Origin of the sequence: Achromobacter sp. (assembly GCF_050285585.1) — a bacterium.
In the GTDB taxonomy this organism is placed as follows: Bacteria; Pseudomonadota; Gammaproteobacteria; order Burkholderiales; family Burkholderiaceae_B; genus Achromobacter.
The window spans coordinates 109,592-165,902 of sequence record NZ_JBLZXF010000002.1; the positions used below are offsets into that span (position 1 = coordinate 109,592).

Genomic DNA, 56,311 nt, shown 5'->3' on the forward strand with positions numbered 1-56,311 from the left:
CCGTGGCCTGCGCCTCGGACAGCACGGTCGTAAAGGCCAGGTTGGCGTGCCGGCGTGTCAACGCTTCGAAATGGTCGACCAAGTAGAGATCCCGTTCCGTCCGCGCGCCGAAGTAGACGTGGATCGCCTGCCTCATCCCGTGTGCGAGGGCGGTTTCGACGATCGATTTGATGGGGGCCAATCCCGATCCACCCGCGATGCACAGGATCGGTCCGCAATGGCCTTCGCGCAAATGCGCGGAACCTCGCGGCGCTTCCAGCACGATGCGGTCCCCCGGTTTCAGGACAGTATGGACATAGCCCGACGCCGCGCCGCCCGGAACCCGGCGTATGTGGAACTCCAGTTCGGGGTCGCCTGACCGGTTGGCCATCGAGTAGCTGCGTACGGGAGAGGGCCCGAACCTGATGTCGGCATACTGCCCGGCGAAAAATGCCAGCGCATCCGTGCCATCGGGACGAATCCGGACACGTCTGATGTCATGAGTCACGTCGTCGATGGAGACGACGGTGCCCTGCCGCATCCGGGCTCGCACTGCGGCCGCTTCGTCGCCGGCGCCAAGCCAGGCCACCGCAGTATCGGTTTTCGGGACCGCGCGGCACGCCAGGATCAGGCCTGCGGCCTTCTCCTCGTCCGTCAACGCGAAGCGAGAATGCGAGAGCATCTCGATCTGGCCGTCGATCAGACGGGACTTGCAGCTTCCGCAACGACCGGAGCGGCAACCGTGCGGAAAGGAGACGCCATTCTGCAGCGCCGCCTCCAGAATGGTCTGGCCTTCCAGAACCGGCACTCGGGTTCGCACCTGCCGGATATCGACCGTTCTGATACGCCTGCCTCGAGCGCAATGGCTTCCGTCGGTGCTGTTCTGCATGGCTGCTCCGGATTCCTCATGTTGGTGTTGAACGGCTATCTATGCCTCGCCTTTCAAGCGGCCGGTTCAATCTATTCCTTCCCACGATTGCAAGGTCAAGGGCGGGAAAAAAGCACGCATGCACAAGGCTTGACCTTCCTGTCGTTGTAATGCCTAGCCTTGCCGGAAATTTCTGCAGAGAGGCTTCGGAAGGGCCGGGGCCCTGCTGCAAAGAAAGGACATGTCCATGCGTCGAAAATTCAAGATTGCGGTGTTGGCAGGCGTCATCACGGCAGCTGGAGCCATCGCGTTCTCCGCCTATGGCGTCGCCGAAGACGAAGGCAAGGCGGCAGCGTCGCGGAAAGAAGCCACGGACGCGTCCATGGCGCCGCGGGTCCCCGTGGCGGAGGTCATCGAACGCGCGATTACGCCGTCGAGCGACTTCACGGGTTTCCTCGCCGCGCCCGAGACTGTCGAGCTGCGCTCGCGCGTCGGCGGGGCCATCCATGCGGTCAGCGTCCCCGAGGGCGGCCTGGTACGCAAGGGACAACGGCTGTTCCAGATCGATCCGCGCCCCTTCCAGGTGGCGCTCGATACCGCCGCAGCGCAACTGCGCCAGGCCGAGGTGCTGGCCACCCAGGCCCAGGCCGATTTCGACCGCGCCCGGCGCCTGGTATCCACCGGCGCGGTGTCGCGCAAGACTTACGATGACGCCGTCTCTGCGCGCAGCGCGCGGCAAGCGCAAGTACAGGTGGCCAAGGCCGCGGTGGCCGCGGCGCGGCTCGATCTATCCTACGCGCACATCACCGCCCCGATCTCCGGACGAGTCGACCGCGTGCTCGTGACCGAAGGCAACCTGGTCAGCGGCGGCGCGGCCGGCGCGGCCACTCTGCTGACCACGATTGTGTCGATCGACCCCATACACGCGTACTTCGACATTGACGAGGCGACATACCTCAATGCGGTGAGGCAGGCCCGGCCCGACGCCGGCGGCGGCGAGTCGTCGCTGCCGGTCGACCTGGGACTCACCACGGACAAGGGCTTTCCCTACCGAGGCTTGCTCGACTTCGTAGGCAACCGGATCGACCGGAGCACGGGCACCATCCGCGCCCGCGCCGTGGTGCCGAACCCCGACGGCCAGCTGGCGCCTGGCCTGTTCGCCCGCGCCAGGCTGGCCACCGGCGCCGAGCGCCTGGCCATCCTGGTCGACGACCAGGCAGTAGGCACCGACCAGGGAAAAAACTATGTCCTGCTCGTGGACAAGGACAATCTGGCCCAGTACCGCGCGGTGGAACTGGGCCGGATGGCAGACGGACTGCGCATCATCAATGCCGGCCTGCAAGCCGGCGACAAGATCGTGATCAAAGGCCTGGTGCGCCCAGGCATGAGGGTCACGCCTGACCTGGTGCCGATGCAGCCTGCCGCCGTCGCGACGGCCGGGGCGGACAGCGCGGCGGCCGCCGAGGCCAACACGGACCTGGCGGAGGCGCGCCAATGAAGTTCCCCCACTTTTTCATCGCCCGGCCGATCTTCGCCATCGTCCTGTCCTTGATCATGCTGCTGGCCGGCGCAATCGCCTTCTGGCAGCTGCCGTTGAGCGAATACCCCGCCGTCACACCACCCACGGTGCAAGTGACGGCGAGCTACCCGGGGGCCAACCCTGAAGTGATCGCCGACACCGTCGCCGCGCCCCTGGAACAGGTGATCAACGGCGTCGAGGGCATGCTCTACATGAACTCCCAGATGGCCATCGACGGCCAAATGGTGCTCACCATTGCGTTCAAGCAGGGAACCGACCCGGACATGGCGCAAATCCAGGTGCAGAACCGAGTCTCCCGCGCCTTGCCTCGGCTGCCGCAAGAGGTGCAGCGCATCGGGGTCGTCACGCAGAAGACGTCGCCTGACGTGTTGATGGTGGTGCACCTGGTTTCGCCCGAAAAACGCTACGACCCGCTTTACCTGTCCAACTTCGCGATCCGACAGGTGCGTGACGAACTCGCGCGCCTGCCCGGTGTCGGCGATGTCCTGGTCTGGGGCGCGGGAGAATACTCCATGCGTGTCTGGCTGGATCCCTCCAGCGTTGCCACGCGCGGGCTGACCGCCAGCGACGTGGTCGCCGCCCTGCGGGAACAGAACGTGCAGGTGGCCGCGGGGTCCGTGGGCCAACAGCCTGATACCTCCGCCGCCTTCCAGGTGACGGTCAACACGCTGGGGCGCCTGGTCAGCACGGAGCAGTTCGGCGACATCATCGTGAAGACCGGCGCCGATGGCCAGGTCACGCGGCTGCGCGATGTCGCGCGGGTGTCCCTGGGCGCCGACGCCTATACCCTGCGCAGCCTGCTCGACGGCGAGTCGGCGCCGGCCCTGCAGATCATCCAGAGCCCGGGCGCCAATGCCATCGACGTCTCGAACGCGGTCCGGGCCAAGATGCGGGCGCTCCAACAGGGCTTTCCGCAGGACATCGAATACCGGATCGCCTATGACCCCACGGTCTTCGTGCGCGCGTCGCTGCAGTCCGTGGCCATTACCCTGCTGGAGGCCATCGCGCTGGTCGTCATCGTGGTGGTGGTGTTCCTGCAAACCTGGCGCGCCTCCATCATTCCACTCGTGGCCGTGCCGGTATCGCTGGTGGGCACTTTCGCGCTCATGCACGTTTTCGGCTTTTCGCTGAACACGCTGTCGCTGTTCGGGCTGGTGCTCTCTATCGGCATCGTGGTGGACGACGCCATCGTGGTGGTCGAGAACGTGGAGCGTCACATGGCGCTCGGCGAACCGCCCAGGCAGGCCGCGATCAAGGCCATGGACGAAGTCACGGGGCCGATCATCGCCATCACCTCGGTACTGGCGGCGGTCTTCATCCCCTCGGCGTTCCTCTCCGGGCTGCAGGGCGAGTTCTATCGCCAGTTCGCCCTGACCATCGCCATCTCGACCATACTCTCGGCCATCAATTCGCTCACGCTCTCGCCCGCGCTAGCGGCCATCCTGCTTAAACCGCATCACGAAGCGGCGGGATCCGATTGGCTCACCCGCGTCATGGGCCGCGCGCTCGGCGGCTTTTTCCGGCGCTTCAACCGCTTCTTCGACAGCGCGTCGGACGCCTACGTGGGGATGGTGCGCCGGGCGGTTCGCGGCAGCGTGATCGTACTGATGCTGTATGCCGGTCTCGTCGGCCTGACCTGGCTGGGTTTCCACCAGGTGCCGAACGGCTTCGTGCCGGCCCAGGACAAGTACTTCCTGGTCGGCATCGCCCAACTGCCCAGCGGCGCTTCGCTCGACCGCACCGAAGCTGCGGTCAGGCAGATGTCCCAGATCGCGCTGGCCGAACCCGGAGTAGAAAGCGTGGTCGCTTTCCCCGGCCTGTCGGTCAACGGACCCGTGAACGTGCCGAACTCCGCGCTGATGTTCGCCATGCTCAAACCCTTCGACGAGCGCAAGGATCCTTCGCTTTCGGCCAACGCCATTGCCGGGAAGCTAATGGGCAAATTCAGCCAGATCCCCGATGGATTCCTGGGCATCTTCCCTCCGCCGCCAGTGCCCGGCCTGGGCGCCATGGGCGGGTTCAAGCTGCAGATCGAAGACCGCGCCGGACTTGGGTTCGAGGCGCTGGTACAGACGCAGGGCCAGATCATGGCCAAGGCGATGCAGACGCCCGAACTGGCAAACATGCTGGCCAGTTTTCAAACCAACGCGCCACAGTTGCAGGTGGACGTCGATCGGGTAAAGGCCAAGTCCCTGGGCGTCTCGCTGACCGATGTCTTCGAAACCCTGCAAATCAACCTAGGGTCGCTTTATGTCAACGACTTCAACCGTTTCGGCCGCACCTACCGGGTGATGGCCCAGGCCGATGCGCCGTTCCGCATGCAGGCCGACGACATCGGACTGCTCAAGGTACGCAACGCCAACGGAGACATGATTCCACTGAGCGCGTTCGTGACCTTGATCCGAAGCTCCGGCCCGGACCGGGTCATCCGCTACAACGGCTTTCCCTCGGCGGACATCAGTGGCGGCCCCGCGCCGGGCTACTCGTCCGGCGAGGCCACCGACGCCATGGAGAGAATCGTCCGCGAGACTCTGCCGGAAGGAATGGTCTACGAATGGACGGACCTGGTCTACCAGGAAAAACAGGCCGGCAATTCGGCGCTATACATCTTCCCGCTGGCTGTATTGCTTGCCTTCCTCATCCTGGCTGCCCAATACAACAGCTGGTCGCTGCCGTTCGCGGTGCTGCTTATCGCTCCCATGGCGCTGCTATCGGCAATCGCGGGGGTCTGGATCTCCGGCGGGGACAACAACATTTTCACGCAGATCGGATTCGTGGTGCTGGTCGGCCTCGCAGCCAAGAACGCCATCCTGATCGTGGAGTTCGCCCGCAGCAAGGAGGAAGCAGGCGCCGACCCGCTGGCGGCGGTCCTGGAAGCCGCCCGGCTGCGCCTGCGGCCCATCCTGATGACCTCGTTCGCCTTCATCGCCGGCGTGGTTCCCCTGGTGCTCGCTACCGGCGCCGGCGCAGAGATGCGCCATGCCATGGGCATCGCGGTATTCGCCGGCATGCTGGGCGTAACGCTCTTCGGTTTGCTGTTGACGCCCGTGTTCTATGTCGTCGTTCGCCGGCTGGCCCTGCGCCGCGAGGCCCGTCGCACCCGCGCCCGTTCGGGCAACCAGCACGCCTGACGGCCAGGAGGACATTCACCATGAAGACCGCTTTCACCCGTTCCAGACTGGCCCGACCGCTGGCGCCGTTGGCCCTCGCGGCCGCACTGGCCGGCTGCTCCCTGGCTCCCAGGTACGAGCGCCCCGCGGCGCCCATCGACGCGGCCTACCCTTCGGATGCCGCATACGCCCGGGACGCGCCAGAAAAGCCGGACGAGCCCGCTGCCGCAAACATCGGCTGGAGGGATTTTTTCCGCGATCCGCTGTTGCAGCAACTGATCGCAATCTCGCTGGACAACAACCGGGACCTGCGCAGGGCCGCGCTCAACGTCGAAGCGGCGCAAGCGCTGTACCGCATTCAGCGCGCCGAAATGCTGCCGAATCTGAGCCTTGCCGCGAGCGGCGCCTCCGAGCGCGTTCCGGCCGAACTCAGCGCCACGGAGGCCGCCTACGTCGGCCGGCGATACGATGTTGCCGGCGTGGCGGCCGCCTGGGAGCTGGACCTCTGGGGCCGTATCCGCAGCCTGAGTGACCAGGCCCTGGCTTCGTACCTCGCCCTGGACGAAACCCGTATCGCCACGCAACTGAGTCTTGTATCCGAAGTCGCCAACGCCTATCTCACGCTGCGCGCCGATCAGGAATTGCTGCGCCTGACGAACGACACGCTCGCCGCGCAGAAACATTCGTACGATCTGACCGCCCAGCTGGCCGCGGCGGGAAATTCCACCCAACTGGATCTGCGCCTGGCGGAAATCACGCTGCGTAATGCGGAGGCCAACCACGCAGCCTATACCCGGCAGGCGGCCAAAGACCGCAATGCCCTGGTGCTGTTGCTAGGCCAGCCCCTGACGCCGGAACTGTCGCGGCAACTGGACGCAGCGACGACGCTTCCGGACGGCATCGTGCCCCCCGACCTGCCCGGGGGCTTGCCATCGGAGCTGCTCACCCGCCGTCCGGACATCCGAGCGGCCGAGCAGAGGCTGCGCGGCGCAAACGCCAGCATCGGCGCCGCGCGCGCCGCCTTCCTGCCCGCGATCAGCCTGACCGGTTCGGCGGGCACCGCCAGCGCTTCCCTCGACGGCCTGTTCGATTCCGGCACCCGGGCCTGGAGCTTCCTGCCCCGGATCACGCTGCCGATCTTCCGCGGCGGCTCGCTTCTCGCGAACCTGGACGTGGCGCATGTGCAAAAGCGCATCGAAATCGCCAACTACGAAAAAGCGATCCAGAGCGCCTTCCGCGAGGTGGCCGATGGCCTGGCGGGCAAGCGCACGCTCGACGAGCAGATCCGTTCGGAGCGGCTATCGGTAGCCGCCAGCCTCGATGCCTATGCCCTTGCCGAGCAACGCTTCAAAGAAGGCATGGACGACTACCTCGCTTTGCTCGAAGCCCATCGTACCTTGTACGGCACGCAGCAGATTCTCGTGCGGACGCGCCTGACGCGGTTGAACAATCTCATCGATCTGTACAAGGCGCTGGGGGGAGGATGGACGGAGCATACGGTGCAATCCGCCGACGGCGCATAAGGGCGTCGGCGGCACGCGGCGCGAGCAAGACATCGCGCTCAGGCAGGTACGCTTCTTGCTGCGCCGCTGACGGCGCGCTATCGGGCCGCCGCAACCAGGAGGCTTCAATGAAACCGAATCTGAAACCACTGCGCGACCAGGTCATCGTGATCACGGGCGCAGGTAGCGGCATCGGCGCCGCTACGGCGCGGATGGCCGCAGGCCGTGGCGCCAAGGTGGTACTGGCGGGACGGCAACAGGAGACTTTGTCGAAGGTTGTCGAGGACATCCTCCGAGAGGGCGGAACGGCGGTCAGCGTAGTCGCCGACGTCGGAATCCAGGAGGACCACGAACGCATTCTCGCCGAGGCCATCGAACGCTACGGCCGCGTCGACACATGGGTGAACAATGCCGGGATTTCGATCTACGGCACGTTGGAACAGGTGCCGATCGCAGACCAGCGCAAGCTGTTCGAGACCGATTATTGGGGCGTGGTCTACGGCTGCATGACCGCTGTGCGGCACATGAAATCTTCCGGCGGCGCAATCATCAACGTGGGCAGCGAAGTGTCGGATCGCGCCGTTCCGCTACAGGGGGCCTATTCGGCGGCCAAGCATGCGGTCAAGGGCTACACCGACGCCCTGCGCATGGAGTTGCAGGAGCAGGACGCGCCGATATCCGTAACGCTGATCAAGCCCGCGTCCATCGCCACCGGTTTCACCGTGCACGCCCGCAACTACATGGACGCGCAGCCGGACCTGCCGCCGCCGATCTACGCCGCCGAGATGGTGGCCGAAGCGATTCTGCACGCGGCGCGGCATCCGGTGCGGGATCTTTACGTGGGCGGGGCGTCTCGCGCGATCGCGGCGCTGGGCCAGAACATGCCGGGCATCGCGGACCGCATGGCGGCCTGGCTGTTCCGGCGCCAGCGCGGGCCGGCGCGAGCGGGCCAGGGCACGGATTCCCTTTATGAAGCGGGTGGCGAGCATCCGGCCGTGCAGCGTTCCGGGCGCCGGCACAGCGTCTACACCCATATGGCCATGCACCAGCGCGCCACGGTAGTCACGACGGTCGCGCTGGCGGGAGGTGCGGCGCTATGGTTGCTGCGCGGGCGGCGCTGATGCAGCCGCAGCGAAGAGGCAGGTAGTTCCCGGGGCACCTTGATCCGGCCGCGGCGCCTGCGACGGACGCTTAGGACGCCGGGCGCGGCGACGGCGCCATCGGCATGGCCAAACAGGCTTGAACTCATTCGCTCTCGGGCGACCGGCTTTCGTAATAGCGGGACAATTGGCCGATTTCGTCGGGAGTCAGGCGCTGGGCAAAGGCTCGCATGGCCCCCACGTCATCGTTTTGCCGCAGACCGGAGCGGAAAGCGTTCATCTGGTCCACGAAGTAAGGAGCCGGCTGGCCTGCCAGCCGAGGCAGCAGCGGACCTTCGCCGCGCCCCTGAAGGCCGTGACAATTGGCGCAAGCGGGCAGCGCGCGCGGGCCATCGCCCAGCGTGTCCAGCCGGAGAGCCGCCTCGTGCTGCCCCGCGTCCGCCTTGGCGGCGGATTTCCCGCCGGGCGGCAGGCCGCCGTAGTAGCGCGCCAGGTGCGCGATTTCCTCATCGGACAGGCCCTTGGCGATTCCGCTCATGAGCGGATGCTGGCGGCTGCCATCGCGAAAGTCCCACAATTGCTTTGCCAGGTAGTCGGAAGTCAGCCCGGCCAGATTGGGGAAGGCGCCGCCCAAGGGCGTCATGCCGGCCGGCCCGTGACAGGCGACGCAAGCCTGTACGCCCGCCTTGCCCGTCTGGGCAAGTTGTTTTCCGGCGTCGACGTTGGCGTGCTGCAATGCGGGCTCCCAGGCGGGACGGTACGCGGCAAAGTCCAAGGCGCTGCGGCCCGCGACCGGGCTGCCGGGCTTGGGGGCCGCCACTGCGGGCAGGACCGCCGCCGGCGCCGCCGCGGGCGCGGGCGCCGGCTTTTGCGCGACAGGAGGCGCGGGCGGCTGCTCGACCCGGGATGGCGCGATCAGGCCATCGCCGCCCTGCCCGTAAATCTGAAAAAGGGTGGCGACGATTGTGATCAGCGGCGCGCCCGCGATCAGGCCCAGAGTTACATAGCTGCGTAGAGGCATGCCCATGGTGTCACCCCGGCTGCATCGCTCAGGTCACAAGGGGGCCCGGCGACTTCAGATAATCGGACTTGATCTTTTCCACGATCCAATAGGTCGTGGCGCCGACCGTGCCCGTCGGGTTGTAGCCGGAATTCTGCGGAAACAGCGCCGCGCCAGTCACGAACACGTTGGGCACTTCCCACACCTGACCGTAACGGTTCACCACACTGGTACGCGGGTCAGCCCCCATGGCGGCCCCGCCCGTGAGATGCGTTGATTGGTACGCCGCGGCAGTGAAAGGCCGCTTGCGAGGCCCGGGCTCCGTGCGTTGCACGCCCTTCATGGCGCGGCCGATCTGGTCGCCGCGTTCGGTCAGAAAGGCCGACATGCGAATGTCGTTGTCCGGAAGGTCGTAGGTGACGCGCAGCAACGGCAGGCCCCACGCGTCCTTGTAGGTAGGGTCCAGACTCAGGTAGCTGCCGCGGGTGGGTTGCGCCGACCCCGTGATGGTGATGGAGGCCGAGTGGTTGTAATAGCGCTTGACCGCCTGCTTCCAGGCGCTGCCCCAGGCGGCGGTGCCCTTGGGCACCGGGTGGTAGCCGATGGGAGCGCCGCTGACCACCTGGATCTGAAGGTAGCCCCCGCCCACGAATCCAAGCGGCCCATGATCGAAATTGTCCGCGCTGAAGTCGTCCATGGTGACCGCCACCGCCCCGGCGCCCATGAATGGATTGATGTTGAATGATTCGTCGAAGAACAGATTGACGCCGGAGGTTGTCTGGTGCGTATAGTTGCGCCCCACCACGCCGGTGTTGCGTTGCGGGTCATACGCTTCGCCTATGCCTGACAGCAGCAACAGGCGCACATTGTTGATGCCGAAGGCGCACAGCACCACGACCTCGGCGGGCTGGAAAATCTCCGTGCCCGCGCCGTCCACGTAGGTCACGCCGCGCGCCCGCTTCCTGTCTTGCGTCAGTTCCACCCGCAGCACGTGGGCGCCGGTGCGCAATTCGAAGTTCGACAACTTGAGCGCCACCGGCAGCACGCAGACCTGGGGCGATGCCTTGGCGTAGTGCTCGCATCCGAAGTTCGAGCAGAAGCCGCAATAGACGCAGGCGCTCATCTGCAGTCCCTCGCTGTTCACGTAGGGCCGGGTACAGAGCGCGGATGGCTGCACGTAAGGGTGGTATCCCAGGCTGCGCGCCGCCTCGCCGAACAATGCCGGCGCATATGGAACCTTCATGGGCGGGTTGGGATAGGGGCGCGACCTCCACGGTTCGAATGGATTGCCGCCTTCCTGCTTCTGGCCTTTGATATTGCCCGCCTGACCCGAGGCGCCGATCAGGTAGTCGAAGCGATCGAAATACGGTTCAAGCTCGTCGTAGCTCAGCGGCCAGTCCTGGCAGGTAAGGTCTTCGTCGAAAATCCGGGCGCCGTAGCGCTCGGTGTAGTGGCTGCGCATATTGAAGTCGGTGGGATCGAATCGGTAGTACGCGCCCGACCAATGATTGCCCGCGCCGCCCAGATGCGTCCCTGGATAGGCAAATTGCCAGCGCCGCATGGGCAATGCGGTTTGCCCGTCGTGATTGCGGAAGGTGAACGTTTCGCTGGCCGTATTCTGATGCAGGGCGTGCCTGCGCGTGTACTTGAGTTCGTCGTGGACAGTGGGTCCCTGGAAGTCCGGCGACGGCCAACGCGGCTCTCCACGCTCCAGCACCACCACCCGCTGGCCGGCGGCGGCCAGTTCCTTGCCGATGATGGAACCGGTCCAGCCAGCGCCGATGATGGCTACGTCCACCGCGGGCATCGTTTTAGCCATGGCCGCCTCCTTCATTGCGGGAGGGCGCGCTCCCTCCTGCGGGCTGGTGTCCGCGCGCCTGAGCGATGGACACAGGCTTGCCCTGCCAAGCCACGCCATGCCGCTCGATGTCGTTGGAGAAACTGGCATAGGCCCCGGGGAAGCCTACCAACTGCCAGCCGACCATATTCCTGTTTCCTCCGTACAGCGGATCGCTGAAGAAGCCTTCCAGGGTTCCCTCGAGCAAGGCCTGGAAAAATACTTCCGCCGGCAACGGGTCGAAATCGAGTTCGCCTTTCTGCATGGCGACAAGCCAGGCGTCCTGGTCTTGCTCGGCGAGCTGCTCGTAGGCCTTGCCCTCCTTCTTGCGCACGGCCGCGTCGAACGCGGCCAGGCCTCGGCGGTACATCTCGGCCGGCGTGAATGACAGTTGGTAGCCCTGCTCCGGCGTACCCGGCATAAAAGGGCCCTGCCGATACAAATGATCACCCGCGCCCCATGCGCCCGCCAGCTGGCCGTCCAGAAAATGCGTGACGCCCGCCTCTTTGGCGCCGGGCCCTAGCTCATCGGCCGGAATCAGGCGGGCCGCGATGGCGTCCATGAGCGCGGCTTCCTGCGCATTGAAAAAACGCAAAGGCACTGGCGCCGCGGAGTCCGCTTGCGGGTGCGAGGCGGGAGCCTGCGCCATGGCGGGCACCCCGGAAACCGCCAGGGCGCCCGGCACGCCGAGCGTCAGCGCCTTGAGGACGCTGCGGCGCCCTGGCACGGGCGGACTTTCGTCGGCAGCCAAGCCGGCGGGGGGAACGACGGGCCGCTGATCGTTCATACCGTTCTCCTGGTTGGACACGCGGCGGCGACAGCAAGCCTCGGGCCCGGCACGGCATTTGCATGGGCAACACTCGATTCTCGGGAAGGAGCTCCCATGTCAGCCATGTCCGTCACTTTACGCGCTATCGCCCTTGTTTTGCTAGGAGGATCGCTGTCCATGGCGGCGCCTCCGGACCCCTCCCCTCGGGACAAGCCTCCCAGCCCGCGCGAGCACCTGCCTGCCGATGGCGCCGCGGCCGGCAGGCAGGATGCCGAGGGAAAAACCGGGCAGGAGCGGAAAAAATTACCTGCGCCCAGGCCGCCCGGACGTTCGAATGGCCTGGACCACGCGGAGCAGGGAGGCACCGATGCGCGGGGCAGCCAAGGCCCGACAGGCGCCACCACCGGCTCGACGGGCCAGGGCGGGTCGCCGGGTTCGGGGGCATCTTCCGGGTCGGGCGGCACCGCGGACCCGCGTTGACCGCCGTCATGCCGCCATAAAAAGGGGACACACGAGGCCGGCAGTGGCTGCTTCATAGGAGACATACAATGAAATTCACCAAGGAAACAAAGGCGCACGTGCAAGGCGACGCCATAATTTTCGAGCTGGAAACGGCGGGCGTCACAAGGCAGTTCGAGATATCCGGCGACGTCCTCCGGCGTCGTTTCGGCGCAAGGGACGAAAGCGCGCCTGAGCTCTTGCAGGCATTCGAGGGCGCCGCACAGGCGCTGCGGAAAGTTGCGCATCGCGCGCAATGGGTGCCCTTTGAACAACGGATCGAATTGGGTGCGGGCGATTTCGAGGAGCGCTGAGTCATTCGCACGCCCCGGGCCGCCCCTTGCGGGCACGGGCCATGCTGGCGCGGAATGAACGTGGCCCAGGGTCCGCCCTTTCCGGCAGCCGACATGGACGAGGAACAGGAACTCCGCGAAAACATGGTGCAGCGCCAGCTCGTGGCGCGCGGCGTGCGCGACCCCGCCGTGCTCGGGGCGATGCGACGGGTGCCGCGTTCGGCGTTCGTGCCGGATGAGAGCCGGGCGCTGGCCTACGACGACCGCGCGTTGCCGATCGGCTGCGGCCAGACCATATCGCAGCCGTACATTGTCGCGCTGATGGCGCAGGCGGCCTCCATGCGACCGGGGGACAGAGTCCTGGAGATCGGCGCCGGGTCGGGCTACGCTGCGGCAGTCATGGCGCAGATCGTCGGCAAGGTCGACGCGATCGAGCGCCACGAGCGCCTCGCGATCCGGGCGCGGGAGACCCTGCGCAGCATCGGTTGCGGCAACGTCGCCATACATGTGGGCGACGGCACACTGGGCTTGCCGGAAAAGGCTCCGTTCGACGTCATCGTCGCCGCGGCGGCAGGCCCGATCGTGCCGCCGTCCTGGCGCGAGCAACTGGCCGTGGGAGGCCGGCTCGTGATGCCGTTGGGCGACAGGCCTGCGGTGCAGCGCCTGGTCCGGATCACGCGCCGCGGAATCGCGGAATATGAGCAGCTGGATCTCGGCATGGTCGCATTCGTACCCCTGATCGGCGCGCAGGGATGGCAGGACGACGAGGACGATGACCAGGCGCATGGCGGGTAGCCGCTACGAACCGACACGGTCGCGGCGCGATGGCGCGCCCCTGGGACGCCGCTGGCTGCCTCCATGCGATCGGGGCCGGAGTGGCCGCGCCTCTCTAGAATTCCCGCTGGCGCTCGCCCACGCGCGCGCCCGTCACCATCTCCGTCACCCAGTTGACGAGAATCGAGGTGTATGCGCGCTGCGCCGCCTTTTCCGTCAGCGCATGGTCGGCGCCGTCGATTATCCGGTGGGTCAGGGAGTGCGACCGACGGAAGGCGGAACGGTAGCTCATGATGGTGGAGTGCGGTATGTAGATATCGTTCTCCGCTTCCACCAGCAGCACATCGCCAGAGAATTCGGTGCACGCTTTCAACGCGCGGTTTTCCTCGGGCGGGACATAGGCGCTGCGGTAGGCGCGCAGCGTTTCGCGGTTGAGCTGATTCTTGGGAAGCAGCCATTCATCGTCGCGGTACAGCGCCGGAACGTGCAGCGCCAGCCAGCGCACCGGACGCATGGTGGAGAGCAGGGCCGCCAGGTAGCCGCCATAGCTGCTGCCCACCACCGCGATCGAGCCGGAATCCAGCGACGGATGAAGGGACAGCCTGTCGTAGGCCGCCACCACGTCGCGGAAATTGTCTTCGCGGGTCACCTGCAGTTGCTGGGCCCGCGTGCCGGCGTGCCCGCGCAGATCAAAGGTCAGGCAGACGCAGCCCAATGCCGCGATGCCCTTGGCGCGGGACAAATCGAATGCCTGGCTGCCGCCCCAGCCATGCACGAACAACACCCCCGGCACCTTGTCTTCCGGAGTGAGAAAGGTTGCCTCCAGTGAAACGTCATCGACTTCAAGCGCGGTCGGAGTGCTATGCGCCGCCATCTTCTGCCTCCACGATCCCTCCCGATTTGCTGATCGGTCCGACGGCGCGGTCGATCCCGTGGAACACCAGCCGCTGCGCAATCGGCGGGGGTTCGTCCGCGCCGTAGCGTTCGCGGGTTTCGGCGCGCACCTCGTTCAACGAGGGCGACAGCGCAAACGCCTGCATGGCGGCCAGTTCGGCGATGCTTGCGCCGCCTGCGCGCCAGGATTGTTCCAGCACGCCGGCGCGGGCGCCTCCCTCCACCGACCGACCGATCGCGACGTCGTAGTTGCGCCGGGACGCGATCAATTGCGGGTAGGCGGCCGAGACCGCCGCGTCATAGCGGCACGCCAGATCCAGGGCGTGCCGCTCCTCGTCGCCGAGATCCAGGGCGCGCAGGGCATCGACCCCGCCGCGCGCCACGCGCAGTTCGGATCCCCCGTACACCCGGCGGCCCTGGTTATCGTCGGTCAACGATTGCGTGCCGACGTAGGAAATATCCATCTCGCCCACCCTCGACCAGCCTATGCTGTAGGTTTCGACCTCTTCGAGGTCCTCCTCGAGCACCAGGCCCTGGCGCGCCATCACCCGGCCGCATTGCGCCGCGACGGCCGCCCGCAACGCCTCCTGGTCTCTCGCCACGACCTGCCCGCGCCCGCCGGTCCCGTCCGGGGGCTTTACACGGACCGCGCCGCGCGCGAGCAACCGCAGGCCCGCGGCAAAAGCGTCTTCGGGGCAGAAGGCGGTATAGCCTTCCAGCACCGCGTCACGCAACGCGGAGGCAAGCGCTGGCACCCAGCCGGCAGGGCGACGGGCGTCCGGTCCGACCAGCCCGTGGCTGATGGCCTTCGTGGCCACGAAGGCGTGCGGCACCACGCCGCCGTAGATATCCCCCATGCCCTCGATACCGAGCACGGCGGCGCGCGCGGCGCCGACGATGCTGCGATCGGGCACGTAGTAAGGCGCGGGTCCGCCACGGTAGCGGCTGGGCCGGTAATCGGGCACATAGCGCCTGCCCAGCAATGCGGCCAGGCGGGAGGCCAGAGCCTCCTGCGAGGCCAGTTCATGCTCGGACGCCTGCGCGCGCCGGGGGAAGGCCGCCACGATGCCCTCCGCGCGGGAGTAGGATAAAGATGATGCCATGGCTGGCAGCTAGCAAGCGGCGTGCCCGAACGCCGCCGCGGAGCAGGACGGGGCCGGCGATAGCGGCCCGCTGTCAGCCTACAGACAGCCAGGAGCGAGGGCCTCCAGCTACACTCTCGGGATCCCGCGCCGGTCCCGCGCGCAGAGGCGCGGCGGCCGGCGGGCGGCCGAGTTCTCAATCTCCTGTCATGTCCCAATCCGATTCGTTCAATCTGAAGAAGATCGCCGTGCCGGCGTTCGGCCCGTCGTTGCTTTACGGCATCAGCAACGGCGCCATTCTTCCCGTGATCGCGCTCACCGCGCGCGACCATGGGGCGTCGGTAGCCACGGCGGGTCTGATCGCCGCCCTCATCGGGGTCGGCTCGCTGCTCTCCAACATTCCTTCCGCGCTGATCACCGAGCGCTTCGGCGAGAAGCGCGCCATGGCCGGCGCGGCCCTGCTGAGCGTGGTCGGCCTGCTGCTCGTGATCGGCGTGCCCAAACTCTGGGTGCTGGCGCTGGCCATGCTGATGCAGGGGTGCGCGCAGTCGGTGTTCCAGCTGGCGCGCCAGAGCTACATGATCGAAGTCGTGCCGCTGACGTACCGTGCGCGCGCCCTGTCCACGCTCGGAGGCACGACGCGGATCGGCACCTTCATCGGCCCGTTCGCGGGCGCGGCGCTGATCCATTTCCTGGGGCTCGACGGCGCCTATTGGATTGCCGTCTGCGCCATGCTTGGCGCGGGGTTCATCGCCATCAAGGCGCCCGACATCGAACCCTCGGGCGGCAAGGGCTCCGGCGCGCCGCGCGCGCGCATGGGCGAGGTCGCGCGCGACCATCGCGGCGTGTACGCCACGCTCGGCGTGGGCGTAATGCTGATCAGCGCGCTGCGCGCGTCGCGCCAGGTGGTGATTCCGCTGTGGGCGGACCATATCGGCCTGGACGCCACCACCACCTCGCTCGTCTATGGGCTGGTCGCCGCGGTGGACATGTCGGTGTTCTATCCGGCGGGCAAGGTGATGGACCAGCGCGGCCGCCTGTGGGTGGCGCTGCCGTGCACGCTGCTGATGGGGCTGAGCCTGATGGCGATCCCGCTGACCGGCGGCGTGACGAGCTTCATCCTGGTGTCGGTGCTGCTGGGTTTCGGCAACGGCATCGGATCCGGCATCGTGATGACGCTGGGCGCCGACGCGGCGCCGGCGGGCGCGCGCACGCAGTTTCTCGGTATCTGGCGTTTCATGGCCGATCTGGGCTCGAGCGGCGGACCGGTGGCGCTGTCGATGCTGACCGCCCTGCTATCGCTCGGCGGCGCATCGTTTGGCGTCGGAACGCTGGGCCTGGTAGCGGCCGGCGTCTTCTGGCGCTGGCTGCCGCGCCGCGCGCAGGCCTGAGCCAGGCCGACGGTGTACTGCCGGCTCCCCGCTCGCGGACCTGCGGCTGAGGGATATATTCCCGCGCCCGGGTTTCACTCGTGCGGCGGTCGATATCAACAATATTGATAGCGTGCCTTCCCTCGCGGTTGCGAGACGAGGGAATCGTAGTCCGACTCCTTTTTTTGCTACCCGCCCTGGATCGCTGGCCCCTTCAACTCGATTTGATTGCCGTCGGGATCGAAGCAATAGATCGAAAGTCCTTCTCCTTCCGCTCCGTATCGCATCACGGCCTTGTCCGCGGCAATTCCGAAAGCTTGCAGATGCTCGAGGATGGCGGCTTCATCGAACGGATCGACCCGCAGGCAAAAGTGGTCGAGATTGTGCCGATCCTTCCCGGGAGCTTCACCGCCAGCGGCGCCCAAGGGGCCTTGCACATCGACCAGATCGATCATGGATCCACCGGCGCCCAGGTGGATCATGGCGTATTCATCGTTCTTCTTCCTGACGCAACAGCCCAGTACCTTCGTATAGAAGTCCACACTACGCGCCAGGTCCCGAACCCTCAGGACGATGTGGTCCAGGTGCTGAATCTGGAATGCCGGCATGACTATTCTCCTGGGGCGAGAGGAATCTGACGCAAAACGCCGGACGGCCGGCGGCTGCGGCGGGTCGAAAGCGCCTGCCCACATCTTCAGTGAACCGGATCGCGGGCGCAATGAAATTCGGCAGCGGGAAACCCATTATGCGTCCCCAATTAATTCCATTCTCCCAATATGTAACAGCCGTCGTTCCCCCCTTGAAGCCTAGAACATCATCCCTATAATTAGCACTCGACACCGGTGAGTGCTAACAACGTTCCCGGGCTCAACTGATCATTCTTTTCCTCTTCTTTTTGTAACAGGAGTTCCTCATGGCCTTGCGTCCCCTGGGCGATCGCGTGATCGTCAAACGCCTCGAAAACGAGCGCAAGACTGCGTCGGGTATCGTCATCCCCGACAGCGCCGCCGAAAAGCCTGATCAAGGTGAAGTCGTGGCCGTCGGCCCCGGCAAGAAGACCGAAGACGGCAAGATCCTGCCGGTTGACCTGAAGGCTGGTGACAAGGTTCTGTTCGGCAAGTACGCCGGCCAGTCCGTGAAGGTTGATGGCGAAGAACTGCTCGTCATCCGCGAGGACGAAATCCTCGCCGTGGTCCAGTAAACCCTGCCTCAAACGAATTTTCGAAGGAAGCTAAGAAATGGCTGCCAAGCAAGTATTGTTCGGTGACGACGCCCGTGTGCGTATCGTCCGCGGCGTGAATGTTCTCGCCAACGCTGTCAAGACCACCCTGGGCCCCAAGGGTCGCAACGTCGTGCTGGAGCGCTCGTTCGGCGCCCCGACCGTGACCAAGGACGGCGTGTCCGTCGCCAAGGAAATCGAACTGAAGGACAAGTTCGAGAACATCGGCGCCCAGCTGGTCAAGGACGTCGCCTCCAAGACCTCCGACAACGCCGGTGACGGCACCACCACCGCCACCGTGCTGGCCCAGGCCATCGTTCAGGAAGGCCTGAAGTACGTTGCCGCCGGTTTCAACCCGATCGACCTGAAGCGCGGCATCGACAAGGCTGTCGCCGCCGCCGTCGCCGAACTGAAGAAGCAATCCAAGCCGGTCACGACCAGCAAGGAAATCGCTCAAGTCGGTTCCATCTCGGCCAACAGCGACACCTCCATCGGCCAGATCATCGCTGACGCGATGGACAAGGTCGGCAAGGAAGGCGTCATCACCGTCGAAGACGGCAAGTCGCTGGAAAACGAGCTGGACGTCGTCGAAGGCATGCAATTCGACCGCGGCTACCTGTCGCCCTACTTCATCAACAACCCGGACAAGCAAGTTGCCGCCCTGGAAGATCCGTTTGTCCTGATTTTCGACAAGAAGATCAGCAACATCCGTGACCTGCTGCCGGTGCTGGAACAAGTCGCCAAGTCGAGCCGTCCGCTGCTGATCATCGCCGAAGACGTCGAAGGCGAAGCGCTGGCCACCCTGGTTGTGAACAACATCCGTGGCATCCTGAAGACCACCGCCGTCAAGGCTCCTGGCTTCGGCGACCGCCGCAAGGCCATGCTGGAAGACATCGCCATCCTGACGGGCGGCACGGTGATCTCCGAAGAAACCGGCATGTCGCTGGAAAAGGCCGGCCTGGCTGAACTGGGCCAAGCCAAGCGCATCGAAGTGGGCAAGGAAAACACCACGATCATCGACGGCGCTGGCGACAGCAAGTCCATCGAAGCCCGCGTCAAGCAAGTGCGCGTGCAGATCGAAGAAGCCACGTCCGACTACGACCGTGAAAAGCTGCAAGAACGCGTGGCCAAGCTGGCCGGCGGCGTTGCCGTGATTCGCGTTGGCGCTGCCACCGAAGTCGAAATGAAGGAAAAGAAGGCTCGCGTCGAAGACGCCCTGCACGCTACCCGCGCTGCAGTGGAAGAAGGCGTCGTGGCTGGCGGCGGCGTTGCTCTGCTGCGCGCCAAGCAAGCCATCTCCGACCTGAAGGGCGACACCGCTGACCAGAACGCCGGCATCAAGCTGATCCTGCGCGCTGTCGAAGAGCCGCTGCGCACGATCGTCACCAACGCCGGCGAAGAAGCCAGCGTGGTTGTGAACAATGTGCTGAACGGCAAGGGCAACTACGGCTACAACGCCGCTTCGGGCGAGTACACCGACCTGGTCGAGCAAGGCGTGCTGGATCCCACCAAGGTGACCCGCACCGCCCTGCAGAACGCTGCCTCCGTCGCCAGCCTGCTGCTGACGGCTGAAGCCGCCGTGGTCGAACTGGCCGAAGACAAGCCCGCTGCTCCGGCGATGCCCGGCGGCATGGGCGGCATGGGCGGCATGGACTTCTAAGTCCCGCTTCCCGGCCTCCCCGGCTTCGGCCGGGGAATGCCGTTCCCCGAAAAACCCCCGGTCCTTCGCCCCGGGGGTTTTTCTTTTTCCGCCCTCCGCATGCGGTGGACACGTTTGCGCACAGTCTTGCGGTTTCCCCGCGGCGCATGCGTCCCTACAATAGGGGTTCCCCCGAGCGAGCCTTACCCCATGCGCATATCCAAGACCCTGCTGCGTGCCCTGCGTCCGTCCGAGATCGGCGGGCTATTGATGGATTCCGCCAAGCAGTGGTCTACCCACCGGGCGTCGAGCAAGGGCGCCGCACTGGCCCTGTACATGGTGTTCTCCCTGGCCCCCATGCTGATCCTGGTGATCGCGGTGGCGGGCGCCTTCTTCGGCGAGGACGCCGTGCGCTCGGAGCTGTTCTCGCAGCTGCGCGACCTTACGGGCGAACGCGGCGCCGAAGTCATCCAGACGGTGCTGGCCAGCGCTCACGAGTCCGGCGGCGGGTGGATCGCGGCGCTGATCTCGATTTTCGTGCTGATCTTCAGCGCCACGACGGCCTTCGCTGAACTGAAGGCCAGCCTGGACGATCTCTGGGAGGTATCCGCCAATCAGAAGGGCGGCTTGCACGGCATGGTGCGCAGCCGCATGCTGTCGTTCGGCCTGGTGCTGGTCCTGGCGCTGTTCCTGCTGATTTCCCTGACCGTCAATGCGGCGCTGGGAGCCGCGCGCAGCTACTACGGCGACTTGTGGACGGCCTCGTCCTTCGCGCTGGTGGCGGAATGGATCTCCAATCTGTTTTCCTTCTCGGTGGTCGCGGCCCTGTTCGCGGTGATCTTCAAGCTGCTGCCCAGCGCGAAGATCTCATGGCCGGACGTGATCCCCGGCGCCATCGTGACGGCGGCCCTGTTCCTCGTCGGCAAATGGGGGATCGGCGTGTACCTGAGCCGCGGCGCCGCCGTGTCGGCGTATGGCGCGGCGGGCTCGCTGATCGCCCTGCTGCTCTGGATCTACTATTCGGCGCAGATCTTTTTCTTCGGCGCCGTATTCACGCGGCAATTCGCGCTGCGCTTCGGCCGCGAGCAGCCGGCGGCGGCGCAGCCGGCAAGCTCCGACGGCAATCCCGGCGCCTGATCCTTGCGGCTCAGGGCTCGTCGCGGGTTTCCAGCCCCGCCATCAGGCGCAGGCATTTCAGGAATACGGGGCGCAATTCCTCGGGCACGGGCGCCAGCACCTGCGCCTCGACCGCGGCATCGTGGGGCAGGATGCGCGCGAGCAGGTCGATACCTTCGTCCGTGATTTCCAGCGCATAGGCGCGGCCGTCCTCGGCGGAGCGCGTGCGGCGCACGTATCCCTTCTTCGTCATGCGCGCGATCATTTCGGCAAAGGAATTGCGATCCAGCGCGATCAGTTCGGCGATGCGGTTCTGCGTGGCGCCCGGGTTCTGGTAGACCGTGATCAGCAAGGCCTTCTGACGCGGCGTCAGGTCCTCGCCGGGGAAGGCCTGGGTGAACAGGCCCTCCGCCCGAAAATGGGCGCGGCGCAACAGGTGGGACGCCACGTGGGTCAGGTCGAATTCATCCAGGGCGCGGAGCTTGGCCTGGCCGGCGCGGGCGGGTCTGGCTGTGGCGGTCATCGGACTTCCATGGTGGTACGCCTGGGGATTGTAGGCGCTGGCGTTCCGGAATACGCGCATTGACTTGCGGCTGGGGCGTGCCTATGATTCTCGAAATATAGTACGTATACGTATTTATTTGCATCGTAACAGAGGCCCGGCATGACGATCCGCCAATTGCGCAACTACATCGATGGCCGCTTTGAAGAGGGCGCGTCCACCTTCGACAAACACAGCCCGGTGGACGGCCGGCTGATCGCCCAGGTCCACGAAGCCGGCCGGGACCAGGTGGACCGCGCCGTGGCGGCGGCGCGGCGCGCCCTGCCCGCCTGGGCCGCGTTGCCGGTCGCCGCGCGCACCGACCACCTGCTGGCGCTGGCCGACGGTATCCACCGGCGCTTCGACGACTTCCTGCAGGCCGAGATCGGCGATACCGGCAAGCCCGTCGGCTGGGCCGGCAAGGTAGACATCCCGCGCGGGGCCGCCAACTTCCAGGCCTTTGCCGAATTGGCCCGCACGCTGGACATGGAAAGCTACATGACCGACACGCCGGACGGCAGGCAGGCGCTGAACTACGCCTACCGCAAGCCGCTGGGCGTGGTAGGCGTGATCTCGCCCTGGAACCTGCCTCTTCTCCTGCTGACCTGGAAGGTGGCGCCCGCCCTGGCTTTCGGCAACACCGTGATCATGAAGCCGTCCGAGGTCACGCCTTCGACGGCCACCCTGCTCGCCGAGGTCGCCGGCCAGGCGGGCCTGCCGGCCGGCGTGCTGAACCTGACGCATGGATTCGGCCCCGGGTCCTCGGGCGAATTCATCACCACGCACCCGGACATCGACGGCATTACCTTCACGGGCGAATCCGCCACGGGCGCCGCCATCATGCGGGCCGTGGCGCCGGGCGTGAAGCCGGTGTCGTTCGAACTCGGCGGCAAGAACGCGGCGCTGGTGTTCGCGGACGCGGACTTCGACGCGGCGGTCGACGGCGTGACGCGCTCGGCGTTCGCCAACTGCGGGCAAGTGTGCCTGTGCACGGAACGCGTGTACGTCGAACGTCCGATCTATGCGCGTTTCGTGGAGGCGCTGGCGGCGCGGGCCAGGTCGATGCGCATCGGCTGGCCGATGGAGCCCGATACGGAAATGGGCCCGCTGGCGTCGCGCGAGCACCGCGAGAAAGTGCTGTCGTACTTCGCGCTGGCCCGCCAGGAAGGCGCGACGGTGGCGGCCGGCGGCGGCATCCCCGAATTCGGAGACGCCCGCGACGACGGCGCCTACGTGCAGCCCACGGTCTGGACCGGCCTGTCCGAGGAGGCCCGCTGCATCAAGGAGGAGGTCTTCGGCCCGGTCTGCCACGTGGCGCCCTTCGACACCGAGGAAGAGGCCATCCGCCTGGCGAACGACACACGATACGGCCTGGCCGCGGCCGTATGGACGCAGAATCTCGCCCGCGGGCACCGCGTCGCCCAGGCCATGCGGGTGGGTCTGGCCTGGGTCAACTGCTGGTTCCTGCGCGACCTGCGCACCCCATTCGGCGGCAGCGGCCTGTCGGGAATCGGCCGCGAAGGCGGACGCCATTCGCTGCATTTCTATACTGAACCCACCAACGTATGCGTCAAACTCTGATCTGTTCCACCCAAAAGGAAATCGCGATGAACCAGCCCAAGACAGACCGGACGGAAACGAACCGGGCCGAGATCGGCGCCACCGTCGTGGCCGGCAAGGCCACGCCCCGCGGCAAGTACCCGCACATCAAGCGCGCGGGGGATTTTCTGTTCGTCTCCGGCACCAGTTCGCGCCTGCCCGACAACCGCATCGCGGGCGCCGACGTGGATGCGATGGGCACCGCCACCCTGGACATCCGGGTGCAGACCCGGGCCGTCATCGAGAACATCCGGGACATCCTGGGCACCGCCGGCGCCACGCTGGCCGACGTGGTGGAAATCAGCACGTACCTCGTCAACATGAACGATTTCGGCGGATACAACCAGGTGTATGGCGAGTACTTCGATGCGGACGGCCCCGCACGCACCACCGTCGCGGTGCATCAATTGCCGCACCCGCAGCTGCTGATCGAAATCAAGGCGGTCGCCTACAAGCCGCTTGCGCGCTAGCGGCGGCGCGCATGCCGACTTTCCGCATTACGCCCAACGCGCTCGGCCGCAAGCTGAAGCTGCACCAGTTGCAGATCTTCGAACGCGTGCTGGCGCGCCGTTCGCTGTCGCGGGCCGCCAGCGAGCTGCACCTGACCCAGCCCACCGTCACCAAGGCCGTCCACGACCTGGAAGCGTTCTTCGGCGCCCCCCTGTTCGAACGCTCCAACCGCGGCGTCACGCCGACGGAACTGGCCGTGGTGCTGGGGCGCCGCGTCCACGCCATGATGGCCGAGATCCGGTACCTGGCCGACGATATCGACGCGGTGCTGGGCGGCGCCAGCGGCCACGTGGCGGTGGGCACGCTCATCGCGGCGTCCGCGAAACTGCTGCCCGAGGCCATCGCGCGCCTGATGACCGACCATCCGGGCATCCAGGTCACCGTTCGCGAAGGGCCGACCGCCCAGTTGCTGCCGGCGCTGGCCACGGGCGATCTGGACATCGTCGTCGGCCGCCTGCCCGGCGCCGACATGGCGTCGATCTCCGGCGTGGCGGTGGACCACCACAGGCTGTACCGGGAAGACCTGTGCCTCGTGGCCGGCGCCCGCCATCCCCTGGCCGGCGCGGAAGAAGTGGCGCTGTCCGACCTGGCCGATTGCCTCTGGATCCTGCCCTCGCCCACCTCGCCGCTGCGCGCCTCGATCGAGCGCACCTTCTCCGACGCCGGCTTGCGGCTGCCCGCCCGCCAACTCGAATCGCTGTCGCTGCTGACCAATATCGGCGTGCTCATGCACAGCGACGCGCTCGCGCTCATTCCCTACGACGCGGCGGCGCAATTCCTGTCCATGGGCGTGCTGGCCCGATTGCCCACGGACGTCTTCGGCGCCTTCGGCGACGTGGGCTATTCGGTCCGGGCGGACCGTCCCCTGACGCCGGCCTGCCTGCGGCTCGTGGACTATTTGAAGCAGACCGCCGCGCAGCGCGGAAGCGGCGGCGAATGACGCACCCGGGTTATCCCGCGATAGAAAGGCGGCATGGCCGCCCACACAATTTCTATTGTGCAGCCGTTCGCCATGCCGCTTAGACTCCGAGGAAGAGCGCAGTTTCCCCATTCCTGGAGTTCCACATGCTCGCTTATGGCGCCCCGTTCAATTTCCAGCGCTGGATCGACGACAACGCGCATCTGCTCAAGCCGCCGGTCGGCAACAAGCAGATCTGGCAGGACGCGGATTTCATCGTTACCGTGGTCGGCGGCCCGAATCTGCGCACCGATTACCACGACGATCCCCTGGAAGAATTCTTCCACCAGTTGCGCGGCAACGCCTGGCTTTCGCTCTGGATAGACGGCAGGCCGGAACGCGTGGACCTCAAGGAGGGCGACGTCTTCCTCTTGCCGCCGCACGTGCGCCATTCGCCGCAGCGGCCCGAAGCCGGCAGCGTCTGCCTGGTCATCGAGCGCCAGCGCCCCGAGGGCCTGCTGGATGGCTTCGAATGGTATTGCCCCGCATGCCATCAACTGGTGCATCGCGCCGAGGTGCAGCTCCAGAGCATCGTGACCGACCTGCCGCCCTTGTTCCAGTCCTTCTATTCCAGCGTGGAAAAACGCACCTGCCGCGGCTGCGGCGCCATCCATCCGGGCAAGGGGGACATGCCGGCATGAGTACTCCGCAAGCGACGCAGGCCCCATCGCGAACCATTCAGAAAATCGACATGCATGCCCACTTCTTTCCGCCGATCACGCGGGAGGAAGCGGCCGCGCTCGACCCCGTCAACGCTCCCTGGCTACGGCCGGAGGGCGATGGATCCACGGGCCAGATCATGGCCGGCGACCGGCCCTTCCGCCCCGTGGACGCCACCCTCTGGGACCCCGCCCTGCGGATCCGGCAGATGGACCGCCAGGGCGTGGACGTGCAGATCCTGTGCGCCACGCCCATCATGTTCGGCTACGCCTATCCCGCGCGAGCCGCCGCCGACTGGGCGGCGCGCATGAACGATCTGGCGCTCGAGCACTGCGCCCATGCGCCATCGCGCCTGAAGGCGCTGGCGCAGGTGCCGTTGCAGGACCTGGACCTGGCCTGCCGCGAAGCGTCCCGGGCGCGCGCCGCCGGCCACCTGGGCGTGCAGATCGGCAACCACGTCGGCCCGCGCGACCTGGATGACGAAACCCTGGTGCAGTTCCTGATCCATTGCGCCGGCAACGACATCCCCGTGCTGGTGCATCCCTGGGACATGATGACCGACGGCCGCATGAAGAAGTGGATGCTGCCGTGGCTCGTCGCCATGCCGGCGGAAACCCAGCTGGGTATCCTGTCGCTGATCCTGTCCGGCGCCTTCGAACGCATACCGCGCAGCCTTAAGCTGTGCTTCGCGCATGGCGGCGGCAGCTTCGCCTTCCTGCTCGGGCGCGTGGACAACGCCTGGCGGCACCGCGACATCATCCGCCAGGATTGCCCGCAGTTGCCTTCGTCCTATACCGACCGCTTCTATACCGACAGCGCGGTCTTCGACCCGCGCTCGCTCCGGCTGCTGATCGATGTCATGGGCGAAGACCGCGTCCTGCTGGGCTCCGACTATCCCTATCCGCTGGGCGAACAGGAAGTGGGCAGGCTGGTGACGCACGCCGGCCTGCTCCCCGAGGTGCAGCGGAAGATCCTGTGCGGCAACACGATGGCGTTCTTCGGCCTGGACCGGCGCGCCGCGTAGCCTCCGCGATAAATCGGACCGGCCGCGGTCAGCCCTCGGCGCGCGGCGCCGTGAATCGCGGCAGGGGCACGCCCAGCCGGCGGCTCCATTCGGCCATCTCGGCCTTCAGCGCCGGCGGCACCGGAATCCCGCAGGCCTGGCGCTGTGCCCGCGCGGCCAGCTCGGGATCGCCCGGCATGCGCGGCGCGCCCGGCTGCGCCGCAAGCTCGGCCGCCATGCCCGCCACCACCGCGGCCAGCGCCGCGCCGCCGGCGAACCGGGCAGGATCGATGACAATGAAGAACGCCCCCAGTTCGCGCGGGCGCTCCAGCTGTTCGTACATGGGGCCGATGCGCGGCCCGTAGGGGTTGCCGTTGAGCGGCCCGCACAGCAGGTCGATCATCAGCGCCAGGCCGTAGCCCTTGTGGCCGTACTCGCCGCCCAGCGGCGTCAGGGCCCGGGCATGCGCGGCATCCGTCACGCCCTGCCCCTCGGCATCCAGCGCTACGCCCGCCGGGAGTTCCGTGCCGTCGCGGCGCGCGTTCATCACGCGGTTCCACGGGATGGACGTTGTCGCCATGTCCAGGCACAGCGGTTCGCCGCCCTGCCGGGGGAATGCGAAGGAGACGGGATTCGTGCCGAAGAACGGCAGCCGGCCGCCGAAGGGCGCGGCGATGGCGTCGGAATGGGTGAAGGCGATGCCGATCAGCCCTTCGCCGGCGGCTGCGCGCGTGTACAGCCCCATGGCGCCGCAGTGGGACGAATCGCTGACGCCCACGGCGCCCACGCCCGCCTCTCGCGCCAGCGCCAACGCGGCCGCGTTGGCGCGATGCGCCACCACGATGCCGTGGCCCCTGCCGCCATGCACCTGCGCGGTCGCCGGGCCGCTTTGTTCGATGCGGATTTCCGGCTTCGCCAGGATCGAGCCATGCGCGACCCGGTTCAGGTAATGCGGCAACCGGGCAATGCCATGGGAGTCGACGCCCCACAGGCTGGTCTGCGCCAGGCTGGACGCCAGGCAGCCAGCGTCGGCTTCGCTGAAGTCCAGGGCCCGCAGGCACGCCTCGCCCCATAACCGCCACCGCCCCGCGTCCACGCGCTCCAGTCCAGCCATTCGGCACTCCTCGTAGATGCGGGCGGCATGCCGCCCGCCGTCATGCGACCGGCTCGGGCTGGACCGCGTCCCGCTCCAAAGCCTCCAGCGCGCCCAGCACGCCTAGCGCGCGCAGGCGTTCCAGCTGCAGGGCCAGCGCCTCGACGAACGCCGGCTTCCTGCCCAGGTCTCCGAACACGGGCCGGAAACCGGCCAGCACCATGGCGCGCCGATGCGCCGCCTGCGACGGGGCCGAGGCCGTGGCGGCCACGTCGGCGCGCGCCAGCAGCTTGGCCAGCGCCCCGGCCAGTGGATCCTGGATGGAATAGGCGTTGCCCAGTTCGTCGCAACCGCGCAGGTAGTGCAGCCATGCCGCCACGGCCAGGGCCAGCCGGCTGAAATCGTCTCCGCGGCGCAGGCGGTCGCGGATGGCGGCCAGCAGGCGCTGCGGCACCTTCTGCGAACCGTCCATGGCGATCTGCCGCGTCAGGTGCGGCAGCGCCGGATTGGCCACGCGCATCAGGAACCGCTGGCGGTACTCGTCCAGCCCCGACTCGGGAACGCCGCGCAACGTGGGCGCGATTTCCAGCCGCATCATGTCATCGACGTAGCGGCGCAGCGCCGGCGTGGCGGCGGCCTCGCTGTTGGTGCGCAGCCCCAGCATCGCGCCCAGGTAGGCGAACGCGGAATGCGGCCCGTTGACCATGCGCAGCTTGAGGCGTTCGTATGGCGCGGCGTTGCGCACGAAGGTCGCGCCGCCCGCGACATCCCAGGCCGGCCTGCCGGCGGCGAACTTGTCCTCGATGACCCAGTTCAGATAGGGCTCTCCCACCACGGGCCAGGCGTCCTCCACGCCCAGCCGCCGGGCCACGCGCGAGCGGTCCTCTTCCCGGGTGCCCGGCACGATGCGGTCCACCATGGAATTCGGGAAGGTGCAGTTCTTGTCGATCCAGGCGGTCAGGCCGACGTCTACCCGCAGGGCGAAGGCCAGCACCAGGCTGCGCAGCGTGTCGCCGTTGGCATGCAGGTTGTCGCAGGACAGCAGCGTGACCGGAGGCAGGCTGCGTTCGCGCCGCAGCGCCAGGCCGTACACCAGCATGCCGATGGCGCTGCGCGGCCTGTCCGGGTGCTCGAGATCGTGCGCAATGTCCGGGTCGTCCCAGCGCAGGTAGCCGGTGGACGGTTCGTGGCTGTAGCCCTTTTCGGTCACGGTCAGGCTGACGATGCGGGTCTGCGGATAGGCGATGCGTTCCAGCGCCGCGTTGGGATCTTCCTCGGCCACCACGACCCGCAGCACCGACCCGATCACCCGCAGCTGTTCGCGGGCCTGCCCGTCCGGGCCGGCATCGCGCAGCGCCAGGGCGTAGAGGCCGTCCTGGGGCGCCAGCGCGTCGCGCGTGGCGGAGCTGCGCAGCGAAATGCCCACGATGCCCCAGCTCAGGTCCCCGCTGGCGGCCATGGCCAGGTCCGTCACGGCCGCCTGGTGGGCGCGATGGAAGGCGCCGATACCCAGATGCACGATGCCCGGGGTCAGCCGGCTCCGGTCATAGGCGGGCAGCTCCACGTCCTTGGGGAGATGCGGCAGGGACTCCGAATTCAAGCGTTCGAGCATGGGTTACCAGTGCCATAGTGCGCCGTCATGCGCCTGCCGGTTGACCGGCAGGTAGGCGCGTTGGTAGGGATATCTGGCGGCGAGCTTTTCGTCGATGTCGACGCCATGGCCCGGCGCGTCGCCAGGGTATAGCATGCCCTGGCTGAAGGCGTAAGCATGGGGAAACACCGCGTCGGTCTCGTCGGTGTGCCGCATGTATTCCTGGATGCCGAAATTCGGCACCCACAGGTCGAAATGCAGGGCCGCGCCCATGCAGGCCGGCGACAGGTCGGTCGCGCCGTGGCAGCCGGTCCGCACCTGGTAGAGCGCCGCCAGGTCGGCGATACGGCGCAAGTGCGTGATGCCGCCCGCATGGACCACCGTGGCGCGGATATAGTCGATCAGCTGGTGTTCGATCAGGTCCTTGCAATCCCAGATGGTGTTGAAGACTTCGCCCACGGCCAGCGGCGTGACCGTATGCTGGCGGATCAGCCGGAAGGCTTCCTGATTCTCGGCCGGCGTGGCGTCCTCCATCCAGAACAGGCGGTACGGCTCCAGCGCCTTGCCCAGCCGGCCGGCCTCGATGGGCGTCAGCCTGTGGTGCACGTCATGCAGCAGGTGCGTTTCCCAGCCGACGGCGTCGCGCAACCGCTGGAACAGGCGCGGCGCGTGGTCCAGGTATTTTTCCGTGGACCAGTCGTGCTCGGAAGGCAGCGAACCATCGGCCGGCTCGTAGAACATGCGGCCGCGGCCCACGCCATACACAGCGTTCAGCCCAGGAACCCCGCTCTGCGCGCGGATGGCCATGTAACCCATTTCACGGTAGCGCAGCACCTCGTCCACGGTTTCGTCGATGTCGCGGCCGTTGGCGTGGCCGTACACCATGACGCCGGTGCGGCTCTTGCCGCCCAGCAGCTGGTACAGCGGCATGCCGGCCGCCTTGGCCTTGATGTCCCACAACGCCGTGTCCACGGCGGCGATGGCCGACATGGTGACCGGCCCGCGCCGCCAGTACGCGCCGCGGTACAGGTATTGCCAGATGTCCTCGATCTGCTGCGGATCGCGGCCGATCAGGCAGGGAATCACATGCTCGGTCAGGTAGGCCGCCACGGCCAGTTCGCGGCCGTTGAGCGTGGCGTCGCCGATGCCGTGCAGGCCTTCGTCGGTTTCGATCTTCAAGGTGACGAAGTTGCGGCCGGGGCTGCAGACGATAACGCGCGCTTGGGTGATCTTCATGAGTGGTCCTGTGGAATGCTGGAAACCCCTGGCCGAAGCCGGACGCCTACATCACCGCGCCCAGCTGCCAAGGCACGAATTCGTTCTGGCCGTAGCCGTGCTGTTCGCTGCGCGTGCGCCGGCCGGAGGCCGTCTCCAGCATCAGGCGGAATATGCGCTCGCCCATCTCCGCCACGCTTTGCGCGCCGTCAACCACCTCGCCGCAATTGATGTCGATGTCGTCGGATTGGCGCCGCCACAGGGCCGTGTTGGTCGACAGTTTCAGCGACGGCGCGGGCGCGCAGCCGTAGGCCGAGCCGCGGCCCGTGGTGAAACAGATCAGGTTGGCGCCGCCGGCGACCTGGCCCGTGGCGGAGACCGGGTCATAGCCCGGCGTGTCCATGAATACCAGCCCGCGCTCGCGGACCGTCTCGGCGTATTCGTACACGTCCGCCAGCCGGGTCGTGCCGCTCTTGGCGATGGCGCCCAGGGACTTTTCCAGGATGGTGGTCAGCCCGCCCGCCTTGTTGCCGGCCGATGGGTTGTTGTCCATCTCGGCGTCGTTGCGCGCGCAGTAGTCCTCCCACCAGCGCAGCCGGGCCAGCAGCTTGGCCGCGACCTCGGGCGAGGCCGCCCGCCGCGTGAGCAGATGCTCGCCGCCGTAGATCTCCGGCGTCTCCGACAGGATCGCCGTGCCGCCGTGGCGCACCAGCAGGTCCACCGCGGCGCCCAGCGCGGGGTTGGCGCTGATGCCCGAATAGCCATCGGAGCCGCCGCATTGCAGGCCCACGGTCAGCTTGCCCGCCGGCACGGGCTGGCGGCGGACGCGGTCGGCCTGCCCCAGCATCGCCCGCACCAGCTCGATGCCGTGCTCGACCGTCCTGCGCGTGCCGCCGGTCTCCTGGATGTTGAAGGTATGCAGCAGTCCGCTCTCGCGCAGTCCTTCCTGCTCCATCAGGCCGCCGATCTGATTGGTCTCGCAACCCAGGCCCAGCACCAGCAGGCCCGCGAAATTGGGATGCCTGGCGTAGCCGCCGAGCGTGCGGCGCAGCAGGCGCAGCGGCTCGCCTTCGCTGCCCGTGGCGCAGCCCGCGGCATGCGTCAGCGCCACGACGCCGTCCACGTTGGGATGGCCGGCGAGAGCCTCCGGATGGATGTCGCGGCGGAAATGGTCCGCGATGGCGCGGGCGGCCGTGGCGGAACAGTTCACGCTGGTGAGTATGCCGATGTAGTTGCGGGTGGCGACGCGGCCATCGGCCCTGACGATGCCCTCGAACCGCGCGGGCGCATCGACGTATTCGGTGGCGCGCGCGTCGGCGCCCACCGCGTAGTCGCGCTCGAAGTCGGAGAATTCCAGGTTCTGGGTGTGGACATGCGAACCGGCGGCGATGTCGCACCGCGCCACGCCGATGATCTGGTTGTAGCGCCGCACCGGCTCGCCGGCGGCGATCGCCCGCGTCGCCACCTTGTGCCCCGGCGGCACCAGCCCGCGCACGGTGACGTTTTCGCCCGCCAGGCGCGTGCCGCCGGCCAGTTGGCGCCTGGCGATCACCACGTTATCCGCCGGATGGATGCGTATGACGGCGGTATCGATATCAGGCATGGATGACTCCTGGCGCGCGCGCCGCTAACCGTCGATCAGCGAGGGATCCCAGGCGTGGACGCGCTGCTGTTGCTCGCCCAGGCCCGCGATGCCCAGCCGCATCTCGTCCCCCGCCTTCAGGTAGACGGGCGCCGGCTTTTGGCCCATGCCCACGCCCGGCGGCGTGCCGGTGCTGATCAGGTCGCCGGGGTACAGGGTCATGAAGCGGCTGACGTACGACACCAGCTGCGCCACGCCGAACACCATGGTCCGTGTGCTGCCGTTCTGATAGCGCTTGCCGTTGACGTCCAGCCACATATCCAGCGCCTGGGGATCGGCGATCTCGTCGGCGGAGACCAGCCACGGGCCGACCGGGCCGAAGGTGTCGCAGCCCTTGCCTTTGTCCCAGGTGCCGCCGCGCTCGATCTGGTATTCGCGCTCGGACACGTCATTGACCACGCAATAGCCCGCCACGTGTTTCATGGCGTCGGCTTCGCTGACGTAACGGGCCCGCTCGCCGATCACCACGCCCAGTTCGACCTCCCAGTCGGTTTTGACGGAGCCTTGCGGCAGCACCACCGGATCGTTGCAGCCGATCACGGCCGAGGTGGGCTTCATGAAGATCACCGGCTCGGCAGGCACCGGCAGGCCGGACTCGGCCGCGTGGTCGGCGTAGTTCAGGCCGATGCAGACGAATTTGCCCATGCCGCTCCAGGGCGGGGCCAATCGGCCCGGACGCTCCACCAGCGGCAGGCTGGCCGGGTCCAGCCCGCGCAGCGGCGCCAGGCCGGCAGGCGTTAGCATGGCGGCGGCGATGTCCGGCACGACGGCCGACAGATCCCGCACCTGCCCGCTGGCGTCCAACATCCCGGGTTTCTCCGCGCCTTTCGCGCCATAGCGCAACAATTTCATCGCATGTTCCTTTTGTGTAAGCGTTGAATATTCAGTTCGACCAGCCGCCGTCGATGACCTGGGCCGTGCCCGTGGTGAAGGCCGACTCGTCACTGGCAAGATACACCGCCAGCAACGCGATCTCCGCGGCGCTGCCGATGCGGCCCATGGGCTGGCGGGCAACGAAGGCGGCCTCCACCGCGGCCAGGGTCTGCCCGCCCGCGCTCGCCTGCGCCTCGATGCGCTGGCGCAGCGAGGGCGACTCCACCGTGCCCGGGCAGATGGCATTGCAACGTATGCCCTGGCCCACGTAATCCGCCGCAACGGACTTGGTCAGCCCGATCACCGCCGCCTTGGTCGCGCCATAGACGCAGCGGTTGGGCGCGCCCTTGATGCTGGAGGCCACCGAGGCCATGTTGACGATGGAGCCCCCGCCGCGCGCCAGCATGCCCGGCAGGCAGGCGCGGATCATGCGGTACATGGATTTCACGTTCAGTTCGAACGAAAAATCCCAGGCCTGCTCGTCGCAGTCCAGGATGGTCCCGGCATGCACGAAGCCGGCGCCGTTAAATAGCACGTCCACCGGCCCCGCTTCGGCGGCCAATGCGGCGGCGGCGTCCGCGCCGGTTACGTCCAGCGTCCGCCGCCGGCATCCCGCCAGCGTCTCCAGCGCCCCGCCGTTGATGTCCACCGCCAGCACGTCGGCCCCTTCGCGCGCGTAGGCCTCGGCCACGGCGCGGCCTATGCCCTGTCCGGCGGCGGTAACGATGGCGGTCTTGCCTTGCAATCTTCCAGTCATGGCGATTTCCTTTTCACTTGGCCATGCCCATGGCGGTGGGCAGCCACAGCGTGATCTGCGGGATGTAGGTGATGGCGATCAGAGCCAGGAACAACGGCATGAGCCACGGCAGGATGGCGACCGTGGTCCGTTCCACCGACAGCCTGGACACGCGCGCCAGCACGAACAGCACCATGCCCATGGGTGGGTGCAGCAGGCCGATCATCAGATTCAGCGTCATGATCAGGCCGAAGTGGATCGGGTCGATGCCGAGCTTGAGCACAATGGGCAACAAGATCGGCACCAGGATGGTGATGGCGGCGATGGTGTCGATGAAGCAGCCGACGATCAGGATCAGCACGTTGGCCATCAGCAGGAACACCCATTTGTTCTGCGTCACGCTGAGGATGCCGTCGGTCAGCGCCTGGGCCGCCTGGGTGGTGGTAAGCAGCCACGCGAACACCGAGGCGGCGGTGACGATGAAAAGCACGGACGCGGTGGTCTCGATCGTGTCGAACGAGGCCTTGGCCAGGGTGCGCAAGGTCATGGAGCGGTAGCGCACCAGCCCCAGGAACAGCGCCCATATCACGGCGGCCACGGCCGCCTCCGTGGGCGTGAACCAGCCCAGCGTCATGCCGCCGATCAGGATCACGGGCGCCATCAGCGCCATCACGGCCGAGAAGTTGTAGCGCCAGTCCAGCGCCAGCAACAGGGCGAAGGCGATGCCCGCGGCCAGGTTGGCCGACATGCCGAACTCGGTCATGAGCCAGATCGCCATCGGAAACGCCAGCACGATGCACACTTCCAGCGTGGCGCCGCCCAGCCGTTTCCAGTCGAACGACACGTCGCCGCCCCAGTTGTTGCGGCGCGCGTAGTAGGCCACGGTCAGCATCATCAACACGGTCAGCACGGCGCCGGGGATAAGGCCGGCCAGGAACAGCGAGCCGATCGACACGTTGGCCATCATGCCGTAGATGACGAAAGGCAGCGAAGGCGGAATGATGGGCCCCAGCGTGGCCGAGGCGGCCGTCACGCCCACGGCGAACTCGGTCTCGTAGCCGTGGTCCTTCATGGCCTTGATCTCGATGGTGCCCAGGCCCGCGGCATCGGCGATGGCGGTGCCCGACATGCCGGCGAATACCACCGAGCCGATGATGTTCACCTGCCCCAGGCCGCCGCGCATCCAGCCCACCAGCGCCACCGCGAAGTTGTAGATGCGGCCGGTGATGCCGGCAATGTTCATGAGGTTGCCGGCCAGGATGAAGAACGGCACGGCCAGCAGCGGGAAGGACTCGACGCCCGCGATCATGCGCTGCGCGACCACCACGTCGGGCACGCTGCCCGAGACCAGCACGAACAGCAGCGATGCGCCCGCCATGGCTACCGCCACCGGCAGGCCGAAGATCATCAACAGCAGAAAGGTTCCGATCAGTATGCCCATGTCTCGCTTCCGGTTGTCGTTGTCGGATTCCGGGAGCCGCCCCGGATCGCCTGCCCTAATCCTGCGCGTCGTAGGCGGCGGGGTTTTCGAGGATGGAGTAGCCCTGGCGCCAATTGCACATCGACACCTGCACGGAGCGCAGGAACATCAAGGCGAATCCCGCCAGCGCCACCCAGTAGACATAGGCTTTGTTCCAGAACAGCGTGGTCATGGGCTCGTCGCCCACCAGCGCGATGTAGCGGTAGGTGAGCCACACCGCATAGCCGAAGAACGCCGTGCGCAGCAAGTCGATCGCGGTTGCCAGGACGCGCCCCACGGGGCGCGGCAGGTAGCGGTACAGGAAGTCGACCTGGATGTGCCGGCAGGCGCGCACGCACATGGCCGAGCCCAGGAACACCACGCCGATGAGGCAATAGACGGCCAGTTCTTCGGTCCAGGCGTAGGAGTCATTCAGCACATAGCGCGAAAAGAACTGCAGGAAGACCAGCAGCGCCATGATCCAGAAGATGGCCAGGCAGATCCAGTCCTCGGGCTGATAGCCCGCCAGGCTGACCTCGTGATGATCGGCCTCCTCGAAACTGTGGACGATCTCCTCCGCCGTGGCCGGCGGCGGCTGCTGCCCGGCGGACCGGACGGGGTTGTGGCTGGCGGCCGCCATGACGGCGGCCTTGGCATCGGAATGCATGGCGTTCCCCTTGTGCGGAATCGGATGGATCGCTGCGGGGCCGCGCGGGCGGCCCCGGGCGCGCTCAATTCACGGCCTGGATCCGTTCCCAATCCGATTTTTCGTAGCCGTACTGCTTGAACGGCACTTTCTCCAGCACGGTGTCGCGGAAGTCCTGGACGTTCACCTCCGCCACGTTCAGGCCGCGCTTGCGGAAAACCTCGACCATCTTCTTCTCGCTTTCGGCCACCTCGGCGGACGCCTTCTCCGCCGCCTGCTGCGCGACCTCGGAGAAGATCTTCTTGTCTTCGTCGGACAGGTTCTTCCACAGCTTGCCCGAGATGACGGTATTCAGGTGATCGACGATGTGGCCCGTCAGGATGATGTTCTTCTGCACCTCGTAGAACTTCTTGGCCTCGATGGTGGTGAGCGGGTTCTCCTGCGCCTCCACGGTGCCGTTCTGCAAGGCCAGGTAGACCTCCGCGAAGGCGATCGGCGCGGTGTTGGCGCCGCAGGCGCGCGGCATGGCCAGGTAGGCGGCCACGTCGGGCACGCGGATCTTCAGGCCCTTCATCTCGGAACACTTGGTGAAGGGGCGGTTGGACGTGGTCTGGCGCGTGCCGTAGTAGGTGGTGGCGACGATGTGGTTGCCGCTCTTCTCGTCGTAGCCTCGCGTGAGCTCCTTGTAGATGTCGCTCTTGGTGTAGGCGATCAGGTGCTCGGGATTGCGGAAGGTGTAGGGATAGTAGGTGACGCCGATGCGCGGGAAGCTCTTGGCCGCGAAGCTGGAGCCCGAGATGATGATGTCGACCGTGCCCAGGGTCAGGCCCTGGTTGATGTCGTTTTCCTTGCCCAGCTGCGAGGCGGGGTATACGTCGATCTGGTAGCGGCCATTGGTGCGCTTGCCGATTTCCTGCGCCGCCCAGACGGAGGCGGTATGGAAAGGCTCGGATGTCTCGTACACGTGGGCCCACTTGAGCTTGGTCTGCGCCAGCACGCTGCCGCTGGCGGCGAGCGCCAGGGCGGCAACCAGCGCCTTGACGGCGTTGCCTAGGTTCATGTCGTCTCCTCGTTGTTTTTCGGATGCCCGTCCCGGCGGCCCGTAGCGAGCCGCCGGCGGATCATGCTTCAACTACAAGTTGCACCTTGGTACTGCGACTGCGATCCGCCGCCAGCTCGAAGGCCTCGAACGCCCGCGACAACGGCAACTGCGCGCTCATCAGGGGCCGCACGTCCACCTTGCGCGAACGCAGGTAGGAGACCGCCCAATCGAACTCCACGCCCGCGCGGAACGCGCCGACATAGTCGAGCTCCCGCGCCATGATGTTGTTGGCCGGGAACGCGATGCCCTCGGCGGGCAGCGTTCCCACCTGCACGATGCGGCCGCCGCGCCGCGTCGCCGCCAGGCAGGTCGCCAGCGCGGCCGGGCTGCCGGCGGCCTCGACGCTGATCTCGGCGATGTCGGCCAGCTCGGCGGGCGCTAGCCGGTCGCTGCGCACGGTCTCGTCGGCGCCAACCACGCGCGCCATGTCCAGGGGCCGGTCGGCAATGTCCGCGACGATCACGCGCGCCGCGCCCGCCAGCCTCGCGGCCAGCACGGTCATGCAACCTATCGTGCCGCCGCCCGTCACCAGCACGGTCTTGCCCATCAGCGGCCCGGCCCGGTTGATCCCGTGCAGGCCGATGGACAGCGGTTCGGCGCAGGCGATTTCGCCCAGCGAAACATCCTCTTCCGGCACTGGCGTAAGCTGCCGCTCGCCCATCACGAAGCGTTCGCGGAACATGCCCTGCACGTGCGGATAGACGCTGGCGCTGCCGAGGAACCGCATGTTGCGGCAAAGATTGTCGCGGCCGGCGCGGCAGTAATCGCACCCGCCGCAAGGATGCGAGGGGTTGATGGCGACTTTCATCCCCGGCGCCACCGAACGCACGGCCTCGCCGACGCGCAGTACCACGCCCGACGCCTCATGGCCGGGGATGAGGGGCTCGCGGATGACGAAGGCGCCCACGCGGCCATGCAGGAAGTAGTGCAGGTCGGATCCGCAAATGCCAGCGGCTCCCAGCCTGAGCTCCACCTCGTGCGGCGCCAGCGGCGCGACGTCGTCCGGTTCCAGGCGCAGGTCGCGCGCCCCGTGGATGCGACAGGCCAGCGTCATGGCGGCGCGCTCCTTGGCGTCCGCAGCGGGAAGGCCCTGCGCGCGATGTTCATGGTTCCATCTGCTCCCGGCTGTCGACTTGCTGGCCGGGCGCGTCGGCGCCGGGCCAGCTTGCGGTGAGGCGGTCGTGCGAGCAGGCCAGGTGATGGTGCATGGCGGCGCGCGCCCCGCGGTCGTCTCCGGCGCGGATGGCGTCGATCACCTTGCGGTGCTCGGCGATGGCGGCGGCCCAGCTGGCGGGGTTCTCGAAGTAGTCGCCCAGTTTCACGGATAGCGGGTTGTGGCGCTCGTCGAACAGTTCGCTCACCACGCGCACCAGCACGGCGTTGTTCGCCATCTCGGCGACGCGCAGGTGGAATAGCCGGTCGCCGCGGATGGGCACGTTGCCGGCAAGCGCTTCGTCTTCCATGGTCCCCACGGCTTCGGCCAGCCCGTCCACCAGCGCGGGAGCGTTGCGCAACGCGGCCTGCGCGGCCAGCTCGCCCTCGATCACCTGGCGGGCGCGTATGGTTTCCAGCGGGCTCTCGGCCGTCAGGCTGGTGCGCGGGGCCCCCGCCAGGCTCTGCACATAAACGCCCGACCCCATGCGGACTTCCACCCAGCCTTCGACCTCCAACGCGATCAGCGCCTCGCGCACCGAAGGGCGGGACACACCCAGCTTGAGCGCAAGATCGCGCTCGGGCGGCAGGCGAGCGCCGACAGGGAACTCGCCCGCCTCGATCAGCAGCCGGAGCTGGTCGGCGATCTGGCGGTACAGGCGGCGGGGTTCGATGGTCTGGATGGGCATGGACGGCGAAGCAAATGGCGCATTCAGGCAAAAAGGTAAAGTGGCCTTACCAATTGACCAAAATCTTGCGCCAGTCCCGGATGCGTCACAATTAGGGTTTGCCCAAAGATGTCACGGCCGCGCGGGCAATGCATATCTGTTAAAAAGCCGCCACACCCAGCCCACTTTCCGCACCATGTCACAGAACCCGCATCACTCGCCCTACAAGAGCACAGGCGGCCTGCGTCGCATCCTGAACGCGCTGCGCTACTCCCTGCAGGGCCTGAAGGCCGCGATCAAGTACGAAGCGGCGTTCCGCCAGGAGCTGGCCCTGGCCGTCCTGATGATCCCGGCCGCGTTCTTCCTGGGCCGCACCACGGTCGAAGTGTTTTTCCTGGTGGGCACGGTGATCATGGTGCTGGCGGCCGAGCTGCTGAATTCCGCCATCGAAGCGCTGGCCGACGCGCTTTCCGTCGAATCGCACCCGCTCCTGGGGCGGGCCAAGGATCTGGGCAGCGCCGCCGTCATGCTGCTGCTGATCTTCGCCGGAACGGTCTGGATAGGCGTCGCCATCAGCCGTTTCGTCATGCATTGACACGGCTTGGCATCTCCCGGGAGATGCGCCGCTATTTATACTGGGAGCCATGATGCCTAGATCGACGTCGGACACCACGGAACGCATTGTCATCGTCGGCGGCGGCGCCGGCGGCCTGGAACTGGCTTCCAAGCTGGGCCGCGTCCACGGGCGGCAGCACATCACCCTGGTCGACAGCCGGCCGTTTCACATCTGGAAGCCTTCGCTGCATGAAGCGGCGGCCGGCACGCTGGACATCCACCAGGAAGGCCTGTCATACCTGATGCTGGCCCACCTGAACGGCTTTTCGTTCGCGCAGGGCCGCCTCGACAGCGTGGACCGCGACCGCCGCCGGATCGTGCTGGACTCGGTGAGCGACGCGCAGGGCCATGAAGTCCTGCCCCGCCGCGAGCTGGCGTACGACACGCTGGTCCTGGCCCTGGGCAGCACCTCCAATTTCTTCAATACCCCCGGCGCCGCCGAGCACGCCGTCACGCTGGACACCACGGAGAACGCCGAGCAGTTCCGCCTGACCATGCTCAAGGCGATGGCGCAGGTGGACCTGGCGAAGGTAAGCAACCCGTCGGCCCGGCTGGACCTGGTGATCGTGGGCGGCGGCGCAACCGGCGTCGAGCTCGCCGTGGAACTGGTGGAAGCCAGCCACGTGGTCAGCGCCTACGGCCTGCCCAATTTCCGCGCCGAACGCGACCTGGCCATCACGCTGGTCGAGGGCGCGCCGCGCATCCTGTCGGCGCTGCCGGAAAAGATCTCGGTGGCGGCCACCAACCGCCTCACCGAATTGGGCATCCGCGTGGAAACCTCCTGCCGGGTGTCGGAAGTCACGGCCGACACCGTGCGGACGGCGGATGGCCGCGAGATTCCCGCCCAGCTCTGCATGTGGGCGGCGGGGATCCAGGGCCCGGCCCTGCTCGCCGAGCTCGGGCTGCCGCTGAACAGGCTGGGCCAGCTGGAGGTCAACGAGCGGCTGGAAACGCCGGATCCGCACGTCGTAGCGCTGGGCGACTGCTGCGCCGCGCCGTGGCGCGACGGCCGCACCGTGCCCGCCCGCGCGCAGGCGGCGCACCAGGAGGCCGATTACCTGGCGAAGAAGCTCACCGCGCGCTTGCGCCATGCCGCCGAGCCCGCCGAACCCTATGTCTACCAGGACCACGGCTCGCTGGTTTCGCTGGGTCAGGACGCGGGCGTGGGCAGCCTGATGGGCAAGCTGGCCGGACGGGGCCTGTTCGTAAGCGGTACACTGGCGCGCCTGATGTACATGAGCCTGCACCTGATGCACCACAAAGCCGTGCTGGGCATCTCGCGCACCGCCTCCCTGGCCCTCGCCCGCCTGCTCATGCGGCGCACGCGTCCCCGGGTCAAACTGCACTGAATCCCCATGAACTTCATCCAAAAACTCGAACACGCCTGGACCACCAGCAACTCGCTCCTGCAAGTCGGGCTCGATCCCGACCCGCAACGCTTCCCGCGCGAACTGCAGGGCAAGCCGGACGCTATCTTCCAGTTCTGCCGCGACATCGTCGACGCCACCGCGCCGTATGCCTGCAGCTTCAAGCCGCAGATCGCCTACTTCGCCGCCCACCGCGCCGAAGACCAGCTGGAAGCGCTGTGCCAGCACATCCGGGACAAGCACCCCGACCTGCCCATCGTGCTCGACGCCAAACGCGGCGACATCGGCTCCACCGCCGAGAACTATGCGCGCGAAGCCTACGAGCGCTATCAGGCGCATGCGCTCACCGTCAGCCCCTATATGGGCCTGGACTCGGTGGAGCCCTACCTGGCGTGGCGCGACCGCGGGGTGATCGTGCTGTGCCGCACGTCCAATCCCGGCGGTTCCGACCTGCAATTCCTGAAGATGGATGACGGCCAGCCGCTGTACCTGCACGTGGCGGGCCTGGTGGCCGACAAATGGAACGCCAATGGCCAGTGCGGCCTGGTGGTGGGCGCCACGTTCCCCAACGAACTGGCCGCCGTGCGCCAGCGCATCGGCGACGCCCTGCCCCTGCTGGTCCCGGGCATCGGCGCCCAGGGCGGCGACATCACCGCGACCGTGAACGCCGGCGCCAACGCGGCCCGCAACGGCATGATGATCAATTCGTCGCGCGCCATCATCTACGCAAGCGGCGGCGACGACTGGCGTGAGGCCGCCGGCACGGCGGCCCAGGGCCTGCGCGACGCAATCAACGCGGTCCGCTGACCGCCCCCGCCGGGCTCAGCGCCGGTTGACCGGCGCGCCCAGCAGCTCCAGCGCGCCGCGCAAGGCATAGTCCACCGCGGCCTGGCGCACTTGCCCGCGGTCGCCCGGGAACACGTGGGTGACGGCGCGGCTGCTGATGCCGTCGCCGGCGCGCACGGCGAAACCGAAGCACACCATCCCCACCGGCTTGCCGGGCGTGGCGCCGCCCGGCCCCGCGATGCCGGTCGTGGACACCGCCACATGCGCGGCGGGAGACGCCAGCAGCACGCCGTTGGCCATTTCCAGGGCGACGGGCTCGCTGACCGCCCCGAAGTGATGCAGGGCATCGGGCGAAACGTCCAGCTCGGAGACCTTGGCATCGTTGCTGTACGTGACGAAGCCCCGCTCGAACCACTCGCTGGACCCCGCCACCGCCGTGATGGCGCCCGCCAGCAGGCCGCCGGTGCAGGATTCGGCCGTGCCCAGCATCCAGCCCTTGCGCCGCAAGGCCTCGCCCAGCAGTTCGGCCAGGCCCAGCGAGGTCGCCTGGGCCAGCTCCGGCGCCGACCGGCCCGGCCGGAGATTCTTTTGTTCGCTCATCCCAAGACTCCTGTGCGCACGACCAGCGCCATGACCAGCAACGCGTATCCCGCCGCCACGATGTCATCCCACATGACGCCGAAACCGCCCTTGATGTGGGCGTCGAAGAACTTGATGGGAGGCGGCTTGACGATGTCGAACGTGCGGAACAGCACGAACGCCAAGGCCTGCGCCAGCCAGCCGCCCGGCGTCAGCCAGAGCACCAGCCAGAACGCCACCATCTCGTCCCAGACCATTCCGACATGATCCGGCTGCTGGAGTTCGCGGCCCACGCGATGGCAGGCCCAGCATCCGTACAGGAACGCCACGGCGAGGAACACGCCGATCGCCAGGTCCGACGCGGCCGGCGCAGCGGCGATCCAGATGGCCCAGGCCAGCAGCGTGCCCCACGTGCCCGACGCCGGCCGGATCAGGCCGCTGCCCAGGCCGAACGCAATCAGCCGGCCAGGGTCGCGGCAGATCCAGGACAACGGCGGGTAGGCGGCGCGGGCGCGGTCGCGCATCGAGGAGGACGGGGTATCGGAGGACGGCATGTCTGGAGGTTGGAAAGAGTCTGCGAGCGGGGATCAGTCCGCGGGAAAATGATCGTAGCCGCCCGGCAGGCCGGTCATCGGCTGCCCGCCGGCATCCAGCACCGCAAGCCCGGGTTCGGCATGGATCTCGCCCACCCGCGTCACGCGCGCGCCGGCCTCCCGGCCCGCGGCCAGGACCGCCTCGCGGCGGCCGGCCGGCGCCGTGAAACACAGCTGGTAGACGTCGCCGCCGCCCAGCACGGCGCGGCGCAGCGGCGCGTCCGCCAGGCCGGCCAGCGCCGCCGCGACGGGCATTTCGGCATAGCGCAGCGTGGCGCCCGCCGCGCTTGCCTTCAGCACGTGGCCCAGGTCTTGCAGCAGGCCGTCCGAAATATCGATCGCCGCATGGGCGATACCCCGCAGCGCCAGGCCCAGCGCGACCTGCGGCGCTGGGCGTTCCAGCGCGCCGCGGCAGGCCGCCAGCAAGGCGGAATCGGCGGGATACTGGCCGTCCAGCAGGCGATAGGCAACGTCGGCCGCGCCCAACTCGCCGGACACCCAGATATCGTCGCCCGGGCGGGCGCCGTCGCGGCGCAGGGCCAGGCCGGCCGGGACCGCGCCGAACACCGTGACGCTGATGGCCAGGTCGTGGGCGCTGCGGGTGGTATCACCGCCGATCAGGGGACAGCCGTGAGCCTCGCCCAGGGCATGGAAACCGTCGGCGAACGCCGCCAGCCAGGGTTCGTCCAGGCGCGGCAGGGCCAGACCCAGCACGCAGCCGAGCGGGCGCGCGCCCATGGCGGCCAGGTCCGACAGGTTGACCGCCAGGGCCTTGTGCCCCAGCGCCTTTGGATCGACGTCGGGAAAGAAATGGCGGCCTTCCAGCAGCAGGTCCGTGCTGGTGGCCACCTGCTCGCCGGGCGGAACCGGGAACAGGGCGCAATCATCGCCCACGCCCAGCAGCCCGGCAGGGGCCGCGCGGGTGAAATAGCGCGCGATCAAATCAAATTCGGACGCCAAGGCAACTCCGCAGTCCGGCGCGGCTGGCCGGCATTGAATCCCACTCGGGACGACAGCCCAAACAAATAAAAATAATGCATCGCCTCCCGCACAAGCGGGAAGGAGGCCCACCCAAGCCGCTCATCGCAAGAAACGGGTGCCCCCCCGATCCGGGCCGCGCGGAGCCGGCTCCGCCGGTCCGCAGCGGCGCCCCCCTGGGGGGGAAGCGCGCAGCGCTTCGGGGGGGGGTTACTTCTTGTTCTGGACCTCGTGCGAACGCACGTCGGCGGCCAGCTTGTCGAGCACGCCGTTGACGAACTTGAAACCGTCGGTGCCGCCGAAGGACTTGGCCAGCTCGACGGCTTCATTGATGGCGACCTTGTACGGCACTTCGACATGATGGATCAGTTCGAAGCTGCCGATCAGCAGGATGCCATGCTCGACAGGCGACAACTCGGCCAGCGGGCGGTCGACGTAGGGCGTGAAACGCTCGCGCAGCGTGGGCGCTTCGCGCAGGACGCCATGCAGCAGAGTCTTGAACCACTGGGCGTCGGCCTCGGAGAAATCCTCGGTGTCGCGCAGATGGGCGTCGATCTCGCCGGCGTCCTGCGTGCCTTCGCCGCCGCGCAGCAGCCACGCGTACACGCCCTGCAGCGCGAATTCGCGCGCACGGCGGCGCGCGCTGCGGGCGTTGGCGCGGGCTTGCGCCGCGCTATCAGCGCTGGTCGTCGTCTTCTTCGTCGTCAAAATCTTCGTCCTCGTCTTCGTCGTCTTCGTCGTCTTCCTCGGGCTCCAGGGCCGCAACCAGGTTGGCCATTTCAACGGCCACCTGGGCGCAATCGCGGCCCTTGCCGGCGGCGCGCGCCTGCGCCTGCTCGTCGGTGTCGACGGTCAGCACGCCATTGGCGACGGGGATGCCGGTTTCGAGGGAGATACGGGTGATTGCCGTGGCCATTTCATTGCTGACCACTTCAAAGTGATAGGTTTCGCCGCGGATGACCGCGCCCAGCGCGATCAGGGCGTCGAATTCAAACGTTTCGGCCATGTGGGACAGGGCCACGCCCAGTTCCAGCGCGCCGGGAACGGTGACGACCATCACGTCGCGCTCGTCCACGCCCAGCTCGGCCAGTTCCTTCAGGCACGCTTCGAGCTCGGTCTGGCCGATTTCTTCATTGAAGCGGGCGCGTACGATGCCGATGTGCAGCCCTTCGCCATTCAGGTCGGGGGTAAGGATGTAAGGGTTCATGTGTCGGCCTTCAGTGTGTTGCGGGAGTGTTCGGAGGGTCGCAATCGTAACCCGTAATGGTGAGCGAGAAGCCCGCCATGCTGGGCATCTTGCGCGGGCGGGCCAGCAGCTTCATCTGGCCCACGTTCAGGTCGCGCAGAATCTGGGCGCCAATCCCGTAGGTACGCAGGCCGAAGCGATCGGCGTTGGCGGGATTCGCGGAGGATTTCGGATCGCTCCAGCCGGCGATCTGGCCAAACAGGTGCTCGGTGGAGGACTGGCAGTTCATCAGCACCAGCACGCCCGCCGGCGCGGCCGCGATGGCCTGCAAGGCCTGCGCCACGCCCCAGCTGTGCGGGCTGGCGCCGGTATCGAGCACGTCCAGCACGGACGCCGGCTCATGCACGCGCACCAGCGTCTCGACGTCGGGAGTCACGTTACCATGCACCAGCGCCAAATGGGCGGAACCGGTGGCGGCGTCTTCGTAGGCGACGGCTTCGAAGGTGCCCCAGGCGGTCTGCATGGGCCGCTTGCCGACGCGCTTCACGATGGATTCGTGCTCGCTGCGGTATTGGATCAGGTCCGCGATGGTGCCGATCTTCAGGCCGTGCTGGCGGGCGAACTCCACCAGGTCGGGCAGGCGCGCCATGGTGCCGTCCGGTTTCAGGATTTCGCAGATCACCGCGGCGGGCGTCAGGCCGGCCATGGCGGTCAGGTCGCAGCCGGCCTCGGTGTGGCCCGCGCGCACCAGCACGCCGCCGGGAACCGCCCGGACCGGAAAGATGTGGCCGGGCTGGACCAGATCGGAAGGCTTGGCGTCGCGCGCCACCGCCACCTGGATGGTGCGGGCGCGGTCCGCGGCCGAAATACCCGTTTCGACGCCTTCGGCGGCCTCGATGGACTGCGTGAAGTTGGTGCCGTAGCGCGTGCCGTTGCGGGCCGCCATCAGGGGCAGGTCCAGCTGGCGGCAGCGGTCTTCGGTCAGGGTCAGGCACACCAGGCCGCGGCCGTGCGTCACCATGAAGTTGATGGCTTCGGGCGTGACGAATTCGGCGGCCATGACGAGGTCGCCTTCATTTTCGCGGTCTTCCTCGTCAACCAGGATGACGATACGGCCGGCGCGCAGCTCGGCGATGATTTCGGCGACCGAAGCGATACCGAAGGATTCCGGCTCGGAGCCGGGCAAGGGGGACAACTGGACGGACATGGCGGGCACGCAAACCAGGCGGGAAAGCCCGGATTTTACCGCCCCTGGAGGCAGAACCCCTATCCGGCCCCGCCGACCCCGTCCAAAGAGAGGCATCCGGTTAAACTTCCGGCCGGAGACTCTCCCTGAAAATTACGCTCCCACGAGGAAAAAAACCCATGCAAGCCCTTGCGGCCATGCCCCTGACCGTCGCGGCGGCCGTCCGCGTCGTGCTGACCGATATCGACGACACGCTGACGACGGAGGGCCGCCTGCCGGCGGACGCCTACGCGGCGCTGGAACGCCTGGAACAGGCCGGCATCCAGGTGGTTCCCATCACCGGCCGCCCGGCCGGCTGGTGCGATCACATCGCCCGCATGTGGCCCGTGCGCGCCGTGGTCGGCGAAAACGGCGCGTTCTACTACGCCTATGACCGCCAGGCCCGCCGCATGACGACGCACTACTGGACGGACGCCGCCTCGCGCCAGGCCAGCCGCCGCAAGCTGGACGCGATCCGCGACCGCGTGCTGGCCGAGGTCCCCGGCACGGCCGTGGCGAGCGACCAGGACTACCGCGTGGCCGACCTGGCCATCGACTTCTGCGAGGACGTGCCCGCCCTGCCCGACGCGGCCATCAGCCGTATCGTCGAAATCTTCCAGGAGGCCGGGGCCCAGGCCAAGGTCAGCTCCATCCATGTCAACGGCTGGTTCGGCGACTACGACAAACTCACCATGACGCGCACCATGTTCCAGCGCGAATTCGGCGCGGACGTGGCCGATGCGCTGGACAGCACGCTGTTCATCGGCGATTCCCCCAACGATGAACCGATGTTCGCCTACTTCCCGGTCTCGGTCGGCGTGGCCAATATCCAGGCCCAGCTGCATCGCCTGACGCATCGCCCGGCCTACGTCGCCGCCTTCCACGGCGGCGCGGGGTTCGTGGAAATGGCCGACCGGCTGCTGGCCGCGCGCGCCTCCCAAGCACAGCCGGCCTGAGGTCCGCAAGACGTGGCGACATCCAAGACTCCTTCTTCCGCCGCCGCGAACGACGGCCGCCGCAGCATCCAGTCCATCGAGGTGGGCGTGCCGCTGCTCGCCGCCCTGGTCGACGCCGGCAAGCCCCTGACCCTGCGCGACCTGGCCGCGGGCGCCGGCATGACGTCCGCCAAGGCGCACCCCTACCTGGTCAGCTTCATCCGCGTCGGCCTGGTGCAGCAGGACGCCATTACCGGCCAATACGAACTCGGCCCCTTCGCCCTGCAAATGGGGCTGGTCAGTCTGCAGCGCCTGGATCCGGTGCGCATCGCCATGCCCGAGATCGCCCGGCTGCAGTCCGAAATCGGCCACACGCTGGGCATCGCCGTGCTCGGGTCCCACGGGCCCACGATGATCCACATGACCGAAGCCAGCTACCCGGTCCACGTGAACATGCGCAAGGGCACGGTGATGTCGATGCTGCACACGGCCACCGGCCTGGTGTTCGCCGCCTGGCTGCCGCCCAAGGTCAGCGAGCACTACATCGCGCGCGAAGAAGGCGACACGGCCGTCATCGCCAGCATGCCGCCTCCGCGCAAGGAGTCCCGGGCCAACATCGAGGCCCAACTGGCGGACATCCGCGTGCATGGCATGGCCCGGGCGCTGGGCAATCCGCTGCCCGGAGTCGACGCGCTGTCGGTGCCGGTGTTCGACAACACGGGCAACATCGTCCTGGCCCTGACCAGCCTGGGGCCCACCGGCCTGTTCGACGTTTCCTGGGACGGCGCGATCGCCCGCCCGCTGCTGGACTGCGCGCAGGAGATCTCGCGCAAGCTGGGTTACCGCGCCTGAGCGCACTTCGCGCAAAAACGAACACAAAACGAACATTTCGAACAAAAGGCGAAAAGAAAGACAGGGACTTTCCCAGGTGTGCCGTCCCCTCTTATGTGATTGAATTCAGGAAACATTCATCTACAAGAGGAGACACACCATGCACGCCTTGCGTCTATTGCAAGCGGCCGCCGTTGCGGCGTTCGCGTTCGGGGCGCCCGCCGCCCAGGCCGCCGACACCTGCTCCAACCGCGGCGACCTGGACCAGATGTACTGCGACGCCGACAAGGACCTGGTGGCGGACACGCCCACCGACGCGTCCAAGCTCAAGACGCCGTCCACGCTGGTGTTCACCTACACCCCGGTGGAAGATCCGGCGGTCTACGAAGACATCTTCAAGCCCTTCACCAAGCACCTGTCGGAATGCACGGGCAAGCGCGTCGTGTTCTACCAGGTGCAGAGCAACGCGGCCGAAATCGAGGCCATGCGCTCGGGCCGCCTGCACGTGGGCGGCTTCTCGACGGGCCCCACCGCCTTCGCGGTGAACATCGCCGGCGCCGTGCCGTTCGCGGTCAAGGGCTACGCCGACGGCTTCCAGGGCTACAACCTGATCGTCATCGTCAAGAAGGATAGCCCGTACCAGAAGCTGACCGACCTGAAGGGCAAGAAGCTGGCGCACACCGCGCCGTCGTCCAACTCCGGCCACATGGCGCCGGTGGCGCTGTTCCCGAAGGAGGGCCTGACGCCGGACAAGGACTACAAGGTGATCTTCTCGGGCAAGCACGACCAGTCCGTGATGGGCGTGAACTCCGGCGACTACGACGCCGCGGCCGTGGCCTCGGACGTCTTCAAGCGCATGGTCGAGCGCGGCCAGGTCAAGGAAGCCGACTTCCGCGTGATCTACCGCAGCGAGAAGTTCCCGACGTCCTCGTTCGCCTACGCGCATGACCTGGAGCCGAAGTTCCGCGACCAGATGCTCAAGTGCTTCTACGACTACCGCTTCCCCGCGGAAATGTCCAAGGCATTCGACGGCGCCGACCGCTTCTACCCCGTGACCTACCAGAAGGATTGGGCCATCGTCCGCCAGGTAGCCGAATCGGGCGGCGAGAGCTTCAACCGCGCCGCCTACGACCGCGAAACCGCCAAGAGCAAGAAGTAAGTCCAGTATGACGACGTCGCTACGCATTTCCGGCCTGGTGAAGGAATACCGGGCCGGTCAGCCGGTACTGAACGGCATCGACCTGCAGATCGCCGGGCAGGGGCTGACCGCCATCATCGGCCCCTCGGGCACCGGCAAGAGCACGCTCTTGCGCTGCATCAACCGGCTGATCGAACCCACCCGGGGCGAGATCGTGCTCCAGTCCCGCGATGGCGCGGTGGACCTGGCCCGCGTGCGCGGCGCGTCGCTGCGCCGCGCGCGCCGGCGCATCGGCATGGTGTTCCAGGAGTACAACCTGGTCGAGCGCCTGACGGTCATGGAAAACCTGCTGACCGGCCGGCTGGGCTACACCTCGGCCGTCAAGGCCTGGATGCGGCGCTTCGAGGCCCAGGATATCGAGCATGCCTACAAGCTGCTCGATACCGTGGGCCTGGCGGGCTTCGCCGACCAGCGCGCGGACGCGCTGTCGGGCGGCCAGCGCCAGCGCGTGGGCATCGCCCGCGCGCTGATGCAGCGCCCCCAACTGCTGCTGGCCGACGAGCCGACCTCGTCGCTGGATCCCAAGACCTCCGTCGAGATCATGGAACTGCTGTCCGAGCAGGGCAACGCCACGGGCATCCCGGTCATCGTGAACATCCACGACGTCGAACTGGCCCGGCGCTACGCCACCCGCATCGTCGGTATGTCCGGCGGGCATGTGGTCTACGACGGCGACGGCCAGGGCCTGGACGCCGCGATGCTCAAGACGATCTACGGAGGCGAGTCTTGGCTGGAATGACCCCCCGCCCCTTCGCCATGTCCGGGCGCGCCAAGGCGGGCCTGCTGTTGCTGCTGGCCTATACCGTGTATGCCGGCGCGCAACTGGACTTCAGCTGGGCGCGCTTCGAAAGCGGCATGGGCCATGCGTCCACGTTTCTTTCGCGCATGTTTCCCCCCAATTTCGAAAAGCCGGCCACCTTGTGGAAGGGCATCGCGGAAAGCCTGGAGATCGCGGTGCTGGCCTCGGTGCTGGGCGTGCTGATCGCCCTGCCCATCGGCCTGCTCGGCGCCCGCAACATGATGCCCGCGTGGGTATCGTGGCCGGCGCGCGCCATCGTCGCGCTGTGCCGCGCCTTGCACCCCGTCATCGTCGCCATCCTGTTCGTCAAGGCCGTGGGCTTCGGCGCGCTGGCGGGCATCCTGGCGCTGACGGTCGCCTCGATCGGTTTCATCGGCAAGCTCTTCACCGAAGCCATCGAAGAGATTTCGCTCAAGCAGGTGGAAGCGGTGCGCGCCACCGGCGCCTCGTTTGCCAACGTGATCATCTTCGGCGTGCTGCCGCAGGTGTTCGCCCGCTTCATCGGCTTCGCCACCTACCAGTTCGACTCCAACCTGCGCAACTCCACCATGGTGGGGATCGTGGGCGCGGGCGGCGTGGGCGGCACGCTGTTCTCGGCCTTCCAGCGCTTCGACTACGACTTCGTCAGCGCCATCCTGCTGACCCTGATCGCCATCATCATGCTGGGCGAAATCCTGGCGGGCTTCGTGCGCGCGGTCTTCCTGGACAACCTCGGCTTCGAGCGCATCCTGCAAAGCCGCTTCACCGGGGCGCGCGGCGTGGGCGCCAGCAGGGCTTCCGTGGCTCGCAAGGCGGAGGTGGAAGAATGAACGCTCCCGCCTCCACCCTGAACCCCGCCGGCTCGCCCCGCGTGTGGCAGCGCTACAGCATGGGCCAGCGCCTGCTGCGCTTCGCGCTGTATCTCCTCGTCGTCGCGGCCATCGTGCAGGCGATCCGCGGCGTGGAGATCATCCCGGAGTTCCTGTATGACGCGCCCGAGCAGATGGCGGACCTGTTCCAGCGCATGTGGCCGATCGACTGGGCCTATTACCCGGAAGGCGTGCACGGCGCGCTGATCGAGACGCTGCACATCGCCACGCTGGGCACCATCCTGTCCGTGGTGATGGCCGTGCCGGTCGGCCTGCTGGCGGCCAACAACCTCACGCCCAGCAAGACCGTCAACATGCTGGCCCGGCTGATCCTGGTGTCCAGCCGCTCGGTCAACTCGCTGGTGTGGGCGCTGCTGTTCATCGCCATCTTCGGGCCGGGCGCCCTGGCCGGCACGCTGGCCATTGCCTTTCGCTCCATCGGCTTCGTCGGCAAGCTGGTGGGCGAAGCCATCGAGGAAGCGCAGCGCGGCCCGATCGAAGCCGTCACCGCGACCGGCGCCAGCAAGGCGTCGGTGATCTGGTACGCCTACTGGCCGCAGATCCGCCCCGCCTTCTGGTCCATCGTGCTGCTGCGCTGGGACATCAACGTGCGCGAATCGGCCGTGCTCGGCCTGGTCGGCGCCGGCGGCATCGGCATGGCCCTGGACACGGCGCTCAACCTGTTCCAGTGGGACCGCGTGGCCCTGGTCCTCGCCGCCATCTTCGGCGTCGTCGTGCTGGCCGAAATCCTCATCACCCAGGCGCGCAAGCGCATCCTCTGACGCGCTCGCGCCGCGCTACCGCGTTCCTTTGCTCCGCCCGGAAACGGGCGGTTTTTTTTGTCGAAGGGCCGCCGCGAGACTAAGAGCTCCCACCGGGGGGCAGCAAGCGAGAGACCTGCCCAACGGGCGGCTTTTCCGTGTCGTCAGAACCGGATATTCAGACTGGCCCTGACGCCGTGGTCCTGGGCCGAGCTGGCGAGCTGGCCCTGGTAGGACAGGCCGAACGCCGCCTGGCGGGTGATCTGCACGTCCAGCCCCGCCTCGATCACCGCGCTGTCTTTCGCGATGGGCGCGCCCGCCACGGTGAACGCCTCGCCCGCCGAGAAGGCCTGGGTCGCCAGCGGCATGACGTCGCCAAATGCGTGGCGCCAGCCCAGCGATCCGCGGCCCTCGGCTTGCGCGCCGCCCAGCCCGAAGCGCGACATGGCCCGCGCGCCCAGGGTCGTGAAGGTGGTCTCGGTCGTCTGGCTCTTCCCGCGCAGCGCGGCGGGGCCGCCGTTTTCGCGATAGCCGTCCGTCTCCAGATTGACGTAGGCGATATTGGCGAAGGGTTCGAACGACACGGCCGGCGTATCGATGCGGTAGCTCAGGTCGGCGAAGGCCTGGGCGGTGCGGCCGTCGTAATTGGCCTTGAGGCGATCGGAAAACCCGCGCATGGCGACCGAGCGCCGGGTGGTGATGTCGTGCCAGCTGTAGGCCAGGCCGCCGCGCAGCCCCAGCGCGCCCCACTGCCCGCCGGCGTAGGCGCCCAGATGGTAGTTGTCGCTGTCGCCCGAGGACGAGCGGTCCTGCACGTCGAAGTCCGAGCGGCTGTAGCCCGCCATCACGCCGAGCCGCCATGCGTCGGACACCGGCGCGTCCGCGCCCATCAGGAAGCCGCCGGTCGAACTCTTGACCCGGGCCGCATTGCCGTCGCTGTCGATATGGCTCCATGAGCCCATGCCCTGGATCCAGGTGGCCGGCCCGTTGGCGTTGGCCGGCGCAAGCCGGGCGCCCTCGCCGGCGGAGACGAGCACGGGCGCGGAGACGGCGCCGACGCCGCCCGCGGCCGAACGCAGGCGTTCGCCCACGGCATCGCGCACATAGCGGCCGTCCTGCAGCAACACGCTCTTGGCCGAGGCGTGGACCTCGCCGGACAACTGATCGAAGCTGGCGTGCAGAAGGGCCGGGTCGTCTGGCAGGCTCACCACCGCGTCGTACACCGCGTGCCCGCTGGCCATGCCCATGCCGTCGACGGCGCCCGCGGCCGCGCGCTGGTTGCGCGTGCGGCCCGTCAGGGCCATCGCCGACTCGTTGCGCTCCAGGCTCAGGGAAATGCTGCCCGCGCCATAGTCGTAGTCCAGCGAGGGCGCGAGAAAAGCGAAATCGGAGGAGACGGCATCGAAACGGCCCGACAGGAGGCCGCCCACTTCCATGATCTTGTAGCTGCTGCGCGGCCCATAGCCGCCATCGGCGCCGACGTGCATGACGGAACCGCCGTTGAGGGCGGCATCGCCCGTTACCCGCACCAGGTCGGCGCCGGTGCCGTCGGGGTTGGTTTCGACGACGAAGCGCGAGCCCTTATCCATGACCAGATTGCCATCGATGGTCAGGGTGCCGATGGAGTTGCCGGGCGATAGCGTGCCGCCGGAGCCCACCGTTATGGTCGAGCCGGCGCCTGCGCCGGCTGTTCCGGCGCCGCCGAGCGTGCCGCCCGCGCCGATGCCGAGCGTACCGCCCAGCCTGCCGTTGACGGCCAGCCTGCCGCCGTCGACGATCATGCCACCGGTAAAGCCCGAACCGTCGCCGCTGAAGTTCAGCACGCCGTCGCCCTGCTTGACCAGGTCGCCATGGCCCGACAGGAGGCCGGCCATATCCAGGGTGGTGCCGGCGGCCACGTCGAGGCCGCTGGCTTGCGCCACCGAGACGGCGCGCGACGTGGAGAACGAGGCCGTGGTCGCCAGCGTGCCGCCGCTGAGCGTCAGCCCGCCGGCGGCATTGCCCAGGTTCGCGTCGCGGCCGATCTGCAGCGTGCCGCCCGCGATCGTGGTGCCGCCGGTATAGGCGTTGTCGCCGCTCAGCACCAGCGTCCCCGCGCCGGCCTTGGTCAGCGTCGCGCCGCTCCAGCCCGTCGCGGCATTGGCGGCCTGGTCCGCCAGCGCCGCGCCCACCGTGAACCGATCCGAGGCATTGGCCAGCGTGAACGTGCCATGCGCCAGGCTGTTGCCGGCGGTCCAGGCCAGGCCATAGCCGGCCAGGTACTGGCGGTTGTCCGCCGACTTGCGCGTGTTGACGCTCAGGTAGTCCACCGTGCCGCCGGCGCCGCCAGTGCTGATGCGGGCGAAGTCGCCGCTGATGCCGTTCGCGGTGTCGATCAGCACCACCTCGGCCGGACTGGCGCTGTAGATGCCGCCCAGCCGGAAGGTCACATCGGCCCCGAGCGTCACCGTGTCGGCGCGCAGCGCCGCGCCGCGCATACCGGCCGTGAGATCCAGGATAGTGTGGTCGGCCATGCCGACGTTGCCCGCCACCCCCAGGGTTGCCGCCCCCTGCAGCGCCAGGACGCTGCCCGTGCCCGACACCTGCAGATCGCCGGCCAGGCGATTGGCGGCGCCGGCCGTCGCATCGCCATACTGCAGCGCCCCGCCCGTCACTTCGGCCGCGCCCCCCAGCCGGTCCAGCACCACGAGCCTGCCGCCCGACACCGTGGTCTTGCCCAGGAACGCGCCATTGTCGCCCGTCAGCAGCGTGGTGCCGGCGATCTGGTTCAGGCGATGGGAACCGTTGCCCGCGCTGGCGAGCCGCGTCGCGAATGCGTAGGCCGTGTCGCTATGGTTGAAGTTCACGGTGGCGTTGCCGGCGCCGAACTGGATCGTGCCGGCGTTGAGCGTGCCCGCGCCCACGGCCGCTTGTCCCGCCGGCGCGCCAATGTTGATCGTGCCGGCGGTCCGGTAGAACAGGAGCGAGTCCTTCGCCAGCGAGATGCTCCCTGTGTTGTTGGCGCCGACGTTGACAACCCCGCCTTGCGCGATCGTCAGGCTGCCCGCGCCCGTCCCGACGCCGAACCCCAGTGTCATTGCGCCGCGGTTGTTCCAGGTGGAGCCGGCGCCGCGGACGATGACATTGCCGCTGCCGTTCATGCTGCCCACAACGCTGTCGGCGTTCGAGACGGAACCTGCCCCCTCGACCATCAGCGTGCCCTGGCCCTCGACATCGCCCACCCTGAGCTCGCGGGCGTTGGCCCAGGTCGAGCCGCGCCCCGTCACCAGGACGCTGCCGTTGCCGTTCGGGGTCCGACCGATGACCCCATCAACGCTGCTCACGTAGCCCCCCGCCAGGATCGATACCGCGCCGCGCCCGCCTTCCGACCCCACCAGCAGCGCCGCGCGATTGACCCAGCGCGACCCGGCGTCGGAAATCGCCACGCTCGCCGTGTCGTTCCGCTGGGCGTCGACCGTGGCGAACTGGTTCGAGACCGTGCCGCTGTTGAAGATGCTCAGCTCGCCCGGCCCGCCGCCGCCGACGAACAGGTTGTCCGTCAGGGCCCAGGTCGAACCGGGATTGAAGACGCTGACCCGCGCCGTAGCGCCGGGGGCCATGCCGGCATCGATCCGGCCTTCGGCCGTGCCCAGTATGTTGAGGATCTGCAGGGATCCCCCCGAAACGCGGGTGTTGCCGTGGAACAGCGAGCTGTCGCCCTGCAATTGCGTGGCGCCAGCATAATGATTGAGCTGGTGCTGGCCGCCCCCGCCGCTGCTCAGGGCGGGGGTGAACATCACCGGCCCGACCGAATTGAAGTTGAGCGTGCCGGCGCCGGCGCCAAAACGGATCTCCGATGCATCCACGAAGCCGGCGGCATCGGTGGCCGCGCTGCCGGGCGCGGTGCCGATGTTGATGACGCCGACCGCCCCCGGATTGCGGCCCAGCTCGACCAGTCCCAGGCCATTCGGGCCCACCGAGACCACGCCTGAGTTGGCCAGCGTCAGGCTGCCGCTGCCGCTGGCGCCGATCACCAGGCTGCCGTTCAGGACCCAGGATGCGCCCCGGCCCGTGACCGTCGCCGTGCCCGCCCCACTCGTCGTCAGCCCCAGCCAGCCGCTGGCGCTGCGCACGGTCGCCCCGGACAGCTCGATCAGCAGCGAACCGGCCGCGATATCGCCGACGACCAGATCATTGGCATCGCCCCAGTTCACGGCGGGCGTCACATCGCCGTCCACCGCCACGCCGGCCAGCGCCGGCGTGGCAGCCCCCCCGCAGGCCGCCGCCAGCACGGCCGCCAGCGCCACGGTCCGCGACCGGCTCCTGCCCCGGCCGCGGGCATGCTCGCTGGCGACCTGCCACTGGCCCGTGCCTCGGTTCAGGACGATGCGATACGTGCGATTCATGGGGCCTCTCTTTTCTCTTGTCGTGGCCCGGCGCCGGCGATGCCGGGGCGGGCGCGAATGGGTATCGAGGCCCCGCGCAATGCGTCCGGCCCGCCAATTACAATTAGAAAAGTTCGGCGCGCCGCTGCATATCACTGAAAGTGGGTAATTGAGCGGACGCAATCAAAGCGGAAAATGTCCGCCGACCCGGCGGCGAGCGATTGTGGATGCACCGCAACCGCGTCTATGCTCCATGCAAGCGTCTGTGAAATAAATATGACCAGTCATCAAACAACCTCTCCCGTTTGATTAAGATCTCGGCTTTTGCCGTTGGACACTTGCCGCCATGTCGGAACAGGAATTGAAACTGCACGTGCCCGCGGCTTCCCGCCAGGCCGTGCTGCGTGAGATCAAGCAACGCGAAGCCACGCGCATTCGCCTGCACGCCATGTATTTCGATACGCCCGAGCGCGAACTCGCGCGGGCGCGCATCGCCATCCGGCTGCGCCAGGAAGGGCGCGATTGGGTGCAGACCCTGAAGATGCCCGGCATCAACGCCATCACGCGCATCGAACTCAACCACCCGCGCCCCGGCCCCGTGCTGGACCTGTCGGTGTATGCCGGCACGGAGGTCGAGGCCGCGCTTTCGGCCATCAAGGGCGAACTCGGGCTGCGCTATGAAACCGACGTGCAGCGGCTGCTGCGCAAGGTCCGCACCCGCTACGGCACGGTGGAGCTGGCCTACGACACCGGCATCCTGCGCGCCGGCGCGCTGGAACTGCCCATCTCCGAACTGGAATTCGAACTGGTGTCGGGCCGCCCCGCGGCCATCTTCGCGGCCGCTCGCGGCTGGCAGCAACGCCATGCCCTGGTGCTGGATCCGCGCAGCAAGTCCGAACGCGGCGACGCGCTGGCCCAGCTGGCGCAGCGGCTGGCCGATGCGGACGCGATTCCGGGCGAAGACCTGGAAACGCGCCGCGCGCAGGCCATCGCGCAATTCTGGGCGCCGCGCGGCGCCGCCTCGGTCAAGCTGCGCGAAGACATGACGCCCTCGCAGGCCATGGCGCGCATCGCCGCGGAGTGCCTGGACCAGATCGCCCGCAACGCCGCGGTGCTGGCCGAAGTGGACACCGAAGACGCCTACCGGGCCGGCAACTCCGAGCACGTGCACCAATTGCGCGTGGGCGTGCGCCGGCTGCGTTCGGCCT

The 56,311-nt window shown here is 67.6% G+C and carries 51 protein-coding genes (2 of these 51 cut by a window edge); 25 read left to right on the top strand and 26 right to left on the bottom strand.

Annotated features, from left to right (window positions below):
• Positions 1-868, bottom strand: the 5' portion of a protein-coding gene (locus ACN6PJ_RS03775) for a 2Fe-2S iron-sulfur cluster-binding protein (protein ID WP_427994573.1). It extends 203 nt beyond the left edge of the window; the window shows 868 of its 1,071 coding nt (coding positions 1-868); it begins with the start codon at positions 866-868; its stop codon lies beyond the left edge, outside the window.
• A gap of 226 nt (positions 869-1,094) precedes the next feature.
• Between ACN6PJ_RS03775 and ACN6PJ_RS03780 the strand changes: the two genes are divergently transcribed.
• The 4 genes from ACN6PJ_RS03780 (at position 1,095) to ACN6PJ_RS03795 (ending at position 8,120) form a co-directional block, all read left to right on the top strand.
• On the top strand, positions 1,095-2,345 hold the full coding sequence (locus ACN6PJ_RS03780; protein ID WP_427994574.1) for an efflux RND transporter periplasmic adaptor subunit: 1,251 nt from the start codon (positions 1,095-1,097) through the stop codon (positions 2,343-2,345).
• The gene (locus ACN6PJ_RS03785) at positions 2,342-5,518 is read left to right on the top strand and encodes an efflux RND transporter permease subunit (protein WP_427994575.1); all 3,177 of its coding nucleotides are present in this window, start codon (positions 2,342-2,344) and stop codon (positions 5,516-5,518) included. Before ACN6PJ_RS03780 ends, ACN6PJ_RS03785 begins: the two co-directional genes overlap by 4 nt.
• A gap of 20 nt (positions 5,519-5,538) precedes the next feature.
• Positions 5,539-7,020 (top strand): efflux transporter outer membrane subunit, encoded by a 1,482-nt coding sequence (locus ACN6PJ_RS03790; RefSeq protein ID WP_427994576.1) that lies wholly within the window; start codon positions 5,539-5,541, stop codon positions 7,018-7,020.
• Positions 7,021-7,127: 107 nt separating this feature from the next.
• Positions 7,128-8,120 (top strand): SDR family oxidoreductase, encoded by a 993-nt coding sequence (locus ACN6PJ_RS03795; protein WP_427994577.1) that lies wholly within the window; start codon positions 7,128-7,130, stop codon positions 8,118-8,120.
• Between the two features lie 124 nt (positions 8,121-8,244).
• Here ACN6PJ_RS03795 and ACN6PJ_RS03800 read toward each other — a convergent pair whose 3' ends face one another.
• The 3 genes from ACN6PJ_RS03800 to ACN6PJ_RS03810 are packed head-to-tail and all read right to left on the bottom strand — an operon-like array spanning position 8,245 to position 11,723.
• Complete coding sequence (locus ACN6PJ_RS03800) at positions 8,245-9,126, bottom strand: c-type cytochrome (protein ID WP_427994578.1); 882 nt, start codon at positions 9,124-9,126, stop codon at positions 8,245-8,247.
• A 22-nt stretch (positions 9,127-9,148) separates the two neighbouring features.
• Positions 9,149-10,918, bottom strand: a complete 1,770-nt coding sequence (locus tag ACN6PJ_RS03805; RefSeq protein WP_427994579.1) for a GMC family oxidoreductase — start codon at positions 10,916-10,918, stop codon at positions 9,149-9,151.
• Positions 10,911-11,723 carry a gluconate 2-dehydrogenase subunit 3 family protein gene (locus tag ACN6PJ_RS03810; RefSeq protein WP_427994580.1) on the bottom strand — a complete coding sequence of 271 codons (813 nt, stop codon included), beginning with the start codon at positions 11,721-11,723 and terminating at the stop codon, positions 10,911-10,913. Before ACN6PJ_RS03810 ends, ACN6PJ_RS03805 begins: the two co-directional genes overlap by 8 nt.
• 530 nt (positions 11,724-12,253) lie before the next feature.
• Here ACN6PJ_RS03810 and ACN6PJ_RS03815 point away from each other — a divergent pair.
• On the top strand, positions 12,254-12,517 hold the full coding sequence (locus tag ACN6PJ_RS03815; protein ID WP_427994581.1) for a DUF1488 family protein: 264 nt from the start codon (positions 12,254-12,256) through the stop codon (positions 12,515-12,517).
• 54 nt (positions 12,518-12,571) lie between these two features.
• On the top strand, positions 12,572-13,291 hold the full coding sequence (locus ACN6PJ_RS03820; protein ID WP_427994582.1) for a protein-L-isoaspartate(D-aspartate) O-methyltransferase: 720 nt from the start codon (positions 12,572-12,574) through the stop codon (positions 13,289-13,291).
• 94 nt (positions 13,292-13,385) lie between these two features.
• On the opposite strand, the gene ACN6PJ_RS03825 is transcribed toward ACN6PJ_RS03820, so the two are convergent.
• Together ACN6PJ_RS03825 and ACN6PJ_RS03830 are read right to left on the bottom strand one after the other, a co-directional pair.
• Entirely contained in the window at positions 13,386-14,144 is a 759-nt protein-coding gene (locus ACN6PJ_RS03825) for an alpha/beta hydrolase family protein (protein ID WP_427994583.1), read from the bottom strand.
• Positions 14,131-15,267: a DUF3182 family protein gene (locus ACN6PJ_RS03830; RefSeq protein WP_427994584.1), complete on the bottom strand. Its 1,137-nt coding sequence runs from the start codon at positions 15,265-15,267 to the stop codon at positions 14,131-14,133. Before ACN6PJ_RS03830 ends, ACN6PJ_RS03825 begins: the two co-directional genes overlap by 14 nt.
• A gap of 188 nt (positions 15,268-15,455) precedes the next feature.
• Between ACN6PJ_RS03830 and ACN6PJ_RS03835 the strand changes: the two genes are divergently transcribed.
• Positions 15,456-16,637, top strand: a complete 1,182-nt coding sequence (locus ACN6PJ_RS03835; protein WP_427994585.1) for an MFS transporter — start codon at positions 15,456-15,458, stop codon at positions 16,635-16,637.
• Between the two features lie 167 nt (positions 16,638-16,804).
• On the opposite strand, the gene ACN6PJ_RS03840 is transcribed toward ACN6PJ_RS03835, so the two are convergent.
• Entirely contained in the window at positions 16,805-17,224 is a 420-nt protein-coding gene (locus ACN6PJ_RS03840) for a VOC family protein (RefSeq protein ID WP_427994586.1), read from the bottom strand.
• A gap of 305 nt (positions 17,225-17,529) precedes the next feature.
• Between ACN6PJ_RS03840 and groES the strand changes: the two genes are divergently transcribed.
• From groES to ACN6PJ_RS03855, 3 genes are all read left to right on the top strand, one after another.
• On the top strand, positions 17,530-17,817 hold the full coding sequence (groES, locus tag ACN6PJ_RS03845; protein ID WP_006221616.1) for a co-chaperone GroES: 288 nt from the start codon (positions 17,530-17,532) through the stop codon (positions 17,815-17,817).
• A 37-nt stretch (positions 17,818-17,854) separates the two neighbouring features.
• A complete protein-coding gene (gene groL, locus ACN6PJ_RS03850; protein ID WP_427994587.1) occupies positions 17,855-19,495 on the top strand; it encodes a chaperonin GroEL in 1,641 nt (546 codons plus the stop codon).
• Positions 19,496-19,684: 189 nt separating this feature from the next.
• Positions 19,685-20,611 carry a YihY/virulence factor BrkB family protein gene (locus ACN6PJ_RS03855; RefSeq protein ID WP_427994588.1) on the top strand — a complete coding sequence of 309 codons (927 nt, stop codon included), beginning with the start codon at positions 19,685-19,687 and terminating at the stop codon, positions 20,609-20,611.
• A gap of 10 nt (positions 20,612-20,621) precedes the next feature.
• On the opposite strand, the gene ACN6PJ_RS03860 is transcribed toward ACN6PJ_RS03855, so the two are convergent.
• Positions 20,622-21,113, bottom strand: coding sequence for a MarR family winged helix-turn-helix transcriptional regulator (locus ACN6PJ_RS03860; RefSeq protein ID WP_427994589.1), 492 nt, complete (start codon positions 21,111-21,113; stop codon positions 20,622-20,624).
• Between the two features lie 141 nt (positions 21,114-21,254).
• Between ACN6PJ_RS03860 and ACN6PJ_RS03865 the strand changes: the two genes are divergently transcribed.
• From ACN6PJ_RS03865 to ACN6PJ_RS03885, 5 genes are all read left to right on the top strand, one after another.
• On the top strand, positions 21,255-22,712 hold the full coding sequence (locus ACN6PJ_RS03865) for a 2-hydroxymuconic semialdehyde dehydrogenase (RefSeq protein WP_427994590.1): 1,458 nt from the start codon (positions 21,255-21,257) through the stop codon (positions 22,710-22,712).
• A 26-nt stretch (positions 22,713-22,738) separates the two neighbouring features.
• Positions 22,739-23,200: a RidA family protein gene (locus ACN6PJ_RS03870; RefSeq protein ID WP_427994591.1), complete on the top strand. Its 462-nt coding sequence runs from the start codon at positions 22,739-22,741 to the stop codon at positions 23,198-23,200.
• An 11-nt stretch (positions 23,201-23,211) separates the two neighbouring features.
• Positions 23,212-24,180 (top strand): LysR substrate-binding domain-containing protein, encoded by a 969-nt coding sequence (locus tag ACN6PJ_RS03875; RefSeq protein ID WP_427994592.1) that lies wholly within the window; start codon positions 23,212-23,214, stop codon positions 24,178-24,180.
• 125 nt (positions 24,181-24,305) lie between these two features.
• On the top strand, positions 24,306-24,839 hold the full coding sequence (locus tag ACN6PJ_RS03880) for a 3-hydroxyanthranilate 3,4-dioxygenase (RefSeq protein WP_427994593.1): 534 nt from the start codon (positions 24,306-24,308) through the stop codon (positions 24,837-24,839).
• A 50-nt stretch (positions 24,840-24,889) separates the two neighbouring features.
• Positions 24,890-25,882: an amidohydrolase family protein gene (locus ACN6PJ_RS03885; protein WP_427994594.1), complete on the top strand. Its 993-nt coding sequence runs from the start codon at positions 24,890-24,892 to the stop codon at positions 25,880-25,882.
• 28 nt (positions 25,883-25,910) lie between these two features.
• On the opposite strand, the gene ACN6PJ_RS03890 is transcribed toward ACN6PJ_RS03885, so the two are convergent.
• The 11 genes from ACN6PJ_RS03890 to ACN6PJ_RS03940 form a co-directional block, all read right to left on the bottom strand.
• Positions 25,911-26,975, bottom strand: a complete 1,065-nt coding sequence (locus tag ACN6PJ_RS03890; RefSeq protein WP_427994595.1) for an Ldh family oxidoreductase — start codon at positions 26,973-26,975, stop codon at positions 25,911-25,913.
• A gap of 40 nt (positions 26,976-27,015) precedes the next feature.
• Positions 27,016-28,566, bottom strand: coding sequence for a mannitol dehydrogenase family protein (locus ACN6PJ_RS03895; RefSeq protein WP_427994596.1), 1,551 nt, complete (start codon positions 28,564-28,566; stop codon positions 27,016-27,018).
• 3 nt (positions 28,567-28,569) lie between these two features.
• Entirely contained in the window at positions 28,570-29,781 is a 1,212-nt protein-coding gene (manD, locus tag ACN6PJ_RS03900; protein ID WP_427994597.1) for a D-mannonate dehydratase ManD, read from the bottom strand.
• A 46-nt stretch (positions 29,782-29,827) separates the two neighbouring features.
• Positions 29,828-31,363 (bottom strand): UxaA family hydrolase, encoded by a 1,536-nt coding sequence (locus tag ACN6PJ_RS03905; protein ID WP_427994598.1) that lies wholly within the window; start codon positions 31,361-31,363, stop codon positions 29,828-29,830.
• 24 nt (positions 31,364-31,387) lie between these two features.
• On the bottom strand, positions 31,388-32,254 hold the full coding sequence (locus ACN6PJ_RS03910; RefSeq protein WP_427994599.1) for a fumarylacetoacetate hydrolase family protein: 867 nt from the start codon (positions 32,252-32,254) through the stop codon (positions 31,388-31,390).
• 31 nt (positions 32,255-32,285) lie between these two features.
• Positions 32,286-33,032, bottom strand: a complete 747-nt coding sequence (locus ACN6PJ_RS03915; RefSeq protein WP_427994600.1) for an SDR family oxidoreductase — start codon at positions 33,030-33,032, stop codon at positions 32,286-32,288.
• Positions 33,033-33,045: 13 nt separating this feature from the next.
• Positions 33,046-34,452 (bottom strand): TRAP transporter large permease, encoded by a 1,407-nt coding sequence (locus ACN6PJ_RS03920; RefSeq protein ID WP_427994601.1) that lies wholly within the window; start codon positions 34,450-34,452, stop codon positions 33,046-33,048.
• A gap of 55 nt (positions 34,453-34,507) precedes the next feature.
• Positions 34,508-35,137: a TRAP transporter small permease gene (locus tag ACN6PJ_RS03925; protein ID WP_427994602.1), complete on the bottom strand. Its 630-nt coding sequence runs from the start codon at positions 35,135-35,137 to the stop codon at positions 34,508-34,510.
• Between the two features lie 64 nt (positions 35,138-35,201).
• Positions 35,202-36,176 (bottom strand): sialic acid TRAP transporter substrate-binding protein SiaP, encoded by a 975-nt coding sequence (locus tag ACN6PJ_RS03930; protein WP_427994603.1) that lies wholly within the window; start codon positions 36,174-36,176, stop codon positions 35,202-35,204.
• Positions 36,177-36,237: 61 nt separating this feature from the next.
• A complete protein-coding gene (locus ACN6PJ_RS03935) occupies positions 36,238-37,272 on the bottom strand; it encodes an L-idonate 5-dehydrogenase (RefSeq protein ID WP_427994604.1) in 1,035 nt (344 codons plus the stop codon).
• 49 nt (positions 37,273-37,321) lie between these two features.
• On the bottom strand, positions 37,322-38,059 hold the full coding sequence (locus tag ACN6PJ_RS03940; RefSeq protein ID WP_427994605.1) for a FadR/GntR family transcriptional regulator: 738 nt from the start codon (positions 38,057-38,059) through the stop codon (positions 37,322-37,324).
• 175 nt (positions 38,060-38,234) lie between these two features.
• Between ACN6PJ_RS03940 and ACN6PJ_RS03945 the strand changes: the two genes are divergently transcribed.
• The 3 genes from ACN6PJ_RS03945 to pyrF are packed head-to-tail and all read left to right on the top strand — an operon-like array spanning position 38,235 to position 40,827.
• On the top strand, positions 38,235-38,633 hold the full coding sequence (locus ACN6PJ_RS03945; RefSeq protein ID WP_427994606.1) for a diacylglycerol kinase: 399 nt from the start codon (positions 38,235-38,237) through the stop codon (positions 38,631-38,633).
• A 49-nt stretch (positions 38,634-38,682) separates the two neighbouring features.
• Positions 38,683-40,002: an NAD(P)/FAD-dependent oxidoreductase gene (locus ACN6PJ_RS03950; RefSeq protein ID WP_427994607.1), complete on the top strand. Its 1,320-nt coding sequence runs from the start codon at positions 38,683-38,685 to the stop codon at positions 40,000-40,002.
• A gap of 6 nt (positions 40,003-40,008) precedes the next feature.
• Positions 40,009-40,827, top strand: a complete 819-nt coding sequence (gene pyrF / locus ACN6PJ_RS03955; protein WP_427994608.1) for an orotidine-5'-phosphate decarboxylase — start codon at positions 40,009-40,011, stop codon at positions 40,825-40,827.
• Positions 40,828-40,842: 15 nt separating this feature from the next.
• On the opposite strand, the gene ACN6PJ_RS03960 is transcribed toward pyrF, so the two are convergent.
• The 6 genes from ACN6PJ_RS03960 to ribBA all read right to left on the bottom strand — a co-directional run bounded on the left by ACN6PJ_RS03960 (position 40,843) and on the right by ribBA (position 45,349).
• Positions 40,843-41,406 carry a CinA family protein gene (locus tag ACN6PJ_RS03960; protein ID WP_427994609.1) on the bottom strand — a complete coding sequence of 188 codons (564 nt, stop codon included), beginning with the start codon at positions 41,404-41,406 and terminating at the stop codon, positions 40,843-40,845.
• On the bottom strand, positions 41,403-41,909 hold the full coding sequence (locus ACN6PJ_RS03965; protein WP_427994881.1) for a phosphatidylglycerophosphatase A family protein: 507 nt from the start codon (positions 41,907-41,909) through the stop codon (positions 41,403-41,405). The genes ACN6PJ_RS03960 and ACN6PJ_RS03965 overlap by 4 nt, the downstream gene beginning before the upstream one ends.
• Before the next feature lie 63 nt (positions 41,910-41,972).
• Complete coding sequence (thiL, locus tag ACN6PJ_RS03970; RefSeq protein ID WP_427994610.1) at positions 41,973-42,938, bottom strand: thiamine-phosphate kinase; 966 nt, start codon at positions 42,936-42,938, stop codon at positions 41,973-41,975.
• A 228-nt stretch (positions 42,939-43,166) separates the two neighbouring features.
• Complete coding sequence (gene nusB, locus ACN6PJ_RS03975) at positions 43,167-43,664, bottom strand: transcription antitermination factor NusB (protein WP_427994611.1); 498 nt, start codon at positions 43,662-43,664, stop codon at positions 43,167-43,169.
• Positions 43,633-44,163, bottom strand: a complete 531-nt coding sequence (ribH, locus tag ACN6PJ_RS03980; protein ID WP_062683099.1) for a 6,7-dimethyl-8-ribityllumazine synthase — start codon at positions 44,161-44,163, stop codon at positions 43,633-43,635. Before ribH ends, nusB begins: the two co-directional genes overlap by 32 nt.
• A 10-nt stretch (positions 44,164-44,173) precedes the next feature.
• Positions 44,174-45,349 (bottom strand): bifunctional 3,4-dihydroxy-2-butanone-4-phosphate synthase/GTP cyclohydrolase II, encoded by a 1,176-nt coding sequence (gene ribBA / locus ACN6PJ_RS03985; RefSeq protein WP_427994612.1) that lies wholly within the window; start codon positions 45,347-45,349, stop codon positions 44,174-44,176.
• Between the two features lie 158 nt (positions 45,350-45,507).
• On the opposite strand from ribBA, the gene ACN6PJ_RS03990 reads away from it, so the two are divergent.
• The 6 genes from ACN6PJ_RS03990 to phnE (ACN6PJ_RS04015) all read left to right on the top strand — a co-directional run bounded on the left by ACN6PJ_RS03990 (position 45,508) and on the right by phnE (ACN6PJ_RS04015) (position 50,760).
• Positions 45,508-46,323, top strand: coding sequence for an HAD-IIB family hydrolase (locus tag ACN6PJ_RS03990; protein WP_427994613.1), 816 nt, complete (start codon positions 45,508-45,510; stop codon positions 46,321-46,323).
• Positions 46,324-46,335: 12 nt separating this feature from the next.
• Complete coding sequence (locus ACN6PJ_RS03995) at positions 46,336-47,154, top strand: IclR family transcriptional regulator (RefSeq protein WP_043546228.1); 819 nt, start codon at positions 46,336-46,338, stop codon at positions 47,152-47,154.
• A gap of 139 nt (positions 47,155-47,293) precedes the next feature.
• A complete protein-coding gene (phnD, locus tag ACN6PJ_RS04000; protein ID WP_427994614.1) occupies positions 47,294-48,292 on the top strand; it encodes a phosphate/phosphite/phosphonate ABC transporter substrate-binding protein in 999 nt (332 codons plus the stop codon).
• 7 nt (positions 48,293-48,299) lie between these two features.
• The gene (gene phnC / locus ACN6PJ_RS04005) at positions 48,300-49,070 is read left to right on the top strand and encodes a phosphonate ABC transporter ATP-binding protein (RefSeq protein WP_043546230.1); all 771 of its coding nucleotides are present in this window, start codon (positions 48,300-48,302) and stop codon (positions 49,068-49,070) included.
• Positions 49,067-49,939 carry a phosphonate ABC transporter, permease protein PhnE gene (gene phnE, locus ACN6PJ_RS04010; protein ID WP_427994615.1) on the top strand — a complete coding sequence of 291 codons (873 nt, stop codon included), beginning with the start codon at positions 49,067-49,069 and terminating at the stop codon, positions 49,937-49,939. The genes phnC and phnE (ACN6PJ_RS04010) overlap by 4 nt, the downstream gene beginning before the upstream one ends.
• The gene (phnE, locus tag ACN6PJ_RS04015) at positions 49,936-50,760 is read left to right on the top strand and encodes a phosphonate ABC transporter, permease protein PhnE (protein ID WP_427994616.1); all 825 of its coding nucleotides are present in this window, start codon (positions 49,936-49,938) and stop codon (positions 50,758-50,760) included. The genes phnE (ACN6PJ_RS04010) and phnE (ACN6PJ_RS04015) overlap by 4 nt, the downstream gene beginning before the upstream one ends.
• A gap of 143 nt (positions 50,761-50,903) precedes the next feature.
• Here phnE (ACN6PJ_RS04015) and ACN6PJ_RS04020 read toward each other — a convergent pair whose 3' ends face one another.
• Positions 50,904-55,124, bottom strand: a complete 4,221-nt coding sequence (locus ACN6PJ_RS04020; RefSeq protein WP_427994617.1) for an autotransporter domain-containing protein — start codon at positions 55,122-55,124, stop codon at positions 50,904-50,906.
• Positions 55,125-55,449: 325 nt separating this feature from the next.
• Between ACN6PJ_RS04020 and ACN6PJ_RS04025 the strand changes: the two genes are divergently transcribed.
• On the top strand, positions 55,450-56,311 hold the 5' portion of the coding sequence (locus ACN6PJ_RS04025; RefSeq protein WP_427994618.1) for a CYTH and CHAD domain-containing protein. 797 nt of this gene lie beyond the right edge of the window; only the first 862 of its 1,659 coding nucleotides appear in the window; it begins with the start codon at positions 55,450-55,452; its stop codon lies beyond the right edge, outside the window.

Coding starts and splice junctions, on each gene's coding strand:
- phnE (WP_427994615.1), top strand. CDS start 49,067: ATGACCCCCCGCCCCTTCGCCATGTCCGGGCGCGCCAAGGCGGGCCTG.
- ACN6PJ_RS03875 (WP_427994592.1), top strand. CDS start 23,212: ATGCCGACTTTCCGCATTACGCCCAACGCGCTCGGCCGCAAGCTGAAG.
- ACN6PJ_RS03890 (WP_427994595.1), bottom strand. CDS start 26,975: ATGGCTGGACTGGAGCGCGTGGACGCGGGGCGGTGGCGGTTATGGGGC.
- ACN6PJ_RS03930 (WP_427994603.1), bottom strand. CDS start 36,176: ATGAACCTAGGCAACGCCGTCAAGGCGCTGGTTGCCGCCCTGGCGCTC.
- phnD (WP_427994614.1), top strand. CDS start 47,294: ATGCACGCCTTGCGTCTATTGCAAGCGGCCGCCGTTGCGGCGTTCGCG.
- ACN6PJ_RS03920 (WP_427994601.1), bottom strand. CDS start 34,452: ATGGGCATACTGATCGGAACCTTTCTGCTGTTGATGATCTTCGGCCTG.
- ACN6PJ_RS03825 (WP_427994583.1), bottom strand. CDS start 14,144: ATGGCGGCGCATAGCACTCCGACCGCGCTTGAAGTCGATGACGTTTCA.
- ACN6PJ_RS03835 (WP_427994585.1), top strand. CDS start 15,456: ATGTCCCAATCCGATTCGTTCAATCTGAAGAAGATCGCCGTGCCGGCG.
- ACN6PJ_RS03855 (WP_427994588.1), top strand. CDS start 19,685: ATGCGCATATCCAAGACCCTGCTGCGTGCCCTGCGTCCGTCCGAGATC.
- ACN6PJ_RS03950 (WP_427994607.1), top strand. CDS start 38,683: ATGATGCCTAGATCGACGTCGGACACCACGGAACGCATTGTCATCGTC.
- pyrF (WP_427994608.1), top strand. CDS start 40,009: ATGAACTTCATCCAAAAACTCGAACACGCCTGGACCACCAGCAACTCG.
- ACN6PJ_RS03870 (WP_427994591.1), top strand. CDS start 22,739: ATGAACCAGCCCAAGACAGACCGGACGGAAACGAACCGGGCCGAGATC.
- ACN6PJ_RS03800 (WP_427994578.1), bottom strand. CDS start 9,126: ATGGGCATGCCTCTACGCAGCTATGTAACTCTGGGCCTGATCGCGGGC.
- ACN6PJ_RS03880 (WP_427994593.1), top strand. CDS start 24,306: ATGCTCGCTTATGGCGCCCCGTTCAATTTCCAGCGCTGGATCGACGAC.
- ribBA (WP_427994612.1), bottom strand. CDS start 45,349: ATGTCCGTCCAGTTGTCCCCCTTGCCCGGCTCCGAGCCGGAATCCTTC.
- ACN6PJ_RS04020 (WP_427994617.1), bottom strand. CDS start 55,124: ATGAATCGCACGTATCGCATCGTCCTGAACCGAGGCACGGGCCAGTGG.
- ACN6PJ_RS03905 (WP_427994598.1), bottom strand. CDS start 31,363: ATGCCTGATATCGATACCGCCGTCATACGCATCCATCCGGCGGATAAC.
- groL (WP_427994587.1), top strand. CDS start 17,855: ATGGCTGCCAAGCAAGTATTGTTCGGTGACGACGCCCGTGTGCGTATC.
- ACN6PJ_RS03965 (WP_427994881.1), bottom strand. CDS start 41,909: ATGCGCGACCGCGCCCGCGCCGCCTACCCGCCGTTGTCCTGGATCTGC.
- phnE (WP_427994616.1), top strand. CDS start 49,936: ATGAACGCTCCCGCCTCCACCCTGAACCCCGCCGGCTCGCCCCGCGTG.
- ACN6PJ_RS03785 (WP_427994575.1), top strand. CDS start 2,342: ATGAAGTTCCCCCACTTTTTCATCGCCCGGCCGATCTTCGCCATCGTC.
- ACN6PJ_RS03945 (WP_427994606.1), top strand. CDS start 38,235: ATGTCACAGAACCCGCATCACTCGCCCTACAAGAGCACAGGCGGCCTG.
- ACN6PJ_RS03830 (WP_427994584.1), bottom strand. CDS start 15,267: ATGGCATCATCTTTATCCTACTCCCGCGCGGAGGGCATCGTGGCGGCC.
- phnC (WP_043546230.1), top strand. CDS start 48,300: ATGACGACGTCGCTACGCATTTCCGGCCTGGTGAAGGAATACCGGGCC.
- ACN6PJ_RS03810 (WP_427994580.1), bottom strand. CDS start 11,723: ATGAACGATCAGCGGCCCGTCGTTCCCCCCGCCGGCTTGGCTGCCGAC.
- ACN6PJ_RS03940 (WP_427994605.1), bottom strand. CDS start 38,059: ATGCCCATCCAGACCATCGAACCCCGCCGCCTGTACCGCCAGATCGCC.
- ACN6PJ_RS03885 (WP_427994594.1), top strand. CDS start 24,890: ATGCATGCCCACTTCTTTCCGCCGATCACGCGGGAGGAAGCGGCCGCG.
- ACN6PJ_RS03815 (WP_427994581.1), top strand. CDS start 12,254: ATGAAATTCACCAAGGAAACAAAGGCGCACGTGCAAGGCGACGCCATA.
- ACN6PJ_RS03990 (WP_427994613.1), top strand. CDS start 45,508: ATGCAAGCCCTTGCGGCCATGCCCCTGACCGTCGCGGCGGCCGTCCGC.
- ACN6PJ_RS03895 (WP_427994596.1), bottom strand. CDS start 28,566: ATGCTCGAACGCTTGAATTCGGAGTCCCTGCCGCATCTCCCCAAGGAC.
- ACN6PJ_RS03925 (WP_427994602.1), bottom strand. CDS start 35,137: ATGCATTCCGATGCCAAGGCCGCCGTCATGGCGGCCGCCAGCCACAAC.
- ACN6PJ_RS03915 (WP_427994600.1), bottom strand. CDS start 33,032: ATGACTGGAAGATTGCAAGGCAAGACCGCCATCGTTACCGCCGCCGGA.
- ACN6PJ_RS03805 (WP_427994579.1), bottom strand. CDS start 10,918: ATGGCTAAAACGATGCCCGCGGTGGACGTAGCCATCATCGGCGCTGGC.
- ACN6PJ_RS03790 (WP_427994576.1), top strand. CDS start 5,539: ATGAAGACCGCTTTCACCCGTTCCAGACTGGCCCGACCGCTGGCGCCG.
- ACN6PJ_RS03795 (WP_427994577.1), top strand. CDS start 7,128: ATGAAACCGAATCTGAAACCACTGCGCGACCAGGTCATCGTGATCACG.
- ACN6PJ_RS03960 (WP_427994609.1), bottom strand. CDS start 41,406: ATGAGCGAACAAAAGAATCTCCGGCCGGGCCGGTCGGCGCCGGAGCTG.
- ACN6PJ_RS03820 (WP_427994582.1), top strand. CDS start 12,572: ATGAACGTGGCCCAGGGTCCGCCCTTTCCGGCAGCCGACATGGACGAG.
- groES (WP_006221616.1), top strand. CDS start 17,530: ATGGCCTTGCGTCCCCTGGGCGATCGCGTGATCGTCAAACGCCTCGAA.
- manD (WP_427994597.1), bottom strand. CDS start 29,781: ATGAAGATCACCCAAGCGCGCGTTATCGTCTGCAGCCCCGGCCGCAAC.
- ACN6PJ_RS03865 (WP_427994590.1), top strand. CDS start 21,255: ATGACGATCCGCCAATTGCGCAACTACATCGATGGCCGCTTTGAAGAG.
- ACN6PJ_RS03860 (WP_427994589.1), bottom strand. CDS start 21,113: ATGACCGCCACAGCCAGACCCGCCCGCGCCGGCCAGGCCAAGCTCCGC.
- ribH (WP_062683099.1), bottom strand. CDS start 44,163: ATGAACCCTTACATCCTTACCCCCGACCTGAATGGCGAAGGGCTGCAC.
- ACN6PJ_RS03780 (WP_427994574.1), top strand. CDS start 1,095: ATGCGTCGAAAATTCAAGATTGCGGTGTTGGCAGGCGTCATCACGGCA.
- ACN6PJ_RS03935 (WP_427994604.1), bottom strand. CDS start 37,272: ATGACGCTGGCCTGTCGCATCCACGGGGCGCGCGACCTGCGCCTGGAA.
- ACN6PJ_RS03910 (WP_427994599.1), bottom strand. CDS start 32,254: ATGAAATTGTTGCGCTATGGCGCGAAAGGCGCGGAGAAACCCGGGATG.
- ACN6PJ_RS03840 (WP_427994586.1), bottom strand. CDS start 17,224: ATGCCGGCATTCCAGATTCAGCACCTGGACCACATCGTCCTGAGGGTT.